This is a genomic window from [Clostridium] hylemonae DSM 15053 (assembly GCF_008281175.1).
Classification (GTDB): domain Bacteria; phylum Bacillota; class Clostridia; order Lachnospirales; family Lachnospiraceae; genus Extibacter; species Extibacter hylemonae.
In genome coordinates, this window is record NZ_CP036524.1 from 1,841,343 (window position 1) to 1,899,013 (window position 57,671).

Annotated in this window: 57 protein-coding genes (2 of these 57 cut by a window edge); 26 read left to right on the plus strand and 31 right to left on the minus strand. The window is 47.8% G+C overall.

Going from position 1 to position 57,671, the window contains the following annotated elements:
* The 8 genes from mnmL to LAJLEIBI_RS08460 all read left to right on the plus strand — a co-directional run.
* A protein-coding gene (mnmL, locus tag LAJLEIBI_RS08425) for a tRNA modification radical SAM protein MnmL/YtqA (protein WP_006441364.1) crosses the window boundary here: on the plus strand, window positions 1-342 show its end. Its footprint begins 615 nt before the window's first position; the window shows 342 of its 957 coding nt (coding positions 616-957); its start codon lies off the left edge, out of view; its stop codon occupies window positions 340-342.
* Window positions 343-358: 16 nt separating this feature from the next.
* Complete coding sequence (locus LAJLEIBI_RS08430; RefSeq protein ID WP_006441365.1) at window positions 359-1,735, plus strand: biotin/lipoyl attachment domain-containing protein; 1,377 nt, start codon at window positions 359-361, stop codon at window positions 1,733-1,735.
* Between the two features lie 17 nt (window positions 1,736-1,752).
* Window positions 1,753-2,448: a YggS family pyridoxal phosphate-dependent enzyme gene (locus tag LAJLEIBI_RS08435; protein ID WP_006441366.1), complete on the plus strand. Its 696-nt coding sequence runs from the start codon at window positions 1,753-1,755 to the stop codon at window positions 2,446-2,448.
* Window positions 2,449-2,471: 23 nt separating this feature from the next.
* Window positions 2,472-3,020 carry a cell division protein SepF gene (locus LAJLEIBI_RS08440; protein ID WP_006441367.1) on the plus strand — a complete coding sequence of 183 codons (549 nt, stop codon included), beginning with the start codon at window positions 2,472-2,474 and terminating at the stop codon, window positions 3,018-3,020.
* An 8-nt stretch (window positions 3,021-3,028) separates the two neighbouring features.
* Complete coding sequence (locus LAJLEIBI_RS08445; protein ID WP_006441368.1) at window positions 3,029-3,784, plus strand: YlmH family RNA-binding protein; 756 nt, start codon at window positions 3,029-3,031, stop codon at window positions 3,782-3,784.
* 19 nt (window positions 3,785-3,803) lie between these two features.
* A complete protein-coding gene (lspA, locus tag LAJLEIBI_RS08450; RefSeq protein WP_006441369.1) occupies window positions 3,804-4,331 on the plus strand; it encodes a signal peptidase II in 528 nt (175 codons plus the stop codon).
* On the plus strand, window positions 4,303-5,217 hold the full coding sequence (locus LAJLEIBI_RS08455) for an RluA family pseudouridine synthase (protein WP_006441370.1): 915 nt from the start codon (window positions 4,303-4,305) through the stop codon (window positions 5,215-5,217). The genes lspA and LAJLEIBI_RS08455 overlap by 29 nt, the downstream gene beginning before the upstream one ends.
* An 80-nt stretch (window positions 5,218-5,297) precedes the next feature.
* Window positions 5,298-5,945, plus strand: coding sequence for a cytidylate kinase-like family protein (locus LAJLEIBI_RS08460; RefSeq protein WP_006441371.1), 648 nt, complete (start codon window positions 5,298-5,300; stop codon window positions 5,943-5,945).
* A 66-nt stretch (window positions 5,946-6,011) separates the two neighbouring features.
* On the opposite strand, the gene LAJLEIBI_RS08465 is transcribed toward LAJLEIBI_RS08460, so the two are convergent.
* Window positions 6,012-6,749, minus strand: a complete 738-nt coding sequence (locus LAJLEIBI_RS08465; protein ID WP_006441372.1) for a tRNA 2-thiocytidine(32) synthetase TtcA — start codon at window positions 6,747-6,749, stop codon at window positions 6,012-6,014.
* A 183-nt stretch (window positions 6,750-6,932) separates the two neighbouring features.
* Between LAJLEIBI_RS08465 and LAJLEIBI_RS08470 the strand changes: the two genes are divergently transcribed.
* From LAJLEIBI_RS08470 to LAJLEIBI_RS08520, 11 genes are all read left to right on the plus strand, one after another.
* Window positions 6,933-7,634, plus strand: coding sequence for a response regulator transcription factor (locus tag LAJLEIBI_RS08470; protein ID WP_207735656.1), 702 nt, complete (start codon window positions 6,933-6,935; stop codon window positions 7,632-7,634).
* Window positions 7,627-8,628: a sensor histidine kinase gene (locus LAJLEIBI_RS08475; protein WP_006441374.1), complete on the plus strand. Its 1,002-nt coding sequence runs from the start codon at window positions 7,627-7,629 to the stop codon at window positions 8,626-8,628. The genes LAJLEIBI_RS08470 and LAJLEIBI_RS08475 overlap by 8 nt, the downstream gene beginning before the upstream one ends.
* A gap of 92 nt (window positions 8,629-8,720) precedes the next feature.
* Entirely contained in the window at window positions 8,721-10,919 is a 2,199-nt protein-coding gene (locus tag LAJLEIBI_RS08480) for an ABC transporter permease (RefSeq protein WP_006441375.1), read from the plus strand.
* 11 nt (window positions 10,920-10,930) lie between these two features.
* The gene (locus tag LAJLEIBI_RS08485; protein ID WP_006441376.1) at window positions 10,931-11,602 is read left to right on the plus strand and encodes an ABC transporter ATP-binding protein; all 672 of its coding nucleotides are present in this window, start codon (window positions 10,931-10,933) and stop codon (window positions 11,600-11,602) included.
* Between the two features lie 200 nt (window positions 11,603-11,802).
* On the plus strand, window positions 11,803-12,576 hold the full coding sequence (locus tag LAJLEIBI_RS08490) for a nitroreductase family protein (protein WP_006441378.1): 774 nt from the start codon (window positions 11,803-11,805) through the stop codon (window positions 12,574-12,576).
* A gap of 11 nt (window positions 12,577-12,587) precedes the next feature.
* Window positions 12,588-12,938 carry an ArsR/SmtB family transcription factor gene (locus LAJLEIBI_RS08495; protein WP_006441379.1) on the plus strand — a complete coding sequence of 117 codons (351 nt, stop codon included), beginning with the start codon at window positions 12,588-12,590 and terminating at the stop codon, window positions 12,936-12,938.
* Window positions 12,939-12,961: 23 nt separating this feature from the next.
* Window positions 12,962-13,714, plus strand: a complete 753-nt coding sequence (locus LAJLEIBI_RS08500; protein WP_006441380.1) for an EFR1 family ferrodoxin — start codon at window positions 12,962-12,964, stop codon at window positions 13,712-13,714.
* 218 nt (window positions 13,715-13,932) lie between these two features.
* On the plus strand, window positions 13,933-15,654 hold the full coding sequence (locus LAJLEIBI_RS08505; protein WP_006441381.1) for an FAD-dependent oxidoreductase: 1,722 nt from the start codon (window positions 13,933-13,935) through the stop codon (window positions 15,652-15,654).
* 52 nt (window positions 15,655-15,706) lie between these two features.
* A complete protein-coding gene (gene baiF, locus LAJLEIBI_RS08510; RefSeq protein WP_006441382.1) occupies window positions 15,707-17,038 on the plus strand; it encodes a bile acid CoA-transferase BaiF in 1,332 nt (443 codons plus the stop codon).
* Window positions 17,028-17,837: an SDR family NAD(P)-dependent oxidoreductase gene (locus LAJLEIBI_RS08515; protein WP_050765445.1), complete on the plus strand. Its 810-nt coding sequence runs from the start codon at window positions 17,028-17,030 to the stop codon at window positions 17,835-17,837. The genes baiF and LAJLEIBI_RS08515 overlap by 11 nt, the downstream gene beginning before the upstream one ends.
* Before the next feature lie 235 nt (window positions 17,838-18,072).
* A complete protein-coding gene (locus LAJLEIBI_RS08520; RefSeq protein ID WP_006441384.1) occupies window positions 18,073-18,822 on the plus strand; it encodes an SDR family NAD(P)-dependent oxidoreductase in 750 nt (249 codons plus the stop codon).
* A gap of 140 nt (window positions 18,823-18,962) precedes the next feature.
* On the opposite strand, the gene LAJLEIBI_RS08525 is transcribed toward LAJLEIBI_RS08520, so the two are convergent.
* Window positions 18,963-19,874, minus strand: a complete 912-nt coding sequence (locus LAJLEIBI_RS08525; RefSeq protein WP_040434553.1) for a LysR family transcriptional regulator — start codon at window positions 19,872-19,874, stop codon at window positions 18,963-18,965.
* 285 nt (window positions 19,875-20,159) lie between these two features.
* On the opposite strand from LAJLEIBI_RS08525, the gene LAJLEIBI_RS08530 reads away from it, so the two are divergent.
* The 4 genes from LAJLEIBI_RS08530 to LAJLEIBI_RS08545 all read left to right on the plus strand — a co-directional run bounded on the left by LAJLEIBI_RS08530 (window position 20,160) and on the right by LAJLEIBI_RS08545 (window position 28,135).
* Window positions 20,160-22,760 (plus strand): EAL domain-containing protein, encoded by a 2,601-nt coding sequence (locus tag LAJLEIBI_RS08530; protein ID WP_006441387.1) that lies wholly within the window; start codon window positions 20,160-20,162, stop codon window positions 22,758-22,760.
* Window positions 22,757-26,341 carry a response regulator gene (locus LAJLEIBI_RS08535; RefSeq protein WP_006441388.1) on the plus strand — a complete coding sequence of 1,195 codons (3,585 nt, stop codon included), beginning with the start codon at window positions 22,757-22,759 and terminating at the stop codon, window positions 26,339-26,341. Before LAJLEIBI_RS08530 ends, LAJLEIBI_RS08535 begins: the two co-directional genes overlap by 4 nt.
* A 4-nt stretch (window positions 26,342-26,345) precedes the next feature.
* Window positions 26,346-26,711 (plus strand): Hpt domain-containing protein, encoded by a 366-nt coding sequence (locus LAJLEIBI_RS08540; RefSeq protein ID WP_040434555.1) that lies wholly within the window; start codon window positions 26,346-26,348, stop codon window positions 26,709-26,711.
* Between the two features lie 83 nt (window positions 26,712-26,794).
* A complete protein-coding gene (locus LAJLEIBI_RS08545) occupies window positions 26,795-28,135 on the plus strand; it encodes an MATE family efflux transporter (RefSeq protein ID WP_050765530.1) in 1,341 nt (446 codons plus the stop codon).
* A 5-nt stretch (window positions 28,136-28,140) separates the two neighbouring features.
* Here the strand turns inward: LAJLEIBI_RS08545 and LAJLEIBI_RS08550 are convergent, their stop codons facing one another.
* A complete protein-coding gene (locus LAJLEIBI_RS08550) occupies window positions 28,141-29,199 on the minus strand; it encodes a tyrosine-type recombinase/integrase (RefSeq protein WP_040434558.1) in 1,059 nt (352 codons plus the stop codon).
* Between the two features lie 344 nt (window positions 29,200-29,543).
* Complete coding sequence (locus LAJLEIBI_RS08555; protein ID WP_040434560.1) at window positions 29,544-29,903, minus strand: LysM peptidoglycan-binding domain-containing protein; 360 nt, start codon at window positions 29,901-29,903, stop codon at window positions 29,544-29,546.
* Window positions 29,904-30,103: 200 nt separating this feature from the next.
* Between LAJLEIBI_RS08555 and lexA the strand changes: the two genes are divergently transcribed.
* Window positions 30,104-30,721 (plus strand): transcriptional repressor LexA, encoded by a 618-nt coding sequence (lexA, locus tag LAJLEIBI_RS08560; RefSeq protein ID WP_006441395.1) that lies wholly within the window; start codon window positions 30,104-30,106, stop codon window positions 30,719-30,721.
* 93 nt (window positions 30,722-30,814) lie between these two features.
* On the opposite strand, the gene LAJLEIBI_RS08565 is transcribed toward lexA, so the two are convergent.
* The 16 genes from LAJLEIBI_RS08565 to LAJLEIBI_RS08640 all read right to left on the minus strand — a co-directional run bounded on the left by LAJLEIBI_RS08565 (window position 30,815) and on the right by LAJLEIBI_RS08640 (window position 45,583).
* The gene (locus LAJLEIBI_RS08565; protein WP_006441396.1) at window positions 30,815-31,918 is read right to left on the minus strand and encodes an ABC transporter permease; all 1,104 of its coding nucleotides are present in this window, start codon (window positions 31,916-31,918) and stop codon (window positions 30,815-30,817) included.
* Window positions 31,896-32,792, minus strand: a complete 897-nt coding sequence (locus LAJLEIBI_RS08570) for an ABC transporter ATP-binding protein (protein WP_006441397.1) — start codon at window positions 32,790-32,792, stop codon at window positions 31,896-31,898. The genes LAJLEIBI_RS08565 and LAJLEIBI_RS08570 overlap by 23 nt, the downstream gene beginning before the upstream one ends.
* Window positions 32,777-33,565, minus strand: coding sequence for a hypothetical protein (locus tag LAJLEIBI_RS08575; RefSeq protein WP_006441398.1), 789 nt, complete (start codon window positions 33,563-33,565; stop codon window positions 32,777-32,779). The genes LAJLEIBI_RS08570 and LAJLEIBI_RS08575 overlap by 16 nt, the downstream gene beginning before the upstream one ends.
* Window positions 33,562-34,050 carry an RNA polymerase sigma factor gene (locus tag LAJLEIBI_RS08580; protein ID WP_227055287.1) on the minus strand — a complete coding sequence of 163 codons (489 nt, stop codon included), beginning with the start codon at window positions 34,048-34,050 and terminating at the stop codon, window positions 33,562-33,564. Before LAJLEIBI_RS08580 ends, LAJLEIBI_RS08575 begins: the two co-directional genes overlap by 4 nt.
* Window positions 34,051-34,162: 112 nt before the next feature.
* Window positions 34,163-34,516, minus strand: coding sequence for a ribosome silencing factor (gene rsfS, locus LAJLEIBI_RS08585; RefSeq protein ID WP_006441401.1), 354 nt, complete (start codon window positions 34,514-34,516; stop codon window positions 34,163-34,165).
* A 5-nt stretch (window positions 34,517-34,521) separates the two neighbouring features.
* Window positions 34,522-35,109 carry a bis(5'-nucleosyl)-tetraphosphatase (symmetrical) YqeK gene (gene yqeK / locus LAJLEIBI_RS08590; protein WP_006441402.1) on the minus strand — a complete coding sequence of 196 codons (588 nt, stop codon included), beginning with the start codon at window positions 35,107-35,109 and terminating at the stop codon, window positions 34,522-34,524.
* Window position 35,110: 1 nt separating this feature from the next.
* Window positions 35,111-35,722 carry a nicotinate-nucleotide adenylyltransferase gene (gene nadD / locus LAJLEIBI_RS08595; protein ID WP_006441403.1) on the minus strand — a complete coding sequence of 204 codons (612 nt, stop codon included), beginning with the start codon at window positions 35,720-35,722 and terminating at the stop codon, window positions 35,111-35,113.
* 41 nt (window positions 35,723-35,763) lie between these two features.
* Window positions 35,764-36,054, minus strand: coding sequence for a ribosome assembly RNA-binding protein YhbY (gene yhbY, locus LAJLEIBI_RS08600; protein ID WP_006441404.1), 291 nt, complete (start codon window positions 36,052-36,054; stop codon window positions 35,764-35,766).
* A gap of 18 nt (window positions 36,055-36,072) precedes the next feature.
* Window positions 36,073-37,359: a GTPase ObgE gene (gene obgE / locus LAJLEIBI_RS08605; RefSeq protein WP_006441405.1), complete on the minus strand. Its 1,287-nt coding sequence runs from the start codon at window positions 37,357-37,359 to the stop codon at window positions 36,073-36,075.
* A gap of 180 nt (window positions 37,360-37,539) precedes the next feature.
* A complete protein-coding gene (rpmA, locus tag LAJLEIBI_RS08610; RefSeq protein ID WP_006441407.1) occupies window positions 37,540-37,824 on the minus strand; it encodes a 50S ribosomal protein L27 in 285 nt (94 codons plus the stop codon).
* A 4-nt stretch (window positions 37,825-37,828) separates the two neighbouring features.
* On the minus strand, window positions 37,829-38,161 hold the full coding sequence (locus LAJLEIBI_RS08615; RefSeq protein ID WP_006441408.1) for a ribosomal-processing cysteine protease Prp: 333 nt from the start codon (window positions 38,159-38,161) through the stop codon (window positions 37,829-37,831).
* A gap of 14 nt (window positions 38,162-38,175) precedes the next feature.
* The gene (gene rplU / locus LAJLEIBI_RS08620; protein ID WP_006441409.1) at window positions 38,176-38,484 is read right to left on the minus strand and encodes a 50S ribosomal protein L21; all 309 of its coding nucleotides are present in this window, start codon (window positions 38,482-38,484) and stop codon (window positions 38,176-38,178) included.
* 155 nt (window positions 38,485-38,639) lie between these two features.
* Window positions 38,640-41,327: a DEAD/DEAH box helicase family protein gene (locus tag LAJLEIBI_RS08625; protein WP_006441410.1), complete on the minus strand. Its 2,688-nt coding sequence runs from the start codon at window positions 41,325-41,327 to the stop codon at window positions 38,640-38,642.
* A 39-nt stretch (window positions 41,328-41,366) separates the two neighbouring features.
* Window positions 41,367-42,251, minus strand: a complete 885-nt coding sequence (locus tag LAJLEIBI_RS08630; RefSeq protein ID WP_006441411.1) for a DMT family transporter — start codon at window positions 42,249-42,251, stop codon at window positions 41,367-41,369.
* Between the two features lie 35 nt (window positions 42,252-42,286).
* Complete coding sequence (locus tag LAJLEIBI_RS08635) at window positions 42,287-43,330, minus strand: ribonucleotide-diphosphate reductase subunit beta (RefSeq protein WP_040434564.1); 1,044 nt, start codon at window positions 43,328-43,330, stop codon at window positions 42,287-42,289.
* A gap of 27 nt (window positions 43,331-43,357) precedes the next feature.
* Entirely contained in the window at window positions 43,358-45,583 is a 2,226-nt protein-coding gene (locus LAJLEIBI_RS08640) for a ribonucleoside-diphosphate reductase subunit alpha (RefSeq protein ID WP_006441413.1), read from the minus strand.
* Between the two features lie 200 nt (window positions 45,584-45,783).
* Here LAJLEIBI_RS08640 and asnA point away from each other — a divergent pair, with 200 nt between their 5' ends.
* Window positions 45,784-46,794, plus strand: coding sequence for an aspartate--ammonia ligase (asnA, locus tag LAJLEIBI_RS08645; protein WP_006441414.1), 1,011 nt, complete (start codon window positions 45,784-45,786; stop codon window positions 46,792-46,794).
* Between the two features lie 409 nt (window positions 46,795-47,203).
* Here asnA and LAJLEIBI_RS08655 read toward each other — a convergent pair whose 3' ends face one another.
* The 7 genes from LAJLEIBI_RS08655 to LAJLEIBI_RS08685 all read right to left on the minus strand — a co-directional run bounded on the left by LAJLEIBI_RS08655 (window position 47,204) and on the right by LAJLEIBI_RS08685 (window position 52,916).
* On the minus strand, window positions 47,204-48,103 hold the full coding sequence (locus tag LAJLEIBI_RS08655; protein WP_040434566.1) for a DMT family transporter: 900 nt from the start codon (window positions 48,101-48,103) through the stop codon (window positions 47,204-47,206).
* Between the two features lie 25 nt (window positions 48,104-48,128).
* Window positions 48,129-48,920: an amidohydrolase family protein gene (locus LAJLEIBI_RS08660; RefSeq protein ID WP_040434568.1), complete on the minus strand. Its 792-nt coding sequence runs from the start codon at window positions 48,918-48,920 to the stop codon at window positions 48,129-48,131.
* A gap of 58 nt (window positions 48,921-48,978) precedes the next feature.
* Entirely contained in the window at window positions 48,979-49,395 is a 417-nt protein-coding gene (locus LAJLEIBI_RS08665; protein WP_006441418.1) for a CBS domain-containing protein, read from the minus strand.
* A gap of 21 nt (window positions 49,396-49,416) precedes the next feature.
* Window positions 49,417-50,736: an aspartate kinase gene (locus tag LAJLEIBI_RS08670; protein ID WP_149301911.1), complete on the minus strand. Its 1,320-nt coding sequence runs from the start codon at window positions 50,734-50,736 to the stop codon at window positions 49,417-49,419.
* Window positions 50,737-50,797: 61 nt separating this feature from the next.
* Window positions 50,798-51,403 carry an HAD family hydrolase gene (locus tag LAJLEIBI_RS08675; protein WP_040434570.1) on the minus strand — a complete coding sequence of 202 codons (606 nt, stop codon included), beginning with the start codon at window positions 51,401-51,403 and terminating at the stop codon, window positions 50,798-50,800.
* Between the two features lie 37 nt (window positions 51,404-51,440).
* On the minus strand, window positions 51,441-51,923 hold the full coding sequence (ybaK, locus tag LAJLEIBI_RS08680; protein WP_006441422.1) for a Cys-tRNA(Pro) deacylase: 483 nt from the start codon (window positions 51,921-51,923) through the stop codon (window positions 51,441-51,443).
* Window positions 51,924-52,007: 84 nt separating this feature from the next.
* Entirely contained in the window at window positions 52,008-52,916 is a 909-nt protein-coding gene (locus LAJLEIBI_RS08685) for an SPL family radical SAM protein (RefSeq protein ID WP_040435268.1), read from the minus strand.
* A 135-nt stretch (window positions 52,917-53,051) separates the two neighbouring features.
* Between LAJLEIBI_RS08685 and LAJLEIBI_RS08690 the strand changes: the two genes are divergently transcribed.
* Window positions 53,052-53,795 carry a transposase gene (locus LAJLEIBI_RS08690; protein ID WP_040434573.1) on the plus strand — a complete coding sequence of 248 codons (744 nt, stop codon included), beginning with the start codon at window positions 53,052-53,054 and terminating at the stop codon, window positions 53,793-53,795.
* Window positions 53,796-53,846: 51 nt separating this feature from the next.
* Here LAJLEIBI_RS08690 and LAJLEIBI_RS08695 read toward each other — a convergent pair whose 3' ends face one another.
* The 4 genes from LAJLEIBI_RS08695 to LAJLEIBI_RS08710 form a co-directional block, all read right to left on the minus strand.
* Window positions 53,847-54,557: a TIGR03936 family radical SAM-associated protein gene (locus tag LAJLEIBI_RS08695; protein WP_006441426.1), complete on the minus strand. Its 711-nt coding sequence runs from the start codon at window positions 54,555-54,557 to the stop codon at window positions 53,847-53,849.
* On the minus strand, window positions 54,529-56,403 hold the full coding sequence (locus LAJLEIBI_RS08700; RefSeq protein ID WP_040434575.1) for a TIGR03960 family B12-binding radical SAM protein: 1,875 nt from the start codon (window positions 56,401-56,403) through the stop codon (window positions 54,529-54,531). Before LAJLEIBI_RS08700 ends, LAJLEIBI_RS08695 begins: the two co-directional genes overlap by 29 nt.
* 121 nt (window positions 56,404-56,524) lie before the next feature.
* Window positions 56,525-57,238: a hypothetical protein gene (locus LAJLEIBI_RS08705; RefSeq protein WP_040434577.1), complete on the minus strand. Its 714-nt coding sequence runs from the start codon at window positions 57,236-57,238 to the stop codon at window positions 56,525-56,527.
* Between the two features lie 65 nt (window positions 57,239-57,303).
* A protein-coding gene (locus LAJLEIBI_RS08710; RefSeq protein ID WP_006441429.1) for a DUF1905 domain-containing protein crosses the window boundary here: on the minus strand, window positions 57,304-57,671 show its 3' portion. 286 nt of this gene lie beyond the right edge of the window; 368 of the gene's 654 nt are visible here — the last part of the coding sequence; its start codon lies beyond the right edge, outside the window — the gene reads right to left on this strand; it ends in the stop codon at window positions 57,304-57,306.

The window sequence follows — 57,671 nt, forward strand, 5'->3', positions numbered from 1 at the left end:
TCAGCGCTTAAGGTCAATGCGGTGAAGATACATTCTCTTTATGTGGCAAAAAACACACCATTGTGCGAAGCCTATGAAAATGGTACAATAACTCTATGCTCAAAAGAAGAGTATATGGAACGGCTTATATGTTTCCTTGAGCTTTTGGATCCAGATATGGCCGTGGAACGGCTTTTCAGCCGCATTCCCGAAAAAGACGCAGTGTTCTGCAACTGGGGGATGAGCTGGTGGAAGCTGAAGGACGAGCTGACAAAAGAGATGGAGCGGCGGGGGACATATCAGGGAAGAACGTATGGGTATCTCCACGGAGCGGCTTTACATACATTAAGAGATATACGATAGCACAGGGGGTTATGTTGTGGCGGGAAACGATTTGACCAACATACAGGTCTACCGGAAAAAATGGAATATCAATATAGGGGTCATCATATTCGGCGTTATTTTCATCTATCTGGCCGTGACCGTGCTCATTTACCTCACGGACAAGAAAGTGTCCGCTTATGAAGTGCGGGAGGGCTCCATATTAAAAGATACAGCTTATACAGGATTTATCGTCAGACAGGAAGAGGTTGTGAATGCCGAGGGGGACGGCTACATCAATTATTTTGCGCCGGAAGGGGCGAAAGTCGGAGCAAGGACAGATGTATATACACTTTCTCCGGGCAAGCTTGACTTTGATGAGCCGGACAGTGGGGAAGCCACTGAGCTTACGGCAGAAGAACAGGCCGCCATGCTTGTAAAGACACAGTCTTTCAGCGAAAATTTTAATGAGAGCCAGTACAGTGATGTCTACACATTAAAAAATAATATATCTGCCGTGCTGGAGAGCAAATCAAGCCAGAGCAGGCAGTCGCAGCTTGACGCCATGATAAGCGAAGGGAAAGAGGGGCTTCAGGTGTACCCGGCGTCCGACGACGGGATCGTCATCTACTCCACAGACGGTTATGAAGGGCTTGAGCTGAAAGATGTGACAAAAGATATGGTGGAGAAGAAAGATTATGAAAGGAAAAGCATAAAGAACAATACGAAAGTCAGGTCGGGAGAGCCGGTATATAAGCTGATCACCGATGATGCCTGGACGCTTGCGGTCGTTCTCGAGGATGAAACGGCCCAGGAGCTGGCGGAGACAAAGCGGGTAAAAGTCCGGTTTACGAAAGACAACGAGACGACGACCGCCGGATTTGCAGTATATAATACGAAAGATTACAATATTGGATTTCTGACTTTTACGAGTTCCATGATCCGTTATGCGCAGGAGCGTTACCTGGATATAGAACTCATACTGGAGGATGAATCCGGTCTGAAGATACCGAAATCTTCCGTTGTAAAGAAAAAATTCTATACGGTACCTGAGGATTATCTGACGCAGGGGGGAAACAGCAGGGATACAGGAGTGCTCATTGATACCGGCAGGGACAATGCCGAGTTTCAGAAAGCGGATGTCTATTACAGAGACAGTGAAACAGGGATGGTCTATCTGAACCCGGACGCCTTTGAGGAGGATACGGTTTTGATCAGGCCAGATTCAAATGATACATACAGGCTCAAAGATACGAAGAGTCTGAAAGGTGTGTATAACATCAATAAAGGCTACGCCATTTTCAAACAGATCAAAATACTGTGTGAGAGTGACGAGTATTATATAGTAGAATCCGGAAACAATTACGGACTGGCCAATTATGACCATATCGCTCTGGACGGCAGTTCCGTAAGAGAGAATAAGGTTGTATTTTAAACAAAGGGGTGACAGAAATGATGAAAGAGAAGCTGGAAAATGTGGAGGAAAGGATTCGCGCGGCCTGCGAACGGGCGGGAAGAAACCGCAGCGAGGTGACGCTCATCGCAGTGAGCAAGACAAAGCCTGTGGAGACGCTCAGAGAAGCTTACGGCCTGGGGGTCCGTGTGTTTGGGGAGAATAAAGTCCAGGAGCTTGTCGATAAATATGGCGCGCTGCCGGAAGATATACACTGGCATATGATCGGACATCTGCAGCGCAACAAGGTAAAATATATCATTGATAAAGCAGAACTCATACATTCTGTTGATTCTTTGAGACTTGCAGAAACAATTGAAAAAGAAGCAGAAAAACATAATATTACGGCGAATATCTTGATCGAAGTCAATGTTGCCAGAGAAGAGAGTAAATTTGGCGTAATGCCCGAGGAATTAGATGAAATTGTAGAGAAAATTGCAGGATTCAATCATCTCAACGTAAAGGGCCTTATGACAATCGCTCCATACGTCGAAAATCCTGAGGAAAACCGGGCTGTTTTCGCTCGTCTGCGCAAATTATCTGTTGACATTGCCAGTAAAAACGTTGATAATATGAATATGAGTATACTTTCCATGGGTATGACCAATGACTACGAAGTTGCGGTCGAAGAAGGGGCTACCATGGTGCGAGTGGGAACCGGTATATTCGGTGAGCGTGATTACGCTCAAGTATAACGTAAGATAGGAGATTTTTTATAATGGGAGTATTAGATAAGTTCCTGGATATCATGAAGCTGAGTGATGACGACGATTACGATGACGATGATTTCTTCGACGACGACTACGATGATGACGATTACGAAGAGAAGCCTAAGAGAAGTTTCTTCCGGAAAGAAAAGGACTACGACGATGAAGAAGAGGATGATTACGAACTTCCGGCCAGAACATCTTCCAAATCTTCCCGTTCAAATAATAAAGTAACACCGATGCGCCAGCCTGCAAGGAGAAGCGGGGTGAGCATGGAAGTATGTGTTATCAAGCCTACTTCTGTCGATGATGCAAGGGAGATCACGGAGACCCTGCTGTCAGGCAGAACTGTCATTCTGAATCTGGAGGGGTTGGATCTGGAAGTGGCACAGAGGATCATTGACTTCACATCAGGCGCTACCTTTGCGATCAACGGCAATCTTCAGAAAATATCAAACTACATATTCCTCGTAACACCTACTAACGTAGATATATCCGGAGACCTTCAGGATCTGCTGAACACATCTTTTGATGCGTCGTCTATGAGGTCGAGGTTTTAGGACAGGTTATGAATAAGGAAGAGCAGTTATTACAGAAAAGGCTGGCTGAGTTGTCTGACCTGGCCTTTACACGCGGTATCGTTACATTTTCGGATTTTCTTAATTTAAATGAACTGAATATACTGCATACAACGCCAAAGCATATGTTTCCCGCGCATTACGAGACATATGGCGGCTATGATCTATCAGAGCGTCAGATGGTTGCATTTCTACCTGATGCTCTTTATTATGAGTACACGTATCCGCTGAGCGTCATAGAGGTGGCGCCGGTCAGCCGGAAATTTGCCGAGGAACTGACGCACCGTGATTATCTCGGCGCGCTTATGAACCTTGGGATCGAACGTTCCAAGCTGGGAGATATCATAGCCGGCAGTTTTGGCGCCTTTCTGTTTGTAAAAGAAGAACTGGCGGCGTATATCACAGGAGAGCTGACACGGATCCGGCATACGGCCGTTCAGGCAGTACAGCGCCCGGCGGCAGAATTTACCTATGAGCCGAAATATGAAGAGATGAAGGGAACCGTTCCTTCCGTCCGGCTGGACACGGTGCTTTCAGTTGCGTGGCCGCTGTCCAGGAGCAAGCTGACGGCTTATATTGAAGGCGGGAAAGTATTTGTAAACGGAAAGCTGATCACGAGCAATGGTTATCATCTGAAAGAATCTGACCGTATATCTGTCCGCGGAATGGGGAGGCTTACTTATGAAGGAATCCTTTCTCAGACAAAAAAAGGGCGGTATATGATATCTGTTCACAAATATATATAGAGAGATGACATATTATAGAATGGACAATAACAATATGAAAGAGGAAAACAGAATAAAGCATTATGCGGCTGCTGTCACAGCGGCTGCAGCCGGGGTACTCATTGACCAGCTCACAAAATATATGGCGATCGCAAAGCTTAAGGGGCAGGAGCCTTTCGTACTTCTAAAAGATATCTTTCAGTTTGAATATCTGGAAAACAGGGGAGCAGCTTTTGGACTGTTTCAGAACCAGCGTATTTTCTTTTTTATCAGTGTGGCCGTCATCTGTGCGGTCGTTATATGGTTTTATATGAAAGTTCCGATGGAGCGCAGGTTTCTTCCGCTTCGTATCTGTGCCGTGATGATAGTGGCGGGTGCGTTCGGCAACTGTATTGACAGAGTAAGGCTCAATTATGTGGTGGATTTCTTTTATTTTAAACTGATCGATTTCCCTATATTTAACGTGGCCGACATCTATGTGACAGTATCCACGTTTGCGTTGGTGATACTCCTGTTCTTTTATTATAAGGAGGAAGATTTTGAGCGAATTTTTCACCGTAGAAAATGAGGAAGGAGAACGGATCGACCGCTATCTTGCGGAAATGCTTTCTGACCGGTCCCGTTCCTATATCCAGAAGCTGATCAAAGACAGTCATATCTTAGTGAACAACAAGCCTGTAAAAGCCAATTACAGGCTTTCCTGCGGTGATATGCTGGAAGTTACGATACCGTCCGCAAAAGAGCCGGATATTCTGCCGGAGGACATACCGCTTCATATCCTTTATGAGGATGCGGATATTATCATCGTCAACAAACCGAAGCAGATGGTCGTACATCCGGCTCCCGGCCATTATTCAGGGACACTCGTCAACGCGCTTATGTTCCACTGCGGCCGGGAACTGTCCGGCATCAACGGCATGATGCGGCCCGGGATCGTACACAGGATAGATATGGATACGACGGGGTCTCTCATTGTATGCAAAAATGACATGGCACATCAGGCTTTGTCGGAACAGCTGAAAAAGCACAGTATACGCCGTATATATGAAGCGGTCGTACACGGTGGTTTTAAAGAGGAAGAGGGGACGGTCAGCGCGCCCATCGGAAGACATCCCACAGACAGAAAAAGGATGAGCACCCATGCAAAAAACGCAAGAGAGGCGGTCACGCACTATAAAGTGCTGGAACGGTTCGGAGAATATAGTTATATACAGTGCGAACTGGAGACAGGCCGCACACACCAGATCCGTGTTCATATGTCCAGCATCGGCCATCCGATCGTCGGTGATATGGTATACGGCCCGCGAAGATGTCCTTTTCCCGGTCTTCAGGGACAGACACTGCATGCAAAGACGCTCGGGATCATACATCCGCGCACGGGTGAATATCTGGAGGTGGAAGCGCCGCTCCCACAATATTTTGTGGAATTGTTAGAGAAACTAAGGGATATTTAGTGTAAGATTTTCGGAAAATTGTGTACTTTTCACATATATTGTTATATAATATAGGCATACTTACAAAGGAGTGTGATTGCATGGCTGAAAAGACTAATACAATTATTACGATAGGAAGGCAGTTCGGAAGCGCGGGGCGCGAAATCGGCTATAAAGTTGCAAAAGACCTGGGAATCAAACTTTATGATAAGGAGATGCTGGACAGGGCGGCTAAGGAGAGCGGCATATGTCAGGAGCTGTTTGAGACACATGATGAGAAGCCTACCAACAGTTTTCTGTATTCTCTCGTTATGGATACGTATTCTCTCGGATATTCCAGCGGAAGCTACACAGATATGCCGATCAACCACAAGGTGTTTCTGGCGCAGTTTGACGCGATCAAGAAGATAGCTGATGAAGGTCCGTGTATTCTCGTAGGCAGGTGTGCAGATTATGCGCTCCAGGAATATGAAAATGTACTCTCTGTTTTCATTCATGCCAGTCTTGACGCGCGCATCCGGCGTATCGCGCGCATCTATGAATTGACGGATGCAAAGGCAAAGGATATGTGCCAGAAAACAGATAAGAAGCGCGCGAGCTATTATAATTATTACACAAATAAGAAATGGGCGGATGTAGAGAGCTACAATTTCAGTTTAGACAGTTCTGTGCTGGGGATCGAAGGGACTGCCGAAGCCATAAAGAGACTCGTGGAGCTCAAGGAGAGAGGGCTGGACCGGAAGCTGTAAACGTGGCGGTGTAACATAAACAAATGAAAAGACGGAAAGAAGCAGCGATGCTTCCTTCCGTCTTTTTTACTGCCGTATGTGCGGGACACGGTCCGGCCATCCTTTAATATTTCCGTTCAAAACAGCTGTAAACATACGCTGTCTTGCTCCCGGATGTTCGTCATTCAGCTGTTTTACAAGTTCCTTGGCATACTGCCGTTTTGTGTATCCGTCGATGGGACAGCGGCTTGTCACTACAGGCAGGTCATATTTATTCTTAAACCCTATGATATCTGCCTCGTCCACGAACATGACAGGGCGTATGACGGTGAGGTCCATACGGTCCAGATAAGTCCGTGGAGAGAAAGAATAAAAACGTCCCTCAAACAGAAGGGAGAGGAGCATCGTTTCGATGATGTCATCCTTGTGATGCGCGTAGGCCACCTTATTGCAGCCCATCTCTTTCACGGCCTGATTCAGTGCGCCTTTTCGCATTTTGGCACAGAGAGAGCACGGATTGCTCTCTTTGCGCTCCTCAAAGAGAATATGGGCGATATCGGTCTTTACGATCCGGTAAGGGACGCCCAGTTCCTTACACAGCTTTATGACAGGGGTAAAATCGCATTCACTGTATCCTAGGTCTACCGTCACCGCGCTCAGCTCAAATTTGTTCGGATAAAACCGTCTGAGCCCGTGCAGCGCATATAATAATGTCAGGCTGTCCTTTCCGCCGGATATCCCGACCGCGATGTGGTCGCCTTCCTCGATCATGCCGTATTCATCGACCGCTTTTCTCGTATAGCTGAGCAGCTGTTGCAGTTTCATATCTCACTGGTCCTTTCTGTTCTCACTCCCTTTTTACAGGGAATCATTCGTACGAGCTAATATTATATTATTTCAGGAAATATTACAATAGGTAATAGTAAGATGGAAGATGGAGCGCAAAGAGACTCATATGGCTTGATTCGATAAATGCTTTCATGTAAAATGAGACGAGAGGATGAAAATATGCAGAAAATCAAGATATTGATCGTAGAAGATGACAAGGCGATAGCGGACGCGGTCGCCTACACACTGGAAAAAGAAGAATTTAAGTTCATAATTGCCGGCAGCGCCGCTGAAGCGCTCCCTTATATCGGAAGAAAGGATATCGGCCTGTATCTGCTGGATGTAATGCTTCCGGACGGAACCGGGTATGATATATGCAGAAAAATAAAGAGATACCACAATGTTCCGGTTATTTTTCTCACTGCCTGTGACGAGGAAGCCAATGTCGTTATGGGGCTCGATATCGGTGCGGATGATTATATCGTAAAACCGTTCAGGATCCGGGAGCTGATATCCCGTATACGCAGCGTGCTGCGGCGTTATGACAGCAGGCAGGACATAAGACCTGCCTCTGTCTATTGTGCCGGAGATATAAGGGTGCTCACGGCAGAGGGCAAGGTGTACTGCAAAGAAGAGGAGATCTGTCTGAGCGCGCTGGAGTACAAGCTCCTCCTGTTTCTTATCCGCCATGAGGGGCAGATCGTGACGAGAGAGCAGCTGCTTTCCCACATATATGACATTGCGGGTGAATATGTTAACGACAATACGCTGACCGTGTATATAAAGCGTCTGAGGGATAAGCTGGAAACTGACACAGAGGGCCCGGAGATCATAAGGACAGTACGGGGGCTTGGATATACGATAGGAGAATCACATGTTTAAAAACAGAGAAATCACATATACTGTCATTTTTATGATCCTCGTAACTGCCGTCTCATCTGCCGTATGCGCTCACGTGCCGTCCTTTGGCCCATATGTGGTGCTGGCGGACGGTTTTCTTTATCTGGCCGGCTTCCTGGCATTTTCATCTTACCGTTACGGTAGATTGAGAAAGCTGTCAGAATTTCTGAGAAAAGCGCAGTCACAGATGCTCCCTCTTGAAGTGCCGGACCAGATGGAAGGGGAACTCGGCGTGCTGAAAAGCGAGTTCTATAAACTGATCACAAAATGTCACTCTCAGGCAGAACTTCTGAGCAAAGACAGACAGTTCCTCTCCGATACGATCTCAGATATCTCGCATCAGCTGAAGACGCCCATGACATCCATGAATGTTATGATCGATCTGCTGAAGGACGAGACGCTGCCGGCCGGCAAGCGGCTGGAGTTCACACATGCCCTCCGCACCCAGCTTTCCCGGATGGAATGGCTTTTGTCCGCGATGCTCACGATGTCGCGGCTGGACGCAGGCTCCATCGTGCTGAAAAAAGAGGAGGTAAATGTATCGGAAATGCTCAGCAGGGCATCGGAGCATCTTCTCATACCGATGGAACTGCGGGACCAGACACTGATACTTCCGGAGAATTCTCCGGCTGTATATCAGGGAGATCTGCACTGGAGCAGCGAGGCGGTATCCAATATATTAAAAAACTGCATGGAACACACCCCGTACGGCAAAACGATCACGATTGAAACGGCTGAGAACTCTGTCTATACGGTTATCACGGTAAAGGATGAAGGCGGCGGCATCAGCGACAAGGACAAGCCGCACGTTTTTGAGCGCTTTTACAAGGGGGCAAATGCCTCTCCCGACAGCGTCGGTATCGGGCTGGCTCTCGCAAAGCAGCTCATCACGGCACAGAACGGGACGGTTGAGATCGAATCTGTCTATGGGAAATATACTGTATTTATCATAAAATTCTATCACTTTAATATGTGACGATATTGTCATATATTCTGTCACCTCATTGTCACCTTCCGTGTATATACTGAGAGCATAAAGGAAGAACACTGCAAGGAAGGAGGCATCTTATGGATATTATCCAAACACTAACCATCCGGCACCTGAAACATAATAAAAAGCGGACGCTTTCAACGATAGCGGGCATATTGACTGCAACGGTCCTGCTTACAATGCTGTCTGTTTTTATGACATCTTTTGTACACAGACTGGAGGCTGCCGATGTCACACAGGAGGATGTGAAGCCGCTTTTGAGCGCAGCGTCCGGAATGATAGCTGTTGTTCTGGCCGTACTCGTTATATTTTTGTACAACATGCTCGTCATCTCTTTCAGGGACAGGGGGCGTTACCTCGGCATATTGGCAAGCGTGGGAGCTACCCCGTTTCAGAGAGGAAGGATCGCGTTTGTGGAGGCCGTTATACTGGGAAGCGCGGGAATACCGGCAGGTATAGGTATCGGTGTCCTGCTTTCGGCCGCTGTCTTTCCTTTCCATGTGGTCCTCTCCTGGCGCGTACTGCTGCTCATATTTCTGAGTGAATGCGCGGCCGTACTGCTGACAGGCCTGGCATGTACCGGGCGGCCGGGAAAAGGCTCTGTGATAGAGCTTATTCACAACAGGGCAGACAAGAGAACGTTTAAGAAGCCGGTTGTCCTTCCGTTCTGGACAGCAGGCCGGTTCGGAGCAGAAAGTAATCTTGCCCTGAAGAATCTTGTGTTTTTTAAAAGACGTTATCTGATCATTGGTATATCCTTTGCGGTAGCCATGCTTTTATTTCTGGACGGTTATATATATATGAATTACCTGGATGGCGGATATGAAACACGGGACAGACGTCCGAAAGACAATGCGGATCTGGTGCTGGAGGAAGATTACAACAAAAGGAATGAAAAGTGGGATGATTTTATCTCTGAAGTTATTTCCATTCCTGCGGTGGAAGGATACTCCATACAGGATAGGGCCGACATGGGAACCGTGCTCTTTGAAGCGAAGGATATCGATCCCGGGCTTAAGGAATACACGAGTTATATACTCGGTATGTCCTACAATAATCCAATGAAAATAAGCAGCATAAAAGGAGATGTGAAAAAAGGGTACGCCATGAATCTCGTTCTTGTCGGAATGGATGACAAGTCGTTCCGGGACTATCTTGATAAGGCAGGGGTACCTGCGGAATATGATGCCGGCAAAGGGCAGATTCCGGTGCTGGTGGAAGATCACCCGATCGTGAAAGACGGCAGCACGACTAAATACAGGAGTATATTTGCGGAGGGAACGCGCGGAGCTCTTTCCTTATTTACCGATTCGGGACAGTGGATGTATCCGGTGGCAACGCCAGAGGGAGAGCAGGTGAAGCAATTTAAAAAATGGGAGTTTGATGTACTTGGCGTCACCACACAGACTGTTCCGTGCTATACAGCCAGCGCGGTGGAAGAACCAAACACGATATACTTCTATACGCCGCAGGATGTCTTTGATCAAGTTGTAAGGACAGACGGTTTCCCGGCAGAAAACGGCCAAACACACCGAAGGCTTGCGTTAAAGTTAAACAGTGAGGCGCCAAAGCTTCCTGACAACGTGCTATATCCTGCAGTGGTCCGATTTGGGAACACTACCACCCGGGGACTGAAGCTTGTATCATCTTCCCTTTCCTTTCTCGCTGATGAAAAGATGCAGAATACTTTAATGGAACGCGGAGAAGAAGCCGGAAAGGTACAGAATATGATTGAGGACATCGGGGAAAGGTACGGGCTGTCAGATGGAAGGAACATGGATATAGACAACTTTGACTGGTCTGCGCTCGACTATACATGCAACAGTTATGCCGCGCAGATAACGGGTACTATGTCAGATCCGTTTCCGCTTCTGCGTCATCTTTTTTCCTATGGAGTTCTGATCTTTCTGACTGTGATCAGCGTCTTTCAGATGATCAAGATCATTACTTCAGCCGTGCAGACGCGCCGGCGGGAATTTGCGGTGTTTCTCTCGCTTGGCATGAGCAGGAAGCAGATCGCGAAAATGCTCTATATAGAGAACCTTATCTACACAGTGTGTGCCTATGTTGCCGGACTTATATTCAGTATACTGCTGGCGCTGGCGCTGTTCTGGTCATGGGGGAGAGAGCAGGCGGTGGAGCCTGTATTCCCATATGAGATCTTACTGATGGAAACAGCGGTATTCCTCGTGCTCAGCATTTTCTCTGTGTATCTGTCGGTAAGAAGTGTGAAAAAGATACAGCTCATTGATATCATCAAAGAAGAAACCATGTAGGAGGAGTGTGTATGGAACTGTTAAAGGTCGAAAATGTAAGCAAGATATATGGTACAGGAGAAAATGAAGTAAAAGCGCTGGATAACGTTTCCTTTACGGTAGATAAAGGAGAATTTGTAGCAATCGTGGGTCCCTCCGGATCCGGCAAGTCCACACTCCTTCACATGTTGGGGGGTGTGGATGTGCCTACCTCGGGTGATATATGGGTAGAAGGCGTGAAACTTGGCAGTATGGATGAGAAGAAGCTGTCCATCTTCCGCAGAAGGCAGGTTGGACTTATCTATCAATTTTATAATCTGATCCCTATATTGGACGTTCAGGAGAATATCTCACTGCCTCTTCTGCTGGACGGTCAGAAACCGGATGCCGGATATCTGGATGAACTGATCGGGACACTCGGGCTCTCGCAGAGGCTGAATCACCTTCCCGGCCAGTTGTCGGGCGGCCAGCAGCAGAGAGTATCCATAGGGCGCGCCCTCGTCATGCATCCCGCCCTCGTTCTGGCCGATGAGCCGACGGGAAATCTGGACAGGAAGAACAGCGCGGAGATCATCGCACTGCTGAAAGAGTCAAACAGGAAATACCGGCAGACACTGATCGTGATCACTCACGACGAAGGTATTGCGCTGCAGAGCGACCGCATACTCTATCTGGAGGACGGCAGGATAACCGAGAGAAATTAAGGATAATGTATTGGTAGTATACGTCTGTCAAATAAAATATGAGTGACCTGAACACGGGAATGAATGGATATATAATATTTCATTTCCGTGTTTTTGTAATATTTGCGGCCGCCAATGGTAACCGATTTCTTTACCGATGTTGTATCTGCCGCTATTGTTTTGTATAATGGTTAACAAACTTTAACGAAAGGAACAAGGCTATGAATAAACATCACGTAGAGATCGACGCGTGCCGGTGTATCGGCTGCGGAGCATGTGTGAGGACATGTGCAGCACATAACATTGAATTGAAGAACAAAAAAGCGGAAACGATATTGAGTGACTGTCTGATGTGCGGACAATGCACGGCAGTCTGCCCCGCTGAAGCGGTATCGATCAGCGGGTATGAGACGGAGGATATTATAAAAACAAACAATGAGCGGTTAGATCCGAAGCAGGTTCTGGACGTCATCCGCTTTAGAAGAAGCGTCAGACAGTTTCAAGATAAAAAGATCCCGGGGGAAGTCATCGACGAGATCCTAGAGGCCGGACGGCTCACCCATACAGCAAAGAATAAGCAGGATGTGTCATTTGCCGTGCTGGACAGAGAGAAGGATCATATAGAGCAGATGGCGGTCAGCATGTTCAGGAAATGGAAACCCCTGGCCGATTTGTTCAGTCCCATGGCAAGGCAAAATAAGATCGACAGACACTTTTTCTTTTTCAAAGCGCCGATCGTCATTGTCATTATGGCAGGAGACAAGACAAACGGGATCCTCGCGGCACAGAATATGGAGTTTGCTGCAGAGGCAAACGGACTTGGGGTATTGTTCAGCGGTTTTTTCACAATGGCGGCAAACAGTTCTTTAAAGATAAGGAAAGCATTGAAAATGCCGAAAAAGAAACGCGCAGCGATGACCCTTGTATTAGGTTATCCGCGCGTAAAGTTTCTTCGCTCTGTGCAGCGTGAAAAATTAAAGGTAACATATTTGTAAAAAATCGGAGTATGTGGATGGAATGTGAAGAAAGACTTAAAAAAATAGTAGATGGTTTCCAGATATGCAGAAACGCGTTTACTGCAATAGGAGACGATACGAGACAATTGATCCTGCTTGTGCTGCTGGAAAGTGATCTGTCAGGTATCCGGGTGGGAGAGATCGCGGAAAAGACCCATTTGACGAGACCTTCGGTATCTCACCATCTAAAGATATTGAAAGAGTCAGGGATCGTGGCAATGCACAGAGAAGGAACAAAAAACTATTATTATCTGAGCACAGATGAGACGCAATGGAAAGAGATCGCGGATCTGGTTGATCTTATCTATGAAAGCATTCAGCATATGAGTGCTCAGTCTTAGCTTTATTTAAGGAGGACAAAAATTTGATCTTATATTTTTCAGGAACAGGCAACAGTGAATATGCGGCAAAGAGGATCAGCAGAGAGATCCACGATGAGACTGTGGATTTATTTAAGAAGATCAGAAACCATGATTTTACAGAACTATATTCCGAGAAACCGTGGATCATCGTCTCCCCTGCCTATGCGTGGAGGATTCCGCGTATTCTGAATGAATGGCTGGGAAAGACAACGCTGGCAGGCAGTAAAGAGATTTATTTCATAATGACTTGCGGGGGTAGCATTGGGAATGCGGGCGCTTATCTCAAGGAGTTATGTGCCGGCAGGCAGATGGATTACCGCGGATGCCTTCCGGTCATTATGCCGGAAAATTATATTGCCATGTTCTCCACTCCGGCTGAGGAAGAGGCGCTTAAGATCATTGAGCATGCAGAAGCCACTATAGACAAAGCAGCGTCTTTCATAAAGAGCAAAGCGACATTCCCGCAGCTTTCGGTTACAGTGAAAGATAAAATGAGCAGCAGTATCGTAAACCGTATCTTTTATCCGATGTTTGTGCACGCTAAAAAGTTCCATGTCAAGGATACTTGCATTTCCTGCGGAAAATGTGAGGCGCTCTGTCCGCTTGCCAACATACGTATTGTGGACGGAAAGCCTGTATGGGGAACGGACTGTACACATTGCATGGCCTGTATCTGCCGGTGTCCTGTTGAGGCGATAGAGTACGGAAAACACAGCAGCGGACTGCCGAGGTATACTTGTCCGAAGTTATATTGAAAACATATTATCGTTATACCGGAGAGACACCCCTTCCTGCGGGGGAGTCTCTTTTTTTGCGCCTGACTATGTGAGTTGTGATTGGGTCTTTCTTCATAAGCTAAACTTATGGTGACGGATTATTTTTAAATTATACAGGCTGATTTTTAGATGTTAGAATAAAAGCAGAAAAACATGTTATTAAAATAACAAATGATCAAAAAAAGGAGGCAAATGCGATGGCAAACTATGTACCAGGCACGTACGAAGGTATCGGTCACGGATACCAGGGCAGGCTTATCGTGAATGTAACAGTTACGGAAGATGAGATCACGGAGGTTAAAATCATCAAACATAAGGAAGTGCGGGGGCTTGCGTGGGACCTTCCCACATCCCCTGTCGAGGTGATGCCGCCTCAAATTGTCAAATATCAGTCTCTGAACATCCCTCTCGTGAACGGAGCTGACTTGACGAGCGGTGCTATCTTAGAAGCGGTGGAAGGGGCGCTTAGGGCCGCAGGGGCGGCGGACGATGTCATAGAGAAGCTCAAGGCGGCGCCGGGACCGGAGGCGCCGGAAGTAAAAGACGAAGTGCGCACGGTCGACGTGGCTGTATTTGGCGCGGGGGCCGGCGGACTCGCAGCTGCGATCGAGGCAAAAGAAGGCGGTGCCGACGTTGTGCTCATAGAAAAACAAGGTATCACAGGAGGCTCTACCGCACGTTCCGGCGGAAAGCTGCTCGGAGCCGGAACGAAATGGCAGAAAAAGCAGGGGATCTACGATACGGAGGAGATGTGCTACAACTACCTGATGGAAGTCGGGAACCGCAGAGGCAATTTCATGGACGCGTCCAAAAACCGCTATCTTGTAAAGAATCTGAACAGTACGCTCGACTGGCTCGGGACAATGGGATACAAAGTACAGGACGTGGAGGCGATCCATGTGTCCATGCAGCCGTGGCGTGTACATAACAGCATGGGAGGAGGCGGCCAGACAAACGGCCAGGGCGGCGAGATCACGACTCCTTTGACGCGCCATTTTGCCGGCAGACTGGGCGGTGAGATCATATACAACACTGCCTTAAAAGAACTTCTCACAGATGAAAATGGTGTGGTAAACGGCGCGGTGTGCGAAAAGCTTGACGGTTCCAAATTGACTGTCTATGCGAAGAAGGGCGTCATTCTTGCCACCGGCGGTTATTCACGCAACAAGGAGATGTGCGCAAGGTATCCGGTCGCCCATTACTTCTGTACTGCTCCGAAGAGCAATGTAGGGGAAGGCCTTGTAGCGGCAGAAAAGATCGGAGCCCGCAACTTTGTGCATCCGGGCATACAGGTGGTGTATACGAGTCTGTCATGCGGCATCGGCATCAATGACGAATCAGGACTGATCGTAAATGAACGCGGGGAGCGGGTCGTCAATGAATGGAGCTACCAGTATCACGTATCCGACGCGCTGGCTGCATCCGGAAGCAACTGCGGATGGTACATCACAAGCGGCGACGAGCCGTACGGCGGCGTTCAGTACGGGTTCAAACAGGCCGTGGAGGGCACGAGCCGTGACAAGGCGGCAGACAGTATTGAGGAACTTGCTGCGCTGATAAAATGTGACCCGGCCACACTGCGGGCTACATTTGACCGTTATCAGGAACTGACCGCCAGGGGAGAAGACGAAGACTTTGGGAAGCCGGCCAGATTCCTGCATCCGATCGACGGACCAAAATATGCGGCGCTCAGACTTCATCCGTGTGTCACGGTATCGTTCGGCGGGCTTGAGACCGATATATCGGCACGTGTGCTCGATAACGAAGGAAGGCCGATCCCAGGATTGTATGCGGCAGGAGAGGTGGCTGATACGGGAATGTTCGGGACAGAGTATCCGACATGCGGGACCTCGATCGGAGGCGCTTTATTCTATGGTAGAATCGCGGGGCGCATGGCATCCGGACAGTCCATGCTTTAGAACATATTATTTCGTGCCTGAAGTCAGGCACGGTTGAAAGGAGAATATAGAGATGGAAGGAACAGGGCTTAACAATTTTCCGCAGTTTGGTGTGCTGGCAGGAGTAAAGATCCTTGTATGCGGCGGAGCGATAGCAGGTCCGTTCGGCGCGACGCTGCTGGGGGAGATCGGCGCTGAGGTGGTGCACCTTGAATCGCCGAAAAATCCGGACAGTACACGCGGACATTATGGGTATTCACAGAATCACCGCAATCAGATATCCATGGTTGCAGATATGAAGACGCCGGAGGGACTTGAGATATTTAAAAAGCTGATCAAATGGACGGATATTTTCATTGAATCCTCCAAAGGCGGAACTTATGAAAAAATGGGACTCACAGACGAAGTGCTCTGGGAAGTCAATCCGGGTCTTGTCATCGTGCACGTATCCGGGTTCGGGCAGACCGGTGTGCCTGAATATATCAGCCGTGCGTCTTATGATGCTGTCGGCCAGGCGTTTTCCGGATATATGAGCTTTAACGGTACGCCGAAGGAGGCCTTGAAGATATCTCCGTACCTGAGCGACTATGTGACGGCGCTCAACACTTGCTGGACGGCACTCGCCGCCTATGTACATGTGCTGCGCACCGGCAGAGGGGAAGCGGTGGATGTGGCCCAGTATGAATCTCTGGCCCGTATACTTGACACACGGCCGATCGAGTATTTCACAGACGGAAAAGAATTTCCGCGCACAGGTAATAAGGACTCCCAGGCCGCTCTGTTCAGTTTCTATACGTGCAAGGACGGAGGGACCATTTTCATCGGAATGAACGGATATGGACCCGTCCATCGCGGATATCCTCTTATCGGTCTTCCAAAACCGGGTGACGGAGACCCGGAGATCGACCAGATCATATCGGGATGGATGGCTGATACCGATCTTGGCCGCAGGCTGGAGGCCGCCATGGAGAAGTTTGTGTCGGAGCATACCGTCGACGAAGTGGAAAAGATAATGCTGGAGAATCAGATCCCATGTCAGAAAGTATATTCTCTCGAGGACTGTGTCAGAGATCCGCACTGGAAGGCAAGGGAGATATTTACAGAATGGGATGACCCTATGATGGGCAGAGTCAAGGGTATCGGCATTGTGAACAAATGGAAGAATAACCCCGGAGAGATCAAATGGGGCGCCCCGCTGTTTGGGGAAAATAATAAAGAGGTACTCCGTGATCTGGGCTACACGGAAGAAGAGACAGAAGATCTTGCCAGACGCGGGATCACAGCATGCCTGGATTTTGAGCAGACATATGAGACCTACAAACTGGGAGAATTGTTCCCGCACTATCGCGAAGGATTTACGGAGCATTGGAAAACGGAACAGGAGGATGAAACATATGAGATTTGAAGGAAAAGCAATCATTGTCACCGGAGCCAGTTCCGGTATCGGACGGGCAGCGGCGCGTCAGTTTGCCATGGAGGGGGGCAGGGTCGTAGCCGCCGCCAGACGCCTCGAACTTCTGGAAGAACTGAAGGCGGAAGTGGAGGCGGCTAAAGGAGCAGGATGCATCCTGCCGCTTCAGACCGATGTCCGTATTCCCGAACAGATCGACCGGATGTTTGACGTCTGCCTGGAGAGATTCGGACATGTAGATGTGGCAGTCAACAATGCCGGCGTTCTGGACGGACAGCTTCCCATTCACGAGACATCACAGGAAATCTATGACTATGTGTATGAGACGAATCAGCGTGCTGTCTACCTCGGATGCCAGCGTGCCATCGAGATATTCCTCAAACAGGGAACACCTGCCAATATTGTGAATATCGCTTCCGCGGCATCTGTCAGAGGATTGAAAGGCGGTACTACGTATGTCATGACGAAACATGCCGTCCTCGGTATTACCCGCAATATTTCCGCCAGCTTCTTTGAGCGGGGGATCCGCTGTAACTGTATATTGCCGTGCAATGTCAAATCCGGGATCAACCGTGCGGCCCGCGAGCTGAATATCGGTATCCTGGACTGGCAGATGCGCGCCGGCAATGCGGCTCCGATGCATACGATCACCCCTCATACAGAAGGGGCGAAGCCGATGCTGGGGCAGCCTGAAGACTGTGCGAATATTATCACGTTTCTCGCCGATGACGCCGCTGCACGCTATATATCCGGAGCAGAAGTCAAGGTCGACGCCGGCTTCCTGAATATGTAGACACAGACAGGAGGAATAAGCAGGAGGCCGCCGCATGGCTATGATGTTGAATACTGACAGTCATATGAGCGGTTTTGTCCGCGCGATGGTTATATAATCCGGAAGAACGCGAACCAATCAGGTTGTAATATGTAGTGTGTTTATCCAATGTCATAACGTACTAAGTGTTAAAGTTATATCAATTAAAGTTTTAGCACATATAAGCAAAGCTAAACGCAGGAAAGGAAGGAAATTCATGAAACTTGTACAGGACAAAATCACAGTTATCACAGGCGGAACCCGGGGCATTGGATTTACGGCGGCAAAGATTTTTATTGAAAATGGAGCAAAGGTCTCCATATTCGGCGAGACAAAAGAGGAGGTCGACACCGCACTGGCAGAGTTAAAAGAGCTTTATCCCGAAGAAGAAGTGCTCGGCTTTGCGCCGGATCTCACATCACGTGACGCAGTTATGGCTGCGGTAAGAGCAGTGGCGGAAAAATACGGGAGGCTTGACGTTATGATCAATAACGCGGGCATTACGATGAATACCGTATTTTCAAGAGTGACAGAGGAAGCGTTCAAGCATATGATGGATATCAATGTGATCGGTGTGTTCAATGGCGCATGGGCGGCTTATCAGTGTATGAAGGGCGCGCAGCAGGGTGTTATAATCAATACGGCATCTGTGACAGGCATCTACGGTTCTCTGTCCGGAATAGGGTATCCTGCGAGTAAGGCGGGTGTGATCGGTCTTACACAAGGTCTCGGAAGAGAGATCATACGAAAGAACATCCGTGTGGTCGGCGTCGCTCCCGGAGTTGTGGATACAGATATGACAAAAGGCCTGCCGCCGGAAATTCTCGAAGACTACCTCAAATCATTCCCGATGAAACGTATGCTGAAAGCGGAGGAGATCGCCAACGTATATCTTTTCCTGGCGTCAGACCTTGCCAGCGGCATTACGGCAACGACGGTCAGCGTAGACGGGGCATACAGGCCATAAGACAAGCGCGTTATAAAATAAGTATACATAGTTCAGCGTTCCTCTGGTAAAAAAGAGCAGGCATGAAACTTCCGCGGTCACACCGCGCGGGATTCTGCCTGCTCTTTTACTGTATGTCACAACGGTATGTCATAGCCGTTTCAGTCAGCGCCGTCTGACGCTTCCGTATCTTTATCCTTCAGCGTCATGAGAAATTCTTCCCGCACAGGGTTGGAACTGCTCTCCATATAGATGACAGAACAGCTTGTCTTAAGTGTCCGTCCTGTGATCGGGACATAAGAAAGTCCATCCATGGGCATGGTACTCATACACGCGGGGACGATGCCGAAGCCGATATCCGACTTGGCGAGCAGCGCCATGCTGTAATAATCATTGGCATAGATGACTTCATTTCCGCCGAGTCCGAGAAAATTCATGACATTCCAAATCTGCCATTCATAGGACGTGAAGTCATTTTCTACCGTTCTAAGCAGAGGTTTTCCGACCAGTCTGGAAGGTTCGAGACTGGAAGACGCAGCGAGCTCACTGTCGGAGCTAAGCAGGAACAGACAATTGTCGTGCCTGAGAGGGACGGATTTCAGCCATTGGCTGTAGTTGCGGTCATAATCAGATACGACCGCCAGATCCAGAAAGCCGTCCTCCAGCTGCTGAAGGACTTTTTTCTTTCGTTTACCGTAGATGAGCTCTACCTGGGAGGATGGATGTCCTTTGTAGAACCGGGATACGAAGGGCGTGACCGCCAGCTGTTCATACGCGCCGGAATATCCGATCCTCACCTGTGGTTTATCTTCTTCCGACAACTGCCGGGCATGGGCGACCGCCTGATTGTAATCAGCCATGATATACTGGCAGCGTTTGTAAAGGTAACCGCCTGCCTTCGTGAGGGTCACTCCTGTGTTGCTCCGGTTAAAAAGCTGAAACCCGAGTTCATCTTCAAATTTTTTGATCTGCAGGCTCATTGCGGTCTGTGAAATGAACTGCTCGCTGGCTGCTTCCGTAAAATTCAGATATTTGGCTGCAGATAGAAAAAAGGGGAGCCTTTTGATGCTCATGGCGGTACCTCCTGTCAGTGTATCGGCGGGGTGTCTGTGATTTAATTGTACCATAGATCATACTTATAGAACACCATATTGTTATCTTGATAAATAAAGGCCTGCATGATACAATATGTTGAGATAGTTATAGCCTCAGATGTGAAACAGGACGGGAGGAATTGCCATTATTTCTCCTGTCCAGTTTCATGTTCAGGTATTTCTGCGGTTCAGCAAGAGGCTGCCCGTAAGTCATTAAAAATTCGTGCGGGGATCATACCGGCCGGAGAGATAAGAGGATGATATATGAGTGCAAAGAAAAAGATATTAGTGATAGAGGACAATGCCATCAACCGGATGATGCTTTGTGAGATCCTCGCGCCGGAATATGAAGTTCTGGAAGCAGAAAACGGACAGACGGCGCTCGCCATGCTGGAGCAGTGCAGTGAAGAAATATCTCTGATCCTCCTTGATATCGTCATGCCGGTCATGGATGGACATACGTTTCTATCCATTGTAGAAAAGACTCCTTCTTATGCGTCGATCCCTGTCATTGTGACGACGCAGAGCGACAGTGAGGCTGATGAAATAGCCGCCCTTTCAAGCGGAGCAACGGAATTTGTCACAAAGCCGTACAGACCGCAGGCTATCCTGCGCAGAGTGGCCAGTATTATCCGTCTGCGTGAGACAGCGGCGATTATCAATCAGTTCCAGTTCGACAGTCTTACTGGATTATACAGCAAGGAATTTTTTTACCGCCGTGTAAAAGAGACACTGGAGCAGAACCCGGGGAAGGAATATGATATCCTCTGCTCAGACATTGAAAATTTTAAACTGGTAAATGATATTTTCGGGGTGCCTGCGGGTGACCGTCTGCTTGGCAGCATAGCTGCAATATACACAAAGCTTGTGGGGGAAAAAGGGATCTGCGGACGTCTGCATGCGGACCAGTTTGCCTGTTTGATGGAGCGGCGGTACGATTATGCAGATGCCTTTTTTGTGCAGGCAGATATGGAGCTTGGCAGGACGAGCAACATGAGGAATACTGTGATGAAATGGGGGATCTATGCCGTCGAGGACCGCACGCTGGCAGTGGAGCAGATGTGCGACCGCGCGCTTCTGGCCGCCCGCAACATCAAGGGACAGTATGGAAAGCATTATTCCAGATATGATGATGAACTGCGCAACAAGATGCTCCACGAACAGGCGATCACAGATATTATGGAAGAGGCGCTTTCAGAGGAGCAGTTTGTGATTTATCTGCAGCCAAAGTACAGTATAAGCAAAGACCGGCTGGCCGGAGCGGAGGCGCTTGTACGCTGGGAACATCCGGAGTGGGGCTTCCAGTCTCCGGCGGCCTTTATACCGCTTTTTGAAAGAAATGGATTTATAACAAAACTTGACCAGTATGTCTGGAAGAAAACGTGTGCTGTCATGCAGGAATGGGACAGGAAGGGCTATCCTCAGATCCCGGTGTCTGTCAATGTGTCCAGGGCGGACGTATATCAGGTGGATCTGGCAGAAGTTCTGATGGAAACAGTGCGCAGATACGGAATCGCCCCTTCGCGCCTTCATCTTGAGATTACAGAAAGCGCCTATACAGAAGACCCGGAGCAGATCATCGACACCGTACGCCATCTGCGTAAACTGGGCTTTATCATAGAGATGGATGACTTCGGCAGCGGCTATTCTTCTTTAAATATGCTGAATCAGCTTCCGCTTGATATCTTAAAGCTGGATATGAAATTTATTCAGAGTGAGACGGCAAAACCGATCGATAAGGGAATCCTTGGCTTCATCATGGGGCTGGCGCGGTGGATGAAATTAAGTGTGGTGGCAGAGGGCGTGGAGACACGGGAGCAGCTGGAGCGTCTGAGAGAGATCGGCTGTGATTTTGTACAGGGATATTATTTCGCCCGTCCTATGCCATGCACTGATTTTGAGGCTCTTCTGAAAAGACTCGACACCGAAGTCTGTGAGAATGAGACGCAGGCGGGAGGCGGTCAGGAAAGCGACGCGGCGCAGAGTTATATTCTGATAGCAGAAGAGGATGAAGAGCAGCGCCGCGAACTGCGAAAGCTCTTCCAGGGCAGGTATCAGATCGCGGAGGCGGCTACAGGGCAGGAGGCGCTGGGATTTATCGTGCGTTTTGAACGTGAACTTTCCGCTGTTGTTTTAAGTCTGACACTGCCGGAATTAGACGGTTTTTCAATTCTGGACGTTCTGCAGAGAGAAAAAGCGGTCTGGAATATACCGGTTATCGCTACAGGGCAGCCGGATATCACGCTGGAGGAAAGAGCGGTCGAACTGGGCGCCGATGATTTTGCGTATAAGCCTTATTCGGCCGGTATGCTGGAGAGACGTCTTATCCATGCAATGAGACGCACGCTGTCCCGCGAACGGGAACAGGCGCTGCAGGAGGAGGCGGGCAGAGATTTCCTCACCGGCCTTCTCAACCGCCGCGGGCTTAATGCGTCAGCCCGCCTTGTGAGAAAAGAGGATGCGCCTATGGCGGTATATCTGTTTGATCTGGACGATCTAAAACAGATCAATGACACTTACGGACATGAATACGGCGACCGGCTCATTAAAAAGTTTGGAACGCTTCTAAGCGAACGTACGAGAAGCTGTGACATCCTTGCAAGGTTCGGGGGAGATGAATTCATCGCTGTCATCAAACAGATGGATTCAAGAGCGTCGGCGCTTAAAAAGGGAGAAGAAATCTGCAGTGCGTTCCGGGAAGGAGAGCTTACGGAACAGTTTGCCACGAGCTGTACAGGCGGTGTCGCCATCTGGGATGCCGATATCCCCATCGCCAATATAATCGTCGAAGCTGACAAAGCCTTATACTGGGCAAAACGGAGCCGTAAAGGCGGATGTTGTCTGCAAAGAGGGAGTGACATATGATAACACAATTAACGGCATTAGAGACAGTAGAAAAATTTTGCCACAGCTGGTTTGAACTGCGTGATCTGGAGCTTACCCTTTCTTTTCTGTCGGAGAATGTAAGCTTTGTAGGCAGCGGAGAGGGAGAGTCAGCCTGGGGAAAAGAGGCCATGGCTGATTATATCCGGCAGGATATCGCCGAGATCCCGGAGCCTTTTTCCTGCCATATATCAGTCATATATGAGCAGACTCCGGCCGGGAATGTCCGGAATCTGTCCATGGAGATCACACTTAAAAACACAATGTATACCTGGTATCTGCGCGGTTTCTATACACTCGTCCTGGAAGACAGCAGATGGAAAGTGTTCAGCATACATGTTGCAGAGCCAAGCCGCAATCAGGCCGGCGGGGAACACTACCCTCAGACTCTGGTGGTGGAACATATCGCGCAGCAGCGCCAGAAACTTCTGAACGATTCCGTTCCCGGCGGAATGATGGGAGGATATATAGAGGAAGGCTTCCCTTTCTACTTTATCAACCATAACATGCTTGATTATCTCGGCTATGAGAATGAGGAAGAGTTCTGTCTTGATATTGACGGTATGATCGCCAACTGTATGCACCCCGACGACCGGGACATGGTGGATACGGAAGTGGCCGCACAGTTGGAGAAGGGCGGAGAATATGCGGTTGATTACCGGATGAAAAAGAAAGACGGTTCTTATATATGGGTGCACGATTCCGGGCGGAAAACGGTGGCGGAGGACGGCAGGGATGCCATCGCCTCTGTATGTGTCGATATCACAGCCCAGAAAACGGCGCAGGAGGAAGTGCTCCATCTCTATAATAATATACCCGGCGGTGTTTTCCGGTGCAGATTTGATGATGATCTATCGGTGATCGGAGCGAACGACGGTCTGTATGAATTTCTTGGCTACGGCAGGGAGGAATTCGCTGCAATGGGCAATAAAATGTCGGCGGTCATCCATCCCGACGACTTGGGACCGATATCCGGCAATCTGACGGAACAGTTGAAACACAGCAATGCGATTCATTATGAGAACCGCGTCATCTGCAAAGACGGAACAGTCAGATGGGTGTCAGTAAAAGCCCAGCTCTTTGCGGAGCAGAATGGGGAACGTCATTTCTACTGTGTGCTCGTGGACAATACGAAAGAAAAGCGTCTGCAGGAGAGGGCCAACGAGCTGTATGAGCAGGAGATGACTTATTTTGCAGAACTCTCATCAAGGGACGGCGCTTTTCAGGGACGCATCAATGTGACACAAAATAAGCTGGAAAATTACATATCGACTGCCAATGTGGCGGTATCCCGGGCGGGGGACAGTTATGAACAGACGGTGGAGCATCTGGCCTGTTCTGCAGTAGATCCCCATTATGGGCAAAAACTGCGCGAGACATTAAAACGGGACAAGGTACTGGAAGATTATGCGGCGGGGAAGGCAGATTATAATTTTAGTTTTCTGTGCAGGAGAAAAGACGGAACAGCCTTCTGGAGTGGCTCAAATTTCCATACTTGCCTGAACCCCGAGACCGGCGACGTGATGATGTTCTTTTACACGCAGGATATCACAGAGCAAAGGCTGCAGGATCAGCTGCTGAAAAAGATCACAAAACTAGATTACGATCTTATCACAGAGATAGACATCACAACATCCACGTACAGGCTGGTCGGGTTTTCCGACGAATGGAAGCAGGCTGTTTTACAGCAGGGAGATTTTCAGCAGGAGATCCGCCGGATAGCCGAGAGCCGGATGAACGAGGAAGCCCGGAAGGTATTTCTGGAAAAACTGGATTTTGAATACATGAAGTCCTGTCTGGCCCGGCAGAATTCATATACTTTTATATTGGAACTCACAGAGGACCGGGGGACACGGGTAAAGAGATTTCAGGTGTTTTATATTAATGAAGAGCTTGGCCGGGTATGCATGACCTGGTCTGATGTGACAGATGTGGTGAGACAGGAACAGCGGCAGAAGGAAGAATTGGCGGCCGCGCTCGTGGCTGCTGAACAGGCTAATGTTGCAAAATCAGATTTCCTCTCCCGCATGAGCCATGAAATCCGGACGCCGATGAATGCGATAATAGGAATGAGTACGATAGCCGCCCAGTCCATTGGAGATGACGAGCAGATTGAAGACTGTATCTCCAAGATAGGTATCTCCTCGAGGTTCCTTCTGTCGCTGATCAATGACATTCTGGATATGAGCCGTATTGAGAGCGGCAAGATGCTGCTCAAATCCGAGAGGATACCCACGGAAGAATTTTTAAACGGTATCAACTCTATCTGTTATTCACAGGCAGCGGTCAAGAATGTAGACTATGAATGCATTATCGATCCGGTTCTCGCTGATTATTATGTAGGTGATGCGATGAAGCTTCAGCAGGTCCTGATCAATATACTGTCCAATGCGATCAAATTTACAGGGGAAGGCGGAAAAGTGACTTTTTCTGCGGCGGAGCGCAGGAAGACAAAGACCGATGCGGTTCTGCGCTTTATCGTAAATGATACCGGTGTCGGTATGAACGAGGATTTTCTGCCGCATATATTTGAGCCTTTCTCCCAGGAGTCTACAGGTACGACCGCGTTGTACGGCGGCACAGGACTCGGTCTTGCCATATCCAAAAATATCGTGGACTTAATGGACGGAAAGATAACAGTGCGCTCTATCAAAGGGATCGGCACCGAGTTTACCGTTGATGTTAAAGTAGGGATCAGTGAGGAAGAGAAGCTGCGGCACCACCAGAAGAAGCAGAATTATAATTTTGCTCATTTAAAGACGCTCGTTGTAGACGATGACGTGGCTGTATGTGAAAGCGCGGTCGTCACGCTGCGTGAGATGGGAATCACCGCAGAATGGATCGACAGCGGGAGAAAAGCGATCGACAGGGTCAAGATGCTTTGGGGAGAAGGCCGGTACTATGATATGATCCTCATAGACTGGAAGATGCCGGAGATGGACGGGCTTGAAACCGCACGGCGCATACGTTCCATTGTAGGGCCGGAAGTCACGATCATCATTATGACGGCCTACGACTGGGTCTCCATCGAGCATGAGGCAAAACTCGCCGGTGTGAACATGCTTATGAGCAAGCCCATGTTCAAATCTTCTTTGATATCTGCCTTTACGAAAGCGCTCGGTGATAAGGAAGAGCAGTCGCAGAGGCCGGAGCCGGAGGATTTTGATTTTACAGGCAAACGAGTGCTTCTGGCGGAAGATAATGCCATTAACACAGAAGTCGCCGTAATGCTGCTGGAGAGCAAGGGCTTCCAGGTAGAAACAGCGGAAAACGGTCTGCGCGCACTGGAGATGTTCAGTAAGTCCGAGACGGGGTATTATGACGCCATACTTATGGATATACGCATGCCGATCATGGACGGGCTGACGACAGCTTCCAATATAAGGCATCTCAGCAATTCTGACGCGGGCAATATCCCTATCATCGCCATGACGGCCAACGCCTTTGATGATGATATAGAAAAGAGCAAGGCCGCGGGAATGGATGCGCATCTTGCGAAACCGATCGATCCGGGCCGCATGTATCAGACATTGTATGATTTTATATATGATAAGGAGGATTGAGCGGATGGATGAAGTTCAGGAGATAATGAAGTCTTATGGAATGGACGGCGAGGCCACAATGAGGCGGTTCATGGGTAACACGAAGCTGTATATCAAACTGCTTGATATGCTGCCTGCCGACAACAGTATCCATGAACTTGACGACGCCCTGTCCGCAGGCGATCTTGACAAAGCTTTTGAGGCAGCGCACACGCTCAAGGGAGTTGCCGGAAATCTTGGGCTGTCCCCTCTTTACGATGCTGTCTGCGTGATCGTAGAGCCGCTTCGCAAGCGGGAGGCAATGGATGGCTACCCGGCGCTTTTCGGGGCTGTACAGAAAGAATTTAAGAATGCCCTTGCCATGCTGGAGGCATTAAAAAACTATGGTTAGAATTTTTGCAGGGAGGGAGAAAAAAGGTGGCAGATGACCAGAAAATACTGTTATTTGAGAAGTTGCCGATACCGAAGGCTGTAATGCAGCTGTCAGTTCCCACTGTACTTAGTTCACTCGTCATGGTGATCTATAACCTGGCTGATACTTATTTTGTCGGAATGATGAATGATCCGGTTCAGAACGCTGCAGTGACGCTGGCGGCACCGGTACTCCTGGCATTCAACGCAGTCAATAACCTGTTTGGTGTCGGAAGTTCCAGTATGATGAGCCGGGCTCTTGGGAGCCGGGATTACGATAAGGTCGGCAGGAGTTCTGCATTTGGATTCTACTGTTCGCTGATCGCCGGTCTGCTGTTTTCATTTTTGTGCTTTTCTTTCCGCGGTCCGCTGCTTAGAGTGCTAGGGGCTGATCCGAGTACAGTGGCGGCAACACTGGAATATTTACGCTGGACGGTAATGTGCGGCGCGGCTCCGGCAATTCTGAACGTTGTAATGGCTTATATGGTGCGGGCGGAGGGGGCATCCCTGCATGCCAGTATCGGAACGATGAGCGGTTGTCTTTTAAATATTATTCTGGACCCTGTTTTTATTCTGCCATGGGGGCTTAATATGGGAGCAGCAGGCGCCGGTCTGGCCACATTTTTGTCAAACTGCGCGGCGTGCTGTTATTTCTTTGTACTATTGTATGTGCGCAGAAAGAAAACAGTTGTATGTATATCTCCGAGAAAATTCGGCTTCCGGAAGGAAATAGTTCTGGGAGTCTGCGGCGTCGGGGTTCCCGCGGCGATCCAGAATCTGCTCAATGTGACCGGCATGACGATCTTAAATAACTTTACGGCGCCGTTCGGTGCCCACGCTGTAGCTGCAATGGGGATCGCCCAGAAAGTGAATATGGTACCGCTGCAGGTGGCGATAGGATTCTCCCAGGGAGTCATGCCGCTGATCAGTTATAATTACGCCAGCAAAAACCGGGAGCGAATGAAAGCGTCTATTATGTTTACGATCAGGACGATCGTTCCGCTGATGGTTGTTGTATCAGTTCTGTTCAGCGCAGGGGCAGGGCCGATCATCAGTGCTTTTATGAAAAATGAAGACATCATCGCCTATGGGACAAGGTTTCTGCGCGGCGCCTGCCTTTGTCTGCCGTTTCTCTGTATGGATTTTATCGCGGTGGGAGTGTTCCAGGCATTGGGCCATGGAAGGAAAGCGCTGGTGTTTGCCATCCTGCGGAAGATCCTGCTTGAGATCCCGGCACTGTATGTATTGAATTTTCTGTTTCCGCTGTATGGGCTTCCGTATGCACAGTTTGTTGCGGAGTTTGTATTGTCCATTGCATCGGTTGTGATGCTGAATCGGATATTCAAGTCAGAGGGAAGACCGGCAGGGCAGAAAGATACCGGAGAGCAGGAGTCTTTAAATTAAATAGTTCAGCTTTCCCGAAGCTTCACAGCCGATGCTGCTTTACGCCGCCGGTCTTCATCTATGGCAGCATAGTGCTTTTTCGTCGTATTGACATCCTTGTGGCCGAGAACGTCGGCGACAAGATAAATATCGCCCGTCTCTTTGTATAGTGAAGTGCCGTAAGTGCTTCTCAGCTTATGCGGTGTGATCTTTTTGTTTGGAGTTACCTGTCTGGCGTATTTCTTTACCATATTTTCCATCGCCTGTATTCCCATCCGTCTGCGCTGAGTAGAAAGAAAGAGGGCATTTTCATGGCCGGAGAGGGGAGTGGCGGCTTTTCTGTCTCCATTGATATATGTCAGCAAAGCTTTCTCAACCTCTTCTCCGAAATAGACTACCATCTGGTTGCCGCCCTTTCGCGTCACGGTAATTCCATTGTTCTTAAAATCCACATCCGTCAGATCAAGTCCTACACATTCCGACACACGGATGCCTGTGCCAAGAAGCAAGGTCAAAATAGCCAGATCCCGGTCCTTAGTCTTGTGGTAATAAGTCAATGCCTGTCCGGATAATTTACTTCCGCATGTTTCTACGTAGTCCAGAAGCAATGCGACTTCATCTGCGTCAAGCCGTATGATCGCCTTGTCGTGCAGCTTTGGCATGTCTACAAGCAAAGTGGGATTCTTTGTAATTATCTGGTGCTTAAAATAATAGCTGTAGAAGCTCCGCAGGGCGGACATTTTTCTGGAAAGGCCTTTTTCACTGTTTGTGATCAGTTCATCCTCATGCCTGTATACTTTCAGATATTCCATATATTCCTCAATGTCTACGGGTTCGAGCTTCTCCAGATCTGAAACGTCAAACTGCGAGATCGTATGATTTTTATAGTTCGGATTGGCCTCCATAAGAAAATGAAAGAAAACCCGTATGTCATATGCATAGTTTATCCTCGTTTTAGCTGAAGACTTTGGCTCCATTGCGCGAAAATAATCCCTGGCAAACGGCGGCAGGGTTTTTAAGACTTCTCTGAGCCGAAGTGTCTGATTGATCTGTGTCTGTTCATGATACGATTTTGATTCTGCCATAAGAAATAAATTCCCCCTTGTTATCTTGTCAGGCATGTATTGATGCCTGAAACCCCTTGAATTATGGTAATTATAGCATTATATGATTTCTTTGTCCATATCTTTTGGAAAAATCGGTATTTGTCGTATAGATGTATTGCGCAAATAAAAAAGAAAGTGTCCGGCACAGTATAACGGCGGCATGTTCTGTCATGCGTTACTGCTCTTTGAACACGCCGCCAATAGGTGAGTATAATATATATAAGGCTGTATAAGCTTATATATCCATCTGAATTACATACTTGGGATCCCGGCACTGTATGTGCTGAATTTCCTATTTTATCTATATCTATTTTTATCTATATCTATCTGAATGCAGTATCATAATACGCGATCGTCAGATACTGGCTGTCCTGGATATCGTCAGACTTGAGTCCGTTGATCTCTTTTACTTCATCAATATATTCAATTATAGAACCGTCTTTCTCATTCATATATTCCTCGGCAATTCCCCACAGTGTGTCACCTGACTGAATCTCGATACTTTTGTAATATCTGTGTTCCACCGGCGCTTCGTCTGTGCTGCCGTGCGCATCGGCAAAATTGCAGCCGAGCAGGATGCTCATGCACAACACCAATACGAGTGCCGATACAACAACTGCCAGTTTCTTCATATATACTTGTCTTCTTCTCTTGCCTGCCGCGTATGATCTGTGTGCTCTCATAACTGCTCCTCCTCATTACCCCTTCTTCTAAACGAACAACTGTTCTATATAAAGATTATATAATCCGAACGCACGTTTGTCAATAGTAATCCTTAAATTAATCGAACATATTTTCTAAACATTTGTTTGCTTTTTTACTTTTGCTATGATAAAATAAGTATAAAAGCAGAAAGTACGGATAAAAATTAAGGAGGTTTCTTATGGCGCAAGGTAAAATCAGTCCTAAGCAGCAGGAAATATTAGAATACATAAAGGCACAGATACTGGAACGGGGATTTCCGCCTGCAGTGCGCGATATCTGCGAAGCGGTACATCTCAAATCTACGTCATCGGTCCACTCTCACCTGGAGACGCTGGAAAAGAACGGATATATCCGTAGAGACCCGACCAAGCCGAGAGCAATTGAGATATTGGATGATTCCTTTAATTTTACGAGACGTGAGATGGTAAATGTCCCGATCCTCGGGCGTGTAGCGGCAGGGGAACCTATTCTTGCCGAGCAGAATATAGAGAACTACTTCCCTATTCCGATGGAATACATGCCGAACAAGCAGACGTTTATGCTCAAGGTGAAAGGTGAAAGCATGATCAATGCCGGGATCCTGGACGGAGATTATGTATTGGTGGAGGAACGAAAGACAGCCCGCAACGGGGAAATGGTCGTCGCGCTCGTCGATGACGGAGCTACGGTCAAGACGTTCTACAAAGAAGAAGGCATTATCCGCCTGCAGCCGCAGAACGATACAATGGATCCTATTATCGTGCGTGACGTTCAGATATTGGGGAAGGTTATTGGCGTATTCCGTTTTTTTGACTGATCCCTTACATAACATAAATAAAATATGAAAAAGAGCGTTCCGTGACTGTGTTAATAGTCATGAAGAACGCTCTTTTCCTATTTTGGCATTTTGTTATGTCACCTGATGTCCGCCAAAGATGTTTCGGCAGCCTTTCCACGCTGTCAATCCCATAACAATGGTCAGAAAGATATTCAAATATGACATCGGTATGCGAAGGCCGCCAAGCCTCATGTCTTCCATTCCTAGCACTAACGCTGCGTTGAAATCCCCCGACGGCATGATGGAAAGGAACTGGTTGAGCGGCAGAATGTCCAGTTTATCAATCAGTATGATCGGAACAATGTACAGCAGCAGGGCGACCAGCACAGCTGTAAATGCATTTTTTGATAACGCAGATATAAGCAGTGTGATGCAGGTGAGAAGCACAGCGCCTATTACCGCGAATATTATGACAAGTATCATAGCCTGCAGACAGCTGAGTGTGCGGGGGACTGTCCAGAACAGGCCGTGTGCGGCTGCCTGCACCGTCGCATCCCATCCTTTTACGCCATATTGTATAAATATTGCCCCGGCCGGGAGGGCGATCGTGAAAAGGGCAAGCAGGACGGAAAAGCAGACGGATGCTGTTATCTTAGCCCGGATGCACGTGCTCTTTCCTTTTTTGGATGTCAGCAGGAGCGCGTCCATACCGCTGGAATATTCCTCCGAGAAAACAGGCGCCACGGTGATGACGATCAGAAACCCGGCTATGAGAAGCATGGATTCCATGCATAGCATAGCTGTCTCCCACCCCCTTGTATACCCGATCTGAAATGGCTGCTCTTTGATCTGCGGGTAAGCGGATTCAATGTCTTCCTCAGTCAAAGGTTTCACCTTATCCCACGATTCCCATACAAACATGGACGATATGGATTTTGTCACCCAGTCTCCCTTGTAAGATAATTCCTCCGGGCTGCCGGAGTCTATGGCTGCCTTTAGAATATCATTTACCTTGTCTGCATTCAGCTCTCCTCTGTACTTATCTGCAATTGTTTTTTCATACGCCGCGGCTTTCCTGCCGTGATATGTCGTTCCATCCGCAGTTTTTACTTCCAGATAGTCGATGCGCTGATTAAGCAGCAATATGATCATAACGAGCGTGTAAGCCGCAACGGCAGCCAGAATGAGCTTTTTATGAATTAATTTTCCGAACTCAAAGCGAAACAGCTGTCCCATAAGCGTCCTCTCCTTTCCCGCTGAAATAATAGAGATATATGTCTTCCAGCGCCGCCTCTGCTTTTACCGCCTCCTCAGCAGGTTTTTCCTCAGATACAATGCGCAGTACGGTCCTGTCTCCCCTGCTTTTTACATTTACGACTGTATAAGCCTCCTCCATTTTGGCAGCTCTTGATGCGCTGACCTCACATTCCCATACAAAGTCTCTGATATCCGAAGTGATCTCTTCCAGTGTTCCGGTTTTGATAAAACGTCCTTCCTTCATGATGAAAATTTTATCCGCAATGTATTCAATATCCGCCACAATGTGCGTTGAGAGCAGCACGATCTTATCTTTTGAAAATGAGCTGATAAGGTTGCGGAAACGCACGCGTTCCTTCGGGTCAAGGCCCGACGTCGGTTCATCCAGCACGAGTATTTTCGGATCGTTCAGCATTGCCTGGGCAATACCGAGCCTGCGCTGCATTCCGCCGGAAAAGGTTTTGATCTTTCTGTCTTTCTCAGACAGAAGCCCCGTAAGCTCCAGCAGTTCCATGGACCGCTCCGCAGCTGTCATTTTATTGAGTCCTTTTAGCGCTGCCATATAGAGTAAGAACTTAAGTGCTGTAAATTCGGGATAATAACCAAACTTCTGAGGCAGATAGCCTAAAATACCGCGGTAGTCCTCTCCCATCATATGAATGTCCTGCCGGCAGTAGTATATGGAGCCGGAGGTGGGGGCGAGTATGTCGCATATAAGCCGCATCAGCGTCGTCTTGCCCGCTCCGTTGGCCCCAAGCAGACCGTAAATGCCCGGTGTCAGGCACATACTGAGCTGATCTACCGCCAGTTTGGCGCCGTACCTTTTTGTTATCTGTTCTAATTGTAATTCCATAACTCATCCCATCCTTTCCCTTTCTGTCCGATAAACCTGACATATAAATATACCTGAACGCTAAGAAGGATCATGCTGGCAGCGAGCGCGGCAGCGGTTACGGCTGTTGTCTGAATGCCGGAAAGAATCTCCTCCAGCAGAACATAATACTTCTGCATGTACAGGCAGACGAGACAGAGAAAGATTCCGGCGCATACAAGGATATAATTCACACTGCTGTTCCTTATTCTGCGTATCAGATACATGTATACGGAACAGGATACAGTGAAAGGGACCACTACCCGGAGCAGACAGCTGTATGGTGCAGTACCGGTTTTCACTATGGCCGCCGAAAGGACGGCCAATATGAACGTATCGGCCAGCCCGAATATGAGAAGTCTCATGCAGCATATGTCTTTCAGGTTATATCTGGATGACTGCTCCAGCTCCCACATTCCTTCCGAAAAGCTGCGGGCGAGCACTGGAAATACAGTGACGCCTAACACCGGGGAAGCCACTGACAGCGTGGTGAGTCCGTTTGAGTGCGGAGCATGCACGCAGATCCACAGTCCAAATATAAGAAGGAAGCTTTCTGTCAGCCAGAGTGAGGCTGGAATATAGGCCAGCTGTATTTTCAGCCGCAGCCAGAATGGAGTCTTCTCCTTTTTGTGCTCTTTCCCTGCCTCTGTTTTCAGTTTGTAAAGTGCAGCGTTTTTCCGGCCGGAACTGATATCCGGAGGGCTGTACGCTTCCAGAAGTGTCTGCAGTTCCTTTTCTTTTTTTGATAAAGTCAATTGAATTCCTCCTCATCCAGCAGTTTCCGCAGCTTGTCCATGCTTTGTCGCAGCCTGGATTTGACCGTGGGGATGCTGCTGTCCGTTATCGTTGCTATTTCCTGTATCGAGAGCTGGTGGTAAAATCTCAAAATCACCACATCCCTCTGCATCCGGGGCAGTTTCTCAAGTGCGGCCCTGATGACCTGGCCGCTCTCCATACGGGCAAGATTTTTATCCTCTTCTGCCCTGCCTGGGGAGAGACCGAGCGTGACAGCTTCTTCGGGAATCTCTTTTTCCTTACGGAAATGATCATAGCAGACGTTCCGGGCTATCCGGAACAGCCACGCTTTGAACTTCCGCTTTTCTGTATATGTGCCGTAAAACCGGATCAGCCGCAGAAAAGTCTCCTGGGTGCAGTCATACGCGGCCTCTTCATTGCCTGTCATGTAATAGGAAAAACGGAAAATCTCGTCATAATACTGAAGTATCTTTTTTTCGTCCAGTTTCCGGCACCTTCTTTCTGTCTGTAAAACGTCTTACATATATATAACGCATAAAATCGAGAAAAGGATTTAAAAAAGAGGAATGTTTTTTCATTCCTCTTATCATACAGCATTAATTCAGTTTTTCACGTTCCACGGGCGTGCCGTCGCTCCAGATTCGTTCCAGGTTATAGAAAGCACGATTTTCTTTCTCAAACACATGCACGATGATATCGCCGTAGTCCATCAGTACCCATGAACCGCTGCTCAATCCCTCCTGCTGTCTCAGCGTGTAACCGGCCTTTGTCATCTTCTCATCTACATTTTCTACAAGCGCCTTTATCTGACTGTCGCTTGTTCCGTCAGTGATAATAAAATAATCCGCGAGAACCGATACACCGGATATATCGATGATCTGTATATTCTCTCCTTTTTTATCAGATAATGCATCGTATGCGATGCGGGCCATTTCCATTGCGTGTTCCATACAGGCTATTCCTCCTTCTTGCCAAGTTTTTCTTTATAATATTGATATGCTTTTTCTGTCATAGGGTCAATGGGCATATTTTTGGAGTCCAGATAGACGAGGGAGTCTTTCAGGATCCGGTAAAGACACTCATCGATATCGGAAAATGCAAGCTTTCTCACCGCCGCCATATTGGGGAGTTCTTCTCTTCCAGGTTCGATATAGTCCGAAATATATATAATCTTCTCAAGCAGTGTCATATGTGGCCTGCCGGTCGTATGGCTTGCTATGGCGTCAATGACGTCCTTATCGCGGATATGGAATTTCTTGGCGGCGAGGTACGCGCCCAGTTTTGCGTGAAGAAGGCTTGGATTGGCAAGCTCAATATCTGACACGCTCAGATGATACCGGTCACAGAGCTTTATTTTTGTATCTGGCGCGATACATTTTGCACAGTCGTGGAGAAGTCCTGCCATGAGCGCCTGGTCTATGTCCTCATCGTACCGCATGGCCATGGCTGCCGCAGTATACATGACGCCCAGCGTATGCTCATAGCGCTCTCTGTCGAGGTCTGCCTTTATCCTTCTGCGTATTCTGCTTATCTTCTGCTTCATATTACACTTCCTTATATAGATGATGTTTCTTAATATATGCGCGGACTTTGTCCGGCACCATTGCCCGTATGTCCCCGTTCTGCTTTAATCTCATCCTCAGTCCGCTGGATGAGACGTTCATCAGCGGAGTTGCAAGCAGTTCGATCCTCGCATCATATTTATCCCTGAGATAATTGATCTGCCCGCACATCTCTTCTTTCGTATCTATATCGTCTCTGTAAGCGGCGAGTATCGTACACGTCGGAAAGAGCCGCTCCGGGTGGACCCAGCTTTCAATGGCAAAAAGAGAATCTGCGCCTATAATAAAGAAGAACTCACAGTTCTCATATACGCTGCTGAAATGCTCCATTGTATCGCAGGAATAGGAGACTTCCTTTTTCCTCGATTCGTATTGCTGAAGTTTAAAATTATCGTGTCCTTCGATCGCAAGCCGTACCATCTCCACCCGGTCTTCCACATCTGACTCTATAGATGAACGGCGCTTATGCGGCGGATTTCCGTTTGGCATGAACCATACTTCATCGAGCCTGAATAACTCATATGCCGCCTCGCCAAGCATGAGATGCCCATTGTGTATGGGATCAAATGTACCTCCCATAATGCCTATTTTCATTTATCTGACCTCTGTTTCGGTAATTGGTTTACATAAATAAATTATGGTAACTCAATGCGCTTGTTTTTATCTTTTCCTTCTCTGTAAAGGACTATTTTCTTTCCGATGACCTGTACGACCTGCGATTGTGTACGCTCTGCGAGAAGCTGTGCGATCTCTTTAGGATCATCCGCGCAGTTCTTAAGTACGGCGACTTTGATGAGTTCTCTCGCCGCAAGCGCCTCCCGTACTGCCTCCGTCACTTCGGGGGTTATACTGTTCTTTCCCACCTGAAATACCGGGTCCATTGTCATGGCCAGGCTTTTCAGGTACGCTCTCTGTTTTGTCGTCATAGTAATGTCGCTCCTGTTCTATTTATAATAATCAAACTGTAATCCATACATCCGCACTGTATCGCCTTCCTGTATGCCCGCTTCTTCAAGCTCGTCCAGAATGCCCGAATCCTTGAGGAACTTCTGGAAGAACGCAAACCCTTTTTCCGAATCCAGGTTCGTGTAACCAAGCATTTTCTCTATCTTGGGACCTTCCACAACATACATGTCATCCTCTTTTTCCACGGTATACGGCAGATTTTCGTATATAAGCTCATTCTCCGGGAAATATTCCTGTTCAAAGATGACCGGGCTTCTGTCCAGCTTTCCAAGCTGTTCAGATACATAATACAGCAGTTCGCTTATCCCGTCCCCGGTTGCGCCGGATATCGCAAATACCCGGATCCCTTTTGGCTCGAACTCTTCTTTCAGCAGTTTCACAGGATCCTCACTGTCTCCGCTGTATATGAGATCTGTCTTGTTCGCGGCGATGACCTGTGGCCTTTTTGCGATGTCCGGATTATACGCCTCAAGTTCTGCGTTTATTTTATAGACATCTTCCACCGGACTGCGGCCTTCGCTTCCCGCTGCATCCACTACATGTATCATCATCTTCGTCCGTTCGATGTGCCGCAGGAATTCATGTCCAAGCCCGACTCCTTCTGAGGCGCCTTCGATCAGTCCCGGTATGTCGGCGATGACAAATCCCTGTGCTCCGTCGAGATCCACCACCCCGAGATTCGGATTGAGCGTTGTGAAATGATAGTTGGCGATCTTTGGTCTTGCATTGGTCACTCTTGATAAAAAAGTGGACTTCCCTACGTTCGGGAATCCTATAAGTCCTACATCCGCAATAACCTTAAGTTCCAGATTCACCCACAGCTCCTGGGAAGGCTGTCCCGGCTGGGCATACTTTGGTATCTGCATCGTAGCTGTGGCAAAATGCTGGTTTCCAAGTCCGCCTTTGCCTCCCTTTAACACTACCTGCCGTTTATTATCCCCGGACATGTCAGCGATGACCTTGCCGGATTCTGCTTCTTTTATCACCGTTCCTTCCGGAACCTTCAGCACGATATCATCCGCGTCCGCGCCGTGGCATCTGCGCTTACCGCCCTGTTCTCCGTCGTTGGCCGCGTATTTTCTCCTGTGGCGGTAATCCTGAAGTGTGTTCAGGCCTTCATCCACCTCAAAGATAACATCGCCGCCCCGGCCTCCGTCACCGCCGTCCGGGCCCCCGTTCGGTACATAAAGTTCCCTGCGGAAACTCACGTGTCCGTCGCCGCCCTTTCCGGAACGGATAAATATCTTCGCTCTATCTGCAAACATAAAATTTTCCTCTTTCTGCTTTCTGTCATAGTCTTACTTTATATGATGCTCAATATATATCATATCATGACTGAAACATTGATTCAATTGGGGACGGGGGAAATTTAATTTTCCCCCGTCCCCAATTGAACCTGGTTAAAATAACCCTGCCAGTGTCTGGCAGGGTTATTCGTCAACTCACTATTGTGCTGCTGGGTAGATAGAAACCTGTTTCTTGTCTCTTCCTTTTCTTTCAAATCTTACAACGCCGTCAGCAAGTGCGAATAATGTATCATCGCCGCCGCGTCCAACATTCACACCCGGGTGAATCTTCGTTCCGCGCTGTCTGTAAAGAATATTTCCAGCTTTAACAAACTGTCCGTCAGCTCTTTTCGCACCGAGTCTTTTGGACTCTGAATCACGGCCGTTCTTAGTAGAACCAACCCCTTTTTTATGAGCGAAAAATTGAAGGTTTAATTTCATCATGTTTTTACACCTCCTCAAATATAATATCGATGTATCGCGTGTAATCTTCGTCGTCTTCCATAGCTGTCAGTCCCTGGACCATAGTTTTCAGAAGAAGCTCTGCTTCTTTTGACGGATATTCCGCAAGCATACATTCCATACTGCCGCTGCTTTCTTCAGTCTCAAGGGAAAACTTGTCTCCGGTGTACTGTTCGATCGCGTTTACGGTGTTGATCATCAATATGGATGCCGCCGCGCATACGATATCCTGTCCACTTTCATTCTGTCCTGCATGGCCGGAAGCTTTAAATCCTACACATTCATTCTTTTCATTGTTATAGATAGTTACCTTAATCATCGGTCATTTCCGGATTAGGCGTTGATCTTGTCAATCTTTACAGCAGTATACTGTTGTCTGTGACCGTTTTTCTTATGGTATCCAGATTTTCTCTTATACTTGTAAACGATGACTTTTTTAGCTTTTCCATTTTCAACTACAGAAGCTTCTACAGTTGCACCTTCAACGGTCGGATTACCAACCTTTAAACCGTTGTCGTTTACTGCAAGCACTTGGTCAAATGTATAAGTCTCGCCGGCTTCTGCACCAAGTTTCTCTACTTTAATGATATCGCCTTCAGCTACTTTGTACTGTTTACCACCTGTTGCTATGATCGCGTACATATGGCACCTCCTATTATCATTACTCGCCAATTATGGTGGCTGCATAGAAAAGCAGCGCTTTAAAACCTCATTGTGCGGCATACTGTTGTATTATAGCATAGACTTTTGTCAAAATCAACCAGAATATCTCTTTTATTTTACAAATACATTTGCGCTCATTCATATTTCCCCTTCACCTGTTTACGGCCATTTAAGATACGGTCATTCTTGCAGGCGAAAGAACGGAGCCTGGCCTTTAAAAGCAGCCTGCGGCCCTCAGGGGTTCTCGTATATATGGCCTCATAGTTTCCAAGTACCCTCTTCATGCACATACGAAACGTCATGGCATCTTCCTTGTTCCTGCCGAATATTTCAGGTACGGCATAACAGTCGCTGATCTTGCCTCTCCACTTCTTTCGCGCCAGAATATATCTCGGATTGTCGATCACGCCCCAAAACTGCGCAAGACATTCTGCAAACAAAGTCTTATCCCGTGTAGTTCCGCCTTTCAGGCATGCCAGTACCAGAATCTCTTCTTCTTTTACTTCCGATCTGCAGTGCTGAGGTTCTTCTATCTTTCCGGTCTGGACAAGCGCGTCCAGGATTCCTTCTGCGGCCCTCTTCATCCGCTTCTGCGGTGTACAGAGGCGGAAGATCCGGAAGCCGTATTTACCTGCAAAGGCTGCGGCTGCAAGGAATAAAACTCCGGCAGCCGTAAACCAGAAAGAAGCATGTTCCAGTCCCGCTGTTATAAATATTCTAAAAAACAGAAGCAGAAGCATCCAGACGCACGATACTATTTCCATTACAACCGCGTTCAGAAAAAGATAACCCGGTGCCAGTATCTGTTTGTCTACTTCCCGGATTTCCTCCACACACATGTCGTCGTGGATCACTTTTAAAGATTTTTCCCAGGAACGCCGGAGTTCATCCCGTTTTCTGGATCTTGCAAGCATATTTTTGTTAATGCTTTTGAAATCGTTTTCTACATTCAGATATCTGTCCAGTCCCAGTCTTTCAATTCCGCTTTCAATGACGTCCTCTTTGTAGGAAATACCGAGAAAGGCTCCGAATCTGCGCACCAGTGTGTCGTAGTCCCCCGCCGGTGCTTCTTCAGAATTATAGGTTATCCGGCCCGGAAGGATACAGGCAAGATGCCAGATATTACTCGTTTTGTCCGGCTGCTCCTTGCATGTGCGGATCGCGCGTCCGCGCATCTGGTTGCTGAGCATGAAGGATCCTACGTAGGTAGCCAGAATCAGTGAATTGATGCAGGGCGAATCCCAGCCCTCCCCCAAGAGTGACTTTGTACCAGCAAGCACATGGATACTTCCTCTCGTAAATAACTCTGTTATAACTGCGACGATATTATGGCTGCTTCCTTTTACCGTCAGACTTCCATAACCGGTATCCTCAAGTTCTGCAAGCGCCCCTTGCAAGCCGTAGACGTCAAGCAGTCCCATAAGTTCATCCTCCACATCCATCGGCACGATGATCACGCTTCCACTGAGCACACCGAGACGTAAGCCTTCTATACCGGCTCTTCTCACATATTCAAATATAGGAACTGCCCCGATCTCTCCGGTAAAAGCTTCTGTCCCCCCCACTTTACTCAGATATTCCTTTTTTATAAAATCACAAAGTATCAAAAGCCGCAGGCCGTTTCCCATTCCGGCATATTCTGATTTGACAATTTCCCGGATACTGTTCAGTTTCCCCCTGCTCTTGATCAGTAATCTGTTTATTTCCTCATTTCTAACGAGCCGGACTTTTCTGCGGTACATACAGCCGGCTTCCTTCAGTCTGGCGATCAGCCCCTCTCTGTACACCGTATCCGACGGATAAGCCGCGGCATCATCGTACAGAAAGCCCTGGAGCAGCACCTCCAGCCAGGTATTATCAAGGCTCGGGAGATGTCCTTTTGTGCCGGTCAGTTTCTTAAGATATGGTGAAAAAGGAATTCCCATTTCCTGCAGGAAGATTAATATCGAAGAAAAATATCTGGGATTGTCCAGGAATTTTTCACCGTACTCTTCCGGAGCCTGCAGTCCTTCATGGGCTGAGATCATCGCTTGGAATTCCCTGTCCTGTATGAGTTCTCTGACAAATGCTTCCGCCTGCTGTGTGTATCCTTTTACAGCCTCCAGTTCCTCCTTTGCCGGCTGATTGAAATAGACATAATCCTGATGCGGGCACAGGCTGCCTTCCTTTACCAGTTCCGGTGTAAATATCTCTTCGTCGATCGGACCGCACAGATCGATATATCTTTTCCACTGAGCCGGCGTACTGTCATAAGGCGGTGTGGCCGTGAGCGACACCAGTTTTACGTCCGTCACATTCTTCAGGAATTCTTCCAGCGCCCGCCACCATTCACTGCGGAGATGGTGGGCCTCGTCCAGACAGAGCGTCCGGATTCCATTCTCACGGATCACTTCGTAGATGTCAAAATTCTTGTAATCTACCATTTCCGTGTTTTTCTCTTCACTTTCTTCTTCTGAATCCTCCAGCAGTCCTGTATATTGCTTCATACTGCTGTAAAGCGCCTGGTATGTGATCGCTGTGATCGGTTTTGCCTTACGGATATCATTAGAAAACCACTTTTCCGCATCTTCCCCTTCGGTAAGAAATCCTTCTTCCAGCCGTGCGATCCACTGTTGCCGGATAGTTATACTCGGGGACAGAATCAGACACGGGTTTCCAAGTCTTCGGATGAGTTCAATACCGAGCGTTGTCTTTCCGGACCCGGGAGCAGCCACAATGTGTACTTTGTTGTCGGACATATACGCTTCGGAGTGATGAAGCACACGCTCCTGATAATCTCTCCATATTCCTTTGAATTCTAATACGCCGTCAAAGATGTTCATATTATCTGTTCCTTATTTTATATTTGGGATATTTCATATTTAACATGGTTTACTCTCGGGCATTACATTTGCGTAAATAATGCCTCCCATTATGATCACAGCGCCTGCCGTCTGAAGCCCTGCCATCCGTTCACCGAGCAGGACGAAGGATGCCGCTGTAGTAAAAACAGGCTGAGAGCACATGATAAGAGCAGCCTTTGTGGAATCGATCTTACTGAGCGCAAAGTTCTGCAGGCAGTAGCTGATACCGGTGCAGCCGATCCCCAGATACACAAGCGCGCCCCATGCTGCCGCCGGCACGCCTGTAAATGCCGGCATAACCTCATTGTTCGCAATACCAAGGACGAGACAGACGACACCGGTAAAGCCGGACTGGTATGCCGCCAGAAGCAAAGGCTCCATATGTTCCAGATAGTGGGAACTGAACTCAAAAACGCAGGCGACAAGAAAAGAACTCGTTACAGCCATAGCCTCTCCCGGGCCGAACACAAACCCTCCGCTGCCGCAGCAGAGCAGGTACGTCCCTGCGACTACAATGCATATCGGTATGTATTTTTTCTTTTCTATTTTTACTTTAGAGATGAACCGCATGAGAAACGGGGTAAATATAACAGGAAGCGCAAACAGGAATCCCGCGCTGGTCGCCGTCGTATATTTGAATGTAAGCGTCCCGAGGATATACGCGCCTGCGTTCAGCGCCGCGATGAGCGTACCGGGCATCCAGAAGGAAGTCTTCATCCCCTTAAATATCTTTTTATGAAACAGGAGAATGAGAAACAGGCTTCCCATGAGGAAGCGCACGGCCACGTACAAAAAGAACGGAAAGGACGACATCCCGTACTTGGCGATTGGATTGCCGACGCCGAGCAGAATATTCTGCGTCAGGATCAGGGATCCATAGAAAAGGCTGCTTCTCTGTTTCATATCATTTTCCCTCCGTCATTTCTGCAAAACCACGGTTACAGGTCGTCGACCAGTGCGCTGCTCTTGGCATAGGCGGTGCTCTTTGCCTCAAAAAAATCTGTCTTTATTAAATTGGCGTTGGAGTATTGCTCCACCCAGCGCATACTCTCCGGTATTGTGTCATACCCTTCATATATACGTTCAAATCCAAGTCCGGTACATCTGAGATTTCCGAGATACCGGATATAGCTTGTTATCATATCCTTCGTCAGACCTTGTATCTTATCTCCGATGACATAATGTCCCCACCGTATCTCCTGTTCACAGCCTTCCCGTATCATTTGGCGGTACATTTTTATATCTTCCGCAGCAAACAGCTGTGGTTCCTCTTTTTTCAGCTCCTGTAGCATGCTGCGGAACAGCCACAGATGCGTGTTTTCGTCCCGGTTGATATAACGGATCTCCTGTACAGAGCCGGGCATCTTCTGGTTTCTTCCAAGATTATAAAAGAACATAAATCCACTATAAAAGTATACACCCTCCAGTATATAATTGGCAATAAGAGTCCGTACAAGCGACCGGGCGCTTTTTGTCTCCTGAAACTCATTATACAGGCTGCCGATAAACTCATTGCGCAGAAGCAGGTGTTCGTCCTCCTTCCACTGGTACAAAATCTCCTCTCTCTTCTGTGGTTCACAGATGGTGTCCAGCATGTAACTGTAGCTCTGGCTGTGCACCGCCTCCTGGAACGTCTGGATGGACAGACAGAGATTGATCTCATTTGCGGTGATATATTCTCCTATATGTGGAAGATTTGCCGTCTGTATACTGTCCAGGAAGATAAGGAAAGAAAGAATTTTGTCGTAAGCCCTGCGTTCCTCGGCGGGAAGACGAGGGTAATCCTTGATGTCCACTCCGAGACTGATCTCCTCCGGAATCCAGAAGTTATTCATCGCCTGCCTGTACCAGTCGCTGACCCACGTGTATTTCATATTATTAAAGTCATTCAGATTTGTCGTATTGCCGCCGATCATCCTTCTGCTTCGGACATCCGTATCTCCGTCCGGATTAAAAAGCATTTTCTTTATCAATTCTGCCATAATATTCTCCTCTCTGTCAAACATGCCTTACGAAGAGCATACATCACACTCTTCCACTTCCAGACTTCTGGAACGTATATAATAGACCGTTTTAACCCCGCACTCCCATGCAAGGAGATACAGATCGAGTACGTTCCGAAAAGTATATTCGTTTGTAATGTACAAGTTCATGCTCTGCGCCTGGTCGATATGCCGCTGCCTGACACCGCAGGCTCGTACAGACCATGTCTGGTCAATAAGATGCGCATTCTTGTAATACCAGAATGTATCCATGGATAACTCCGGAGCCACCCTTGGCACGAGTCCGTTTTTCTTTTCCTCCAGATAGAACCTGTGCATGACCGGATCAAGCCCGGCTGTAGTGCCGGCAATAATACTCGTGCTGCTCGTCGGAGCCGCGGCCAGCATATATCCGTTTCTTACGCCGCAGGAGGCTGCCCGTGCGCGAAGCTGTTCCCAGGCCGCTCCGGTCAGCTTCCGCTTGTCAAAGTAAGCACCCGTCTGCCAGTCACTTCCCTCAAAGCAGGCATAGACACCCTTTTCTTCCGCAATATCACAACTCGCCGCTATGGCGGCACGGTGCAGTGTGTCGAACACCTTGTCGGCAAATGCCAGGTGCTCTTCGCTTTCCCACTGGATCCCATGTTTTGCGAGCATATGATGATAACCGCTGACGCCGAGACCGACCGGGCGGTATTTTTCATTGTTCAGCTTTGCGTACGGGACCGGAAAGAAGTTGAGGTCTATGACATTGTCCAGCGCGCGCATGGCTGAGGATACGGTGCGGTATATTTCTTTTTCATCCGACACGTCAATATGTCCAAGTGACACGCTTGCCAGATTGCACACGACAAATTCACCGGGCTTTGTGACAGTTACGACAACGGTCTCTCCGTCCACGGTCTCGATACTCTGCCTGACCTCTTCCACCGCGCCCATGTTCTGTGCGATCTCCGTGCAGAGATTGCTGCAGTAGATAATGCCCTTGTGGCCATTTGGATTCATCCGGTTTACCTCGTCGCGGTTGAAGACAAACGGAGTACCGGTCTCCACGGCGCTGCGTATGATGAGACGGATGATCTCCTTTATGGGCAGGACCCGCTTGGATATCCTCTCATCCGCTACACAGTCCAGATATTTTTCTTCCCATTCTTTGCCGTAACAGTCCTCAAGCGCATACCCTTTCACAGTCAGTACCTCGTGGGGGCACATGAGATACCAGTCGCCTTCTATATGATCCCTGGCCATTTTCCAGAAATAGTCCGGATAGCAGACGGCCGGAAATACGTCATGCGCTTTCATCCTGTCGTCGCCGTTGTTCGTCCGAAGCTTCAGAAATTCAGGAAGGTCTCTGTGCCATACGTCCAGATACACGGCAACTGCCCCCTGCCGGACGCCCAGCTGGTCCACGGCAACTGCAGTGTCATTTGCAAGCTTGATCCAGCGGATAACGCCGCCCGCCGCTCCTTCAAACCCGCGGATGGCACTGCCCCCTGCCCGCACTTTTCCGAAATACATTCCCATTCCGCCGCCGTATTTACTCACCTTCGCAAAGCTGTCAATGCTCCGGTAAATGCCGTCCAGGCTGTCCGGGACCGTGTCGATGAAACAGGATGAGAGCTGATGGTAGGGCTTTCTGGCATTGGAAAGGGTCGGAGTAGCCATCGTCACCTTCAGAAGACTCAGCATGCCATAAAACCGTTTTACCCATTCTGAGCGGTTTTCCTTTTCTTTCATGGCCAGATGCATGGAGATACCCATAAACATCTCCTGAGGGGTCTCAAGGATAACACCCTTTCGTGTGCGGATAACATAACGGTTAAGAAGCAGGTCAAGGCCGGAGTATGTAAACAGCCGGCTTCGGTCTTCCTCGATCAGTTTGGCGAACGCTTCTATCTCCTGTCTGCTGTAATGTTCCAGTATATAACTGCCGTACAGGTTCTCTTTTGTCAGATATACGATTTTTTCATAAAAGCTTCTGATGCCGCGGCTTTTCATGGCATCCTCCAGGCTGTCGCGAAAACCGGCATACAAAAGCCGTGCCGCGATCATTTCCCAGCCCGGCGCCTCCTGGGTCGTGAGTTCTACCGCAGCCTTTGTAAGCAGGGAAAGCTGTTCTTTGTCCGTCAGCCCGGGTTTTTGAAGAGACGCGTATTTTTGGTACAGCTGTGCCAGGTCATATTCAGGCTCTTTGAAATCTCCTTGTATATGTGCAAGAACTTGATTTAGTCCTTTTATTTTTATGTCTTCCATTGTTCTTCCTCCATATATCGCAATTTATTGTGGATATATCAGATGTTATCACAACATATAGTATTTATCAAGATGAAGTTCTTTCCACAAAATTCCTGCTTTATTCTGCCGTGGTAAAATCCGCATCAAGAATCGCTTGACTTAAGCCTGTCTGTAAGTATACATTAAAAGGTAGAATAATACGCAAAGGAGTCTTACATATGGAACATTTAATCACCCCGGACAACTACACATCTCCTCTTACTATCCGGGAAACTGAAGTCGCGATCAAAGAAGTGAAGGACCACTTTGAACGCGCGCTGGCCAAATCCTTACACCTGACACGTGTCTCTGCCCCTCTGTTTGTAAAGCCGGAGTCAGGTCTTAATGATAATCTCAATGGAGTAGAAAGACCGGTATCTTTCGGTATCAGGGAGCAGGAGGATGCGCCGGCTGAGATCGTCCACTCTCTTGCAAAATGGAAACGCTACGCTCTGAAGCGCTATGATTTTCACTCAGGGGAAGGTCTGTACACAGATATGAGCGCGATCCGCCGCGACGAGGATACCGATAATATCCACTCTATCTATGTGGACCAGTGGGACTGGGAAAAGGTCATCTCAAAAGAGGAGCGGAATACAGAGACACTTCAGTACACAGTACGTAAAGTATATTCTGCGCTGAAAGAGACGGAAGAATTCATGTCGAGAAGATATAACTACATAGAACCATTTCTTCCGGATGAAATAACCTTCATCACCTCACAGGAGCTTGAGGACTTGTATCCCGGCGCCGACGCAAAAGAACGTGAATACCGCATTGCCAGGGCAAAAGGCGCAGTGTTTATCTCACAGATCGGCAAGGTGCTTTCCTCCGGTGAAAAACATGACGGGCGTGCGCCTGACTATGACGACTGGGAATTAAACGGCGATATCATCGTATACTATCCGGTTCTGGACATTGCACTTGAACTTTCATCCATGGGCATCCGTGTGGACGAGGAGGCGCTACGGCGCCAGCTTAAGGCTGCCGGCTGCGAGGACCGGGCAGAACTTGAATTTCAGAGACTGCTGCTTAACGGACAGCTTCCCTACACGATCGGAGGCGGTATCGGCCAGTCCCGGATCTGTATGTTATATCTGAGGAAAGCGCATATCGGAGAAGTTCAGTCGTCCATATGGCCGAAAGAAATGCTTGAGGAAGCTTCTTCACACAACATAAATCTTCTGTAGAACAGAGGTTAATGATAGAGGGAAACGGCCGTGGGTTTTACCGCGGCCGTTTCCCTTCTGTTGTTTATGGGCTTTAGTCTGGGGTAACAAAGTAGTACAAACGCCCTTTGAAGGGCGGCGACGAGTCAAAGGCATAGTAACTTGAACAAAGTGAAAGCCAGCGTCTTTAGGCACTGGCCGGTAACAGAGGCTTATAACTTCAGAGCAAACCACCCGTTTTACGGGTTACATACTTTACACGCCCTGTATTTGCCGGACCGTGCCTGTGCTGCAGACATGTAAGTAAAAGAACTGAAATGCTGATACGATACTTAGTATTCCTTTGTTGTTGTTCAGTTTTTTCGTATGATTTGATTCCCTTGCCGGCAGATCTTGAGATGGAAATATTGAACTATTGTCTTCTGTATGATTATTCATTTTGGTCTCTCTGTGATTTTTTAGGGTTCAGCTGCAGTATTACGAGCGCAGCCACCACACATATGATTCCGACAAGGTTAAACAGATCGAGTGTCTCGCGGTACAGGACAACGCCAAAAAGGCTTGCGGCCACCACTTCAAAGGACGCAATAATAGACGCTTTACTGCTCTCGATATATTTAAGAGCCGTTGAGTAACAGATGTACGGCAGCGCGAGCGTGATGACACTTCCAATGACCGTCACAGGCATTTTTGAGGCATTGGAGGCTATGATCCTTCCCATGGAGAGCGGTTGTGCAATGAGGAGCGATGCAATACTTGCAAGGATAAAGGTATATACTGTGACAGTGAGCGATTCATATTTTCCCATTAGAACCTTGCCGAAAATACTGTAAAGCGAATAGCCGAAGCCTGCGCTCAGGCCGATCAGAAGCGTGACGAGTGCGTTATCGCCTACATTCGCTCCTGAAAGCCCTACCACAAGTATACATCCCGCAAACGACAGGAATAAAGCTGCTATTTTCTGTACCGTCAACTTTTCCTTAAAAAAGATGACGGACATGATCATAACAAAAAACGGCGCGGTATAAAGAAGCACTACCGCCACGGAGAGAGATGCCCTCTGCACAGTGGCAGCATATGCCAGATTATTGATAAAAAGACTTCCGAGGCCGGTGCCCAGGAACCATTTGAGATCCTTTTTGTCTATCTTAAGTTTGTTCCGGTCTGTGATAAGAAGGAACAGTATGAGCACGACCGCTGCGGACGTTATCCTTACTGCGGCGGTCTGTCTTGTGTTGAACCCTATTGCCGCCACGTATCTCGTGATAATTCCCATGGAGCCCCAAAGTACCGAGGCCATCAAAACAAATACAGGTGCCAGTCTTTTCATAGGCCATTCCCTGCCCTTTCTTGGTTTACTGAAGATCAAGAAGCCGCTGCGCATTTTCTCCCAATATACTGTTCTTTTCTTCGTCGGTAAGGTCCATAGATTTCAGATAATCGACAAACTCCTTCTGTCCGGCCCATGGAGAATCTGTTGCAAACAGAATTCTGTCTGCGCCGTGGGTCCTGACAATTCTAATGAACTGCTCGTCGGAGATCCTGCCGAATACAACGCCTGTGTCAAAATAGACATGCTTTCCGACAAGACACTCTTCTACTTCATCCCACTGAAAATTGCCGCCGAGATGGGCTAGCACAAGTTTTTCCGGCTGCACTTCACGGATGAGCTCCGCGGCCATCTGCGGGGTACAGTGAACATCGTCCGGACATTTCGGGTCTTTCCCGGCGTGAACACTTATGATAAAACCAAGTTCCGAGGCATACTCGACGATCCGTTTATAGCGTATATCGTTAAAATATACTTCCTGATAATCCGGATGTATCTTGATCCCTTTTATCCCCATATCTTTGATCTGTCTCAGCTGTTCTTTATAGTTTTCACTGTCAGGGTGAACGCTGCCGAATGAAAGGATACTGCCATTTTGGTGTTCCGATGCAAACCGGTTGATGGATGCAAACTGTGACGGCTTTGTCACGATGGGAAGTGCAACGCTTAAATCGACCCCGGCTGCCTTGCCGGATGCCTTCAGTCCTTCGTACGTACCGTCTGTATATGGTTTTATGTGGCAGACCGACCCGAGAAAGTCAAGCGTTCCTGCCGCGATTTTGTCAGGAAACATATGTGTGTGAAAATCTATCGTCATTGTTCTCATCCTTTTATTGTTATATCTGTCCGTCCCTGCCTGCAGAGGCACGCATTGTTCAGCGTTTATCACAGTCGCTCAGTTTATTATAGCAGTAGCCGATAATATCACGGCGCGTGATAATGCCGATAAAATGCTCCTCATCATCCACTACAGGAACAAAATTCTGCTCCATGGCTCTGCCGATCAGATCTTCCATATTGGATTCTGCGTTGACGCATTGGTAGTCCAGTCTTCGGTCTATCTTCATGATACTGATATCCTCAGCGTCGTGGAGATTCATCAGATCCAGCCGCTTCAGTCCCCACAACAGGTCTCCCTCTGTGATGGAACCGACATATTTGCCGTCCCTGTTCAATATGGGCACGGAAGAATATTTGTGGTATTCCATGATCTCAAGCGCCTGACGGAGTGTATGGTAATCATATATGTAAGCCAGCTCACTTTTGGGTTTCAGAAAAAATAAAATATTCATTGCAGACCTCCCCTTGTCTTATTATATCTGCGTTGTCACAAAAATATCGTACAGTGCCCTTACCGCGGCTTCAAAATCATGGTTTCGTACGCCGATTATGATATTAAGCTCACTGGAGCCCTGGTCGATCATCTTTACATTTACATTGGCGTGTGCCAGCGCTGAGAATATACGTCCTGACGTGCCTCTGGTCGCGCGCATTCCGCGGCCCACGACGGCGATAAGTGCAAGATCAGATTCCAGCTCGAGGAAATCCGGTTCCACGGCCCTGTGTATACCGGCGATCACTTTCTGCTCTTTCTCCTCAAATTCATCCTGATGCACAAAAATCGTCATTGTGTCAATGCCGGACGGCATATGCTCGATAGAAATATCATTATCTTCAAATACTTCCAGCACTTTTTTACAGAATCCGACTTCGGAGTTCATCATTGCTTTTTCTATAGTGATAGAGGCAAAATCTTTTTTCCCGGCGATACCGGTGATCGTAAACCTCGGCTTGCGGCACGTTCCTTCTACTATGAGTGTTCCCTTATCTTCCGGAATATTCGTGTTTCGGATATTGATCGGAATCCCCTCTTTTCGGACAGGGAAGATGGCATCCTCATGCAGTACGGTGGCTCCCATGTAAGACAATTCTCTGAGCTCACGGTATGTGATGACATCAATTGCTTTGGGATTTCGGATGATTCTCGGATCTGCGATCAAAAACCCGGACACATCCGTCCAGTTTTCATACATATCTGCATGCACGGCTTTTGCGACGATGGAACCGGTGATATCGGAACCGCCTCTTGAAAAGGTCTTGATCTTTCCGTTAGGCATGGCACCGTAAAATCCCGGGATCACCGCACGTTCTGTCTCTGCAAGTCTTTCGGACAGAAGCTTATCTGTAGAGAATGCGTCAAATTCGCCTGCTTCATCAAATACAATGATCTCTGCGGCATCAATAAACTCATATCCGAGATAAGCGGCCATAATAATGCCGTTTAAATATTCTCCTCTGGAGGCAGCATAGTCTCTCCCGACTTTTTTGCTGAAATTTTCTTCTATTATTTTGAATTCAGCATCCAGCGACAAGTCCAGTTTAAGGCCCTTTATGATGCCTTTATACCTTGCCTTTATCTCTTTGAGCTGCTCTTCAAACTCTTCCTCTATGATGGCCTGGCCGTAACAGCTGTACAGCATGTCTGTGACCTTTGTATCATTCGGCGTTCGCTTCCCGGGTGCAGACGGAACGACATAGCGTCTTGAGTCATCTTTTTTGATTATTGTTCCTGCTTTCTCAAACTGCGCGGCACTTGCCAGTGAACTTCCGCCAAACTTTACAACTTTCTTCATCTTTTCTGTGATCCTCCATAACTGCCATTGTTTTCTTGCGTAATTCTCTATCTATATTACATCATTTTCCGAGCATCCGCAATGGAATATCTGTAGTAAATAACACTCCGTTTATACCTGACTTCTGTGCTGCTTCCACATTTTCCAGGCAGTCGTCAAAGAAAAGAGCTTCCTGCGGTTCTATGTCATACCGCTTTAGAAGCAGGCTGTATATTGCGGGATCCGGCTTCATCATCTGCTCTTTCCAGGAGAATATCCCACCGTCGAGCATATTGAGAAATGAAAGCTGATCCTTTGACTGACGGTACATCTCGGCTGAATAGTTGGACAGATAGTAGAGCCGAACGCCCTGATCTTTGAAGTATTGGATCCACTGTTCCGTGAAGGAATACGGAAGGATGGAGCGCCCGAAATGTGCGAAGACTTCCCTGATCTGGGGCTCTGCATCCGGTGCATTTTCGATAAACAGTTCAAGCCATTTCTCTGTCGTGATCAGACCGGAATCGCCCATGTTCCAGTCCTCGTTCCGGAACATGGCGTCCGCCACTTTCTCGTACATGTCGGGACTGTACCGGAACGAAGCCAGGTAGCGGTCCCAGGCAAAGTCGATGAGGACATTGCCGATGTCGAGTATCACTGTATCAATATTTTTACCAAGGTATTCCATCTGTGTTTCCTCCTGTCTGTTGTGCTGCCTGTTTTGGTTACTCGTGTATGACATCGGCATACGACGCGTCTGCCGCTCTTCTAAGATCCTCCGGCGCAAGTTTCAGCTGCATGCCAAGCTTACCCCCGCTTACATACATATGAGAAAGAGATTGTGCCGATTCCTGGATCACCGTCGGATACTGCTTTTTCATCCCGATCGCTGTGCACCCTCCGCGGATATAGCCTGTCACCTTTGTCAAGTCCTTGAGATGCAGCATCTCCAGCGACTTCTCGCCGACGACGCGGGCAGCCTTCTTAAAATCGATCTCCGCCTCGATCGGAATGACAAACACATAAAAGCCCCCGCTCTTCCCGACAGTCACCAGCGTCTTGTAGACAAGACTGCGGTCCGTACCAAGCATGTCGGCAACCTGGAGCCCGTCCACAAACTCATCACATTCGTAAGTATCATACTCGTACGAGATCTTCATACGATCCAGAATGCGCATCGCATTCGTCTTAACTTCCTTCTTGCCCATAGCTCCTCCTTTTTTGAAAGGGGTCAGACCCCTGTGATATGAAGGGGTCTGACCCCTTTCAAAATTCTCCTTATTTTCAGACTTCTAAGTGAATTGGTTATCGTCAAACAAACTCAACTGTTCACACTTATATGGTGCCTTGTAGTTGTGTATGATATCTTTCATACTGTATAAAATCTCATTTTTTTCGCATTCTTCTTTGAAACATGTCCATAGCTTTCCTGCTCTTGGACTTCTGCATTCATAATATGTTCCGTACCGCTTGTTATATTTTTCGGAAAGCTTCTCTCCGGGAAACAACTGATCCAGCTTTTGCAGATACCACTGCCGTTGATTATTGCGCAGTGTCACACCAAATGCAGGATAGATAAAACGTGCTCCGCATTGCGCAGCTCTACGAACAATTGCACGTATATTGTCGTCACTGTCCTCCAGAAATGGGAGGACAGGCATGAGGAGAATTCCGGCCGGGATTCTCCGGCCGGACAACTCGCCGAGCATATCAAAACGACTGGAAGATACCGGCGCCCCGGGTTCAATTTTGGAAGAAAGGGCGTCGCCCGCCGTAGTAATGGTAACTTTACACAGAACAGGTGAATGTTCCCTGATACTTTCCAATATATCGATATCTCTCATGAGCAAGGTACTTTTTGTCGCGATCGTGACGCCGAATTCAAATGCATCGCACAACTCAAGTGCATGTCGCGTCAGCATAAGTTCTTTTTCATACGGGTTATACGGATCGCTCATCGCTCCGGTAGCAATGACCCCTTTTTTCGTCTTCCTCCGCAAATCATCTCTGATTATCTGTAGCGCATTTTCCTTAGCACGGACTTCGTCGAACCTGTCAATGCCGTAACAGTCTGAACGACTGTCACAATAGATACAGCCGTGACAGCAGCCTTTATAAATATTCATATTATAATCCGCACCAAACCACTCTCCTGGTTTCTTCATACGCGTCACAATCGTTTTTGCCGGTATATATTCCATAATTTTCATAGGGGTCAGACCCCTTCATATCACAGGGGTCTGACCCCTATGAAAATTCTCTCCTTTTTCTGAATTCTTCTGGTCTTTTTATTATAACTGTGATATCATGTTTGCACAATAAGAAAGGAGGTAACTATGCCGAGAAAACCGAGAATGCGAAGCTCTACAGATATGTATCATATTACAAACCGCGGCATCAACAAAGTCAACATCTTCAACTCTGAAAATGATAAGAAACAGTTCTTACGTATCTTACATAAAACATGTAAACAGTATCCAATTGAAATCTATTCTTATTGTGTAATGTCAAATCATTTCCATTTGCTTCTGAGAATTCCTTTTGCCGAGCTGTCCGCTTTCATCCAACAGATTTCCACTACTTATGCAGTGTATTACAATTTCAAATATAATAGAGTAGGTCATGTATTTCAGGGACGTTATCACAGTGAGACTGTTGAGAGCGAAAGATATTTCTGGTGCTGTGTCCGCTATATCCATCTCAATCCAGTTCACGCCTCACTTGCACCCTCTCCTGCACATTATAAGTTCAGCAGTATGAAAGAATATCTCAAAAAATCCAGACTTCTTCTCCATCCGAAAGCATTTCAGCTATATATCCAAAATTTCCCGGGCGCCGCCGATTTCCAACAATTCCATAACAATCGTGACCATTTCATCTATATTGATACGCCTGAAGAATTGTTTGCCAGAAAAGAACTGCTTATTGACGAATGCGCAAAAATTTTCCTGGCGGGAAAAAATCTGCCTTCCAAAGAAGCAATCTTCTGGTCTCCCGAGTTAAAGAAAGAGTTTATAACATATGCGTCAGACAACTTAAAGGTATCGAAAGCAGAAGTCAGTCGATATGTTAAATTTTGAAAGGGGTCAGACCCCTATGCGCATAGGGGTCTGACCCCTTTCAAATTCCTTTCAAATTTCAAGCGCATCAAGCGGCACGAGCTGGCTGTCTTTTCTGGCGTATACTTCGAGTCTGTGATAGTGTACGGGTATTTCTGCCATATCAAGTCCCATATATGTGCCAAACGCTTCCATTACAAGGTCAGGTTTCAGATTTTGTTCGCTTCCGGTGGCGAGCAGCAGATAGATACTGTCCTCGCTCACTTTTAACTCGTAGATCATTGGTTTTATGTCTACTTCTTTTTCACTTCGCTTCGTCTTTTTCCATACGACGATCTGTTCTTGATCCATGAAAGATTCTGCCTGCTCCGCCCACGATTCGGGCAGTTTTTTTGTGACTTCAGACGTCCGGAACGTCTCCGGAAGTGTCACTTGATAACCTGCGGCTGCCACGATGGTCATGCCGCTGCTTTTCTTATCGTCTGCTATTCTTACAAAACTGACAACTTCGATTCCTTCTACCATGACTGAGTTGAGCTGGCTTACGGCATCGTCAGGTGAGATATTCCCGGTCAGTTCAATATCGAAATACTCTGCATCACTTGTGATTCCAATGCCAAGCGGCTGTGCGAACGACATGACCATATGCGGACTGTAGCCCGATGTAAACGCTATCGGAATCTCTGCCCGCCTCATAGCCTTTTGAAAATAACGCATGACATCCAGGTGGCCGATGAACTTCATGACCCCGAACTTACGAAACTTGATTCTTGCTTTCAACACAGACACCTCCTCCCCATATGGCCGCGCCGCAGCCGGAACATTTCTGCCGGCAGTTCAGAGTGACCTCTCCGTCCATGGCACGTTTCCATTCCTTTATGAGGAACTCTTTCGTCACACCGATATCGATAAAATCCCACGGAAATACTTCTTCCAGGGAACGCTCCCTCTGATTATAAAATGCAATATCAACGCCGGTATTATCAAATGCCTGCATCCACTTTGCGTTGTCAAAATGTTCACTCCAGGAGTCATACAGACAGCCGAGGCGGTAAGCTTCCTCAACCACAGCCGCTGTCCTGCGGTCTCCCCTTGCAAATACGCCTTCCAGCACCGTGACCTCCGCATCGTGCCAGTGATAACGGAGACTTTTCCGGTTCAGCTGGTCATTGAAGGCCCGTTTCACCGTGGCCGCCCTGGAAATGTATTCTTCATTTGTATACATTTTTGCCCACTGAAACGGTGTAAACGGCTTAGGTATAAAGAAGGAAGAGCTTGCCGTGATCTGACATTTTCCGCTGCGCTCCTCTTTCGGGATCTCGTAATATCTTCTCGCCACCTTGTCCGCCAGAACGGCGATCTCCTTCATATCCTCTTCCGTCTCGGTAGGAAGTCCAAGCATAAAGTAAAGCTTCACCTTGCTCCAGCCTCCCTCAAAGGCCTGTCCTGCGCCGCTTATGATATCCTCCTGCGAAAGTCCCTTGTTGATGACATCGCGCATCCTCTGGGACCCAGCCTCGGGGGCAAAGGTAAGACTGCTTTTCCGGATATCCTGCACCTTGCTCATAACATCCAGTGAAAAAGCGTCAATGCGAAGTGACGGCAGGGAAATATTGATCCCCTTCCCCTTAAATTCATCGATGAGAAATGCCACCAGTTCCTGCAGGCAGCTGTAGTCACTGGAACTGAGCGAACTGAGGGAAATCTCCTCATGTCCGGTGCTTTTCAGCATTTTATAAGCATATTCTTTGAGCACGTTTACATCCCGCTCCCTCGTAGGACGGTAAAGCATACCGGCCTGACAGAAACGGCAGCCGCGGATGCAGCCGCGCTGTATCTCCAGCACAACTCTGTCCTGGGTTGCTTTGATAAATGGCACAACAGGCGCCTCCGGGTAAGGGATTGCCGTCACATCCATGGCGGCCTGCTTTTTGATTTTTGCTTTGGCATGCACATTATTCGGAACAAATGATGCGATCGTCCCGTCGTCGTTGTAGGAGACATCGTAAAAAGAAGGCACATATATGCCTTCTATCCCGGCGGCCGCCTCGAGAAATTCTTTTTTTGAACCGCCTCTCTGCTTGATGTCCTTATAAACATCCAGCAGTTCATCATAGACCGTCTCCCCTTCTCCCATATAGAAAAGGTCAAAAAACGGTGCCAGCGGTTCCGGATTATACGTACAGGGTCCGCCTCCGATGACGATCGGCCCTTCCTCTCCACGTTCCTTTGCCTTTAAAGCCAGTCCGCTCAATTCCAGTATCTGCAGGATATTCGTATAGCACATCTCATACTGGATCGTAATTCCCAGAAAATCAAATTCCTTGATATCGTCCTGAGATTCGAGCGCAAAGAGCGGAATCTGCTCGCTGCGCATAATATGATCCAGGTCTGTCCACGGAGAATACACCCGCTCACACCAGACATCTTCTCTGCGGTTGAACATATCATACAATATTTGAATGCCCAGATGGGACATGCCGATCTCGTACACGTCGGGGAAACACATAGCAAAGCGTATCTCCACCTTACTAACGTCCTTAATTACCGAATTCACCTCATTCCCAATGTATCGGGCCGGCTTTTCGATTTTTAATAATATATCATCTCTTAAAGCTAATTTTCTCATGTTGTTCCTCTCATGTTTTCTGCTGATGCATAAATACAGCGTTGATGTAATCTTAGATATTATATCCATTTTGAGGAAGAACTTCAAGTAGATATTGAAGCAGTAACCACGACTTTACTTTTCAACTGAGATAAACGGTGGAAAGGTATAGTAATTTCTTTTTCTGTACTCGATCCCATTCCTGGTCCTCGCACCAATATACCATGTTGTCTGAAGCATCGAATACCATGGATACCACGGTTGGGCATACGGTTTGTGCGGTTGCCTTTAAAATAGCAAAGCAGTCCGAAACATTAAGATCGTCTTTTTTATTCTCAAGCATTTCCGCAGCCTTATTGTACCTGTCCCACCCCATCCACGGATGCTGCTCTGTATCACCCTTAAAGGGAGAAAAGTTAGTCAGGACCGCATATTCAGGTTTTGAAAAATACTGATATCCCTGTCCCGGAATGATCCGCAGAACATTCCCGTCTTTATCTGAAAGCTGTGATTGAAATGTCACGCCTGGAACGCTGTAAACAGGTTCGCGCTCAACGATATCTTTGATCTCATTTAACGTCTTTTTACCAAGAAGAAGATCAATATCCAGCGTAATGATATTATGACAGTCCTCGTTCACAGGATTACTTCTATCATCAAATGGCCAGCAGGTCGGCATGGCTACAAAATCACCTCTTGCATTAGCGCCAAATAATGGCAGCCACCCTTCTGTTTTATCATTTATAGCAATATAAACCTTATCATCTTCAGCTACAACCTTGTGATCCATATCTGAAATATCAAGATTCCAGCCAATAATCGTTTTCTTTTTATTTGAAATTATACTTGTACACATCTTATACTCCCCCTGCCCCTCCATAATTTACCAATGTATGGAAAGCAATAATACACCGGCCCTTGCTAGATAATGATCCGCAAATAACCGATGACTTTATTTGTATCAATTCCCACTGTATCATAGTACCTTCCTTTATAAAAAAGAGAAAAATGATTCTTTTGTTCACTCTTCACATTAACGATACAGCAGTCCGGCAATGTAACCTCCTTGCCTTTCGTGTAAATGATTTTACCTTCGTGTGAAATTCCAAAATAATCCAATGTCTCTATTAATTTAGAAAAGGAACACTGCCATGCCCCTGCCTGCATGATCTCAACAATTTCATCTACGCTGAGCCCGGTAAGCATAGCGATACAAATTTGGCCGCAATATCCGTTTTTTGGATAAGTTATATGACGGATGCCGTCAATTTTTCGTATAGGATCCTCCT

Excerpts from the sequence above, each read along its gene's own strand:
- LAJLEIBI_RS08670 (WP_149301911.1), bottom strand. The coding sequence starts at position 50,736 with ATGAAGAAAGTTGTAAAGTTTGGCGGAAGTTCACTGGCAAGTGCCGCG.
- yhbY (WP_006441404.1), bottom strand. The coding sequence starts at position 36,054 with ATGACGACAAAACAGAGAGCGTACCTGAAAAGCCTGGCCATGACAATG.
- LAJLEIBI_RS08480 (WP_006441375.1), top strand. The coding sequence starts at position 8,721 with ATGGATATTATCCAAACACTAACCATCCGGCACCTGAAACATAATAAA.
- LAJLEIBI_RS08640 (WP_006441413.1), bottom strand. The coding sequence starts at position 45,583 with ATGGAAGACATAAAAATAAAAGGACTAAATCAAGTTCTTGCACATATA.
- LAJLEIBI_RS08495 (WP_006441379.1), top strand. The coding sequence starts at position 12,588 with ATGTGGATGGAATGTGAAGAAAGACTTAAAAAAATAGTAGATGGTTTC.
- rpmA (WP_006441407.1), bottom strand. The coding sequence starts at position 37,824 with ATGATGAAATTAAACCTTCAATTTTTCGCTCATAAAAAAGGGGTTGGT.
- asnA (WP_006441414.1), top strand. The coding sequence starts at position 45,784 with ATGGAACATTTAATCACCCCGGACAACTACACATCTCCTCTTACTATC.
- LAJLEIBI_RS08440 (WP_006441367.1), top strand. The coding sequence starts at position 2,472 with ATGGGAGTATTAGATAAGTTCCTGGATATCATGAAGCTGAGTGATGAC.
- LAJLEIBI_RS08565 (WP_006441396.1), bottom strand. The coding sequence starts at position 31,918 with ATGGGACAGCTGTTTCGCTTTGAGTTCGGAAAATTAATTCATAAAAAG.
- LAJLEIBI_RS08625 (WP_006441410.1), bottom strand. The coding sequence starts at position 41,327 with ATGAACATCTTTGACGGCGTATTAGAATTCAAAGGAATATGGAGAGAT.
- LAJLEIBI_RS08475 (WP_006441374.1), top strand. The coding sequence starts at position 7,627 with ATGTTTAAAAACAGAGAAATCACATATACTGTCATTTTTATGATCCTC.
- yqeK (WP_006441402.1), bottom strand. The coding sequence starts at position 35,109 with ATGAAGCAGAAGATAAGCAGAATACGCAGAAGGATAAAGGCAGACCTC.
- LAJLEIBI_RS08635 (WP_040434564.1), bottom strand. The coding sequence starts at position 43,330 with ATGGCAGAATTGATAAAGAAAATGCTTTTTAATCCGGACGGAGATACG.
- obgE (WP_006441405.1), bottom strand. The coding sequence starts at position 37,359 with ATGTTTGCAGATAGAGCGAAGATATTTATCCGTTCCGGAAAGGGCGGC.
- LAJLEIBI_RS08630 (WP_006441411.1), bottom strand. The coding sequence starts at position 42,251 with ATGAAACAGAGAAGCAGCCTTTTCTATGGATCCCTGATCCTGACGCAG.
- LAJLEIBI_RS08690 (WP_040434573.1), top strand. The coding sequence starts at position 53,052 with ATGCCGAGAAAACCGAGAATGCGAAGCTCTACAGATATGTATCATATT.
- LAJLEIBI_RS08445 (WP_006441368.1), top strand. The coding sequence starts at position 3,029 with ATGAATAAGGAAGAGCAGTTATTACAGAAAAGGCTGGCTGAGTTGTCT.
- LAJLEIBI_RS08545 (WP_050765530.1), top strand. The coding sequence starts at position 26,795 with ATGCAGCTGTCAGTTCCCACTGTACTTAGTTCACTCGTCATGGTGATC.
- LAJLEIBI_RS08485 (WP_006441376.1), top strand. The coding sequence starts at position 10,931 with ATGGAACTGTTAAAGGTCGAAAATGTAAGCAAGATATATGGTACAGGA.
- rplU (WP_006441409.1), bottom strand. The coding sequence starts at position 38,484 with ATGTACGCGATCATAGCAACAGGTGGTAAACAGTACAAAGTAGCTGAA.
- LAJLEIBI_RS08705 (WP_040434577.1), bottom strand. The coding sequence starts at position 57,238 with ATGTGTACAAGTATAATTTCAAATAAAAAGAAAACGATTATTGGCTGG.
- LAJLEIBI_RS08505 (WP_006441381.1), top strand. The coding sequence starts at position 13,933 with ATGGCAAACTATGTACCAGGCACGTACGAAGGTATCGGTCACGGATAC.
- LAJLEIBI_RS08435 (WP_006441366.1), top strand. The coding sequence starts at position 1,753 with ATGATGAAAGAGAAGCTGGAAAATGTGGAGGAAAGGATTCGCGCGGCC.
- LAJLEIBI_RS08525 (WP_040434553.1), bottom strand. The coding sequence starts at position 19,874 with ATGAGCATCAAAAGGCTCCCCTTTTTTCTATCTGCAGCCAAATATCTG.
- LAJLEIBI_RS08550 (WP_040434558.1), bottom strand. The coding sequence starts at position 29,199 with ATGGCAGAATCAAAATCGTATCATGAACAGACACAGATCAATCAGACA.
- LAJLEIBI_RS08675 (WP_040434570.1), bottom strand. The coding sequence starts at position 51,403 with ATGGAATACCTTGGTAAAAATATTGATACAGTGATACTCGACATCGGC.
- LAJLEIBI_RS08535 (WP_006441388.1), top strand. The coding sequence starts at position 22,757 with ATGATAACACAATTAACGGCATTAGAGACAGTAGAAAAATTTTGCCAC.
- LAJLEIBI_RS08470 (WP_207735656.1), top strand. The coding sequence starts at position 6,933 with ATGCAGAAAATCAAGATATTGATCGTAGAAGATGACAAGGCGATAGCG.
- LAJLEIBI_RS08490 (WP_006441378.1), top strand. The coding sequence starts at position 11,803 with ATGAATAAACATCACGTAGAGATCGACGCGTGCCGGTGTATCGGCTGC.
- LAJLEIBI_RS08660 (WP_040434568.1), bottom strand. The coding sequence starts at position 48,920 with ATGACGATAGATTTTCACACACATATGTTTCCTGACAAAATCGCGGCA.
- LAJLEIBI_RS08700 (WP_040434575.1), bottom strand. The coding sequence starts at position 56,403 with ATGAGAAAATTAGCTTTAAGAGATGATATATTATTAAAAATCGAAAAG.
- LAJLEIBI_RS08655 (WP_040434566.1), bottom strand. The coding sequence starts at position 48,103 with ATGAAAAGACTGGCACCTGTATTTGTTTTGATGGCCTCGGTACTTTGG.
- ybaK (WP_006441422.1), bottom strand. The coding sequence starts at position 51,923 with ATGGGCAAGAAGGAAGTTAAGACGAATGCGATGCGCATTCTGGATCGT.
- nadD (WP_006441403.1), bottom strand. The coding sequence starts at position 35,722 with ATGAAAATAGGCATTATGGGAGGTACATTTGATCCCATACACAATGGG.
- LAJLEIBI_RS08530 (WP_006441387.1), top strand. The coding sequence starts at position 20,160 with ATGAGTGCAAAGAAAAAGATATTAGTGATAGAGGACAATGCCATCAAC.
- LAJLEIBI_RS08540 (WP_040434555.1), top strand. The coding sequence starts at position 26,346 with ATGGATGAAGTTCAGGAGATAATGAAGTCTTATGGAATGGACGGCGAG.
- lexA (WP_006441395.1), top strand. The coding sequence starts at position 30,104 with ATGGCGCAAGGTAAAATCAGTCCTAAGCAGCAGGAAATATTAGAATAC.
- LAJLEIBI_RS08460 (WP_006441371.1), top strand. The coding sequence starts at position 5,298 with ATGGCTGAAAAGACTAATACAATTATTACGATAGGAAGGCAGTTCGGA.
- LAJLEIBI_RS08520 (WP_006441384.1), top strand. The coding sequence starts at position 18,073 with ATGAAACTTGTACAGGACAAAATCACAGTTATCACAGGCGGAACCCGG.
- LAJLEIBI_RS08665 (WP_006441418.1), bottom strand. The coding sequence starts at position 49,395 with ATGAATATTTTATTTTTTCTGAAACCCAAAAGTGAGCTGGCTTACATA.
- LAJLEIBI_RS08465 (WP_006441372.1), bottom strand. The coding sequence starts at position 6,749 with ATGAAACTGCAACAGCTGCTCAGCTATACGAGAAAAGCGGTCGATGAA.
- LAJLEIBI_RS08555 (WP_040434560.1), bottom strand. The coding sequence starts at position 29,903 with ATGAGAGCACACAGATCATACGCGGCAGGCAAGAGAAGAAGACAAGTA.
- LAJLEIBI_RS08515 (WP_050765445.1), top strand. The coding sequence starts at position 17,028 with ATGAGATTTGAAGGAAAAGCAATCATTGTCACCGGAGCCAGTTCCGGT.
- LAJLEIBI_RS08615 (WP_006441408.1), bottom strand. The coding sequence starts at position 38,161 with ATGATTAAGGTAACTATCTATAACAATGAAAAGAATGAATGTGTAGGA.
- baiF (WP_006441382.1), top strand. The coding sequence starts at position 15,707 with ATGGAAGGAACAGGGCTTAACAATTTTCCGCAGTTTGGTGTGCTGGCA.
- lspA (WP_006441369.1), top strand. The coding sequence starts at position 3,804 with ATGGACAATAACAATATGAAAGAGGAAAACAGAATAAAGCATTATGCG.
- LAJLEIBI_RS08685 (WP_040435268.1), bottom strand. The coding sequence starts at position 52,916 with ATGGAATATATACCGGCAAAAACGATTGTGACGCGTATGAAGAAACCA.
- rsfS (WP_006441401.1), bottom strand. The coding sequence starts at position 34,516 with ATGGAACACGCAATGGAAATGGCCCGCATCGCATACGATGCATTATCT.
- LAJLEIBI_RS08570 (WP_006441397.1), bottom strand. The coding sequence starts at position 32,792 with ATGGAATTACAATTAGAACAGATAACAAAAAGGTACGGCGCCAAACTG.